Annotated in this window: 50 protein-coding genes (1 of these 50 running past the window's edge); 31 read left to right on the top strand and 19 right to left on the bottom strand. The window is 71.4% G+C overall.

The window, feature by feature from the left end:
- Positions 1-195: 195 nt before the first annotated feature.
- Entirely contained in the window at positions 196-1,344 is a 1,149-nt protein-coding gene (locus tag WMF26_RS47385) for a family 16 glycosylhydrolase (RefSeq protein WP_437998076.1), read from the bottom strand.
- A 672-nt stretch (positions 1,345-2,016) separates the two neighbouring features.
- On the opposite strand from WMF26_RS47385, the gene WMF26_RS47380 reads away from it, so the two are divergent.
- The 4 genes from WMF26_RS47380 (at position 2,017) to WMF26_RS47365 (ending at position 6,175) form a co-directional block, all read left to right on the top strand.
- A complete protein-coding gene (locus WMF26_RS47380) occupies positions 2,017-3,774 on the top strand; it encodes a DUF1592 domain-containing protein (RefSeq protein WP_437998075.1) in 1,758 nt (585 codons plus the stop codon).
- Positions 3,771-5,135 (top strand): DUF1552 domain-containing protein, encoded by a 1,365-nt coding sequence (locus WMF26_RS47375; protein WP_437998074.1) that lies wholly within the window; start codon positions 3,771-3,773, stop codon positions 5,133-5,135. The genes WMF26_RS47380 and WMF26_RS47375 overlap by 4 nt, the downstream gene beginning before the upstream one ends.
- Positions 5,136-5,352: 217 nt before the next feature.
- Entirely contained in the window at positions 5,353-5,619 is a 267-nt protein-coding gene (locus WMF26_RS47370; RefSeq protein ID WP_437952645.1) for a hypothetical protein, read from the top strand.
- Positions 5,609-6,175, top strand: coding sequence for a nucleotidyltransferase (locus WMF26_RS47365; protein WP_438002495.1), 567 nt, complete (start codon positions 5,609-5,611; stop codon positions 6,173-6,175). The genes WMF26_RS47370 and WMF26_RS47365 overlap by 11 nt, the downstream gene beginning before the upstream one ends.
- Positions 6,176-6,260: 85 nt before the next feature.
- Here WMF26_RS47365 and WMF26_RS47360 read toward each other — a convergent pair whose 3' ends face one another.
- On the bottom strand, positions 6,261-6,827 hold the full coding sequence (locus WMF26_RS47360) for a hypothetical protein (RefSeq protein WP_437998073.1): 567 nt from the start codon (positions 6,825-6,827) through the stop codon (positions 6,261-6,263).
- Positions 6,828-7,053: 226 nt separating this feature from the next.
- Here WMF26_RS47360 and WMF26_RS47355 point away from each other — a divergent pair, with 226 nt between their 5' ends.
- Complete coding sequence (locus tag WMF26_RS47355; RefSeq protein ID WP_437998072.1) at positions 7,054-8,145, top strand: aldo/keto reductase; 1,092 nt, start codon at positions 7,054-7,056, stop codon at positions 8,143-8,145.
- A 48-nt stretch (positions 8,146-8,193) separates the two neighbouring features.
- Here WMF26_RS47355 and WMF26_RS47350 read toward each other — a convergent pair whose 3' ends face one another.
- Entirely contained in the window at positions 8,194-9,441 is a 1,248-nt protein-coding gene (locus tag WMF26_RS47350) for an MFS transporter (protein WP_438002494.1), read from the bottom strand.
- A 74-nt stretch (positions 9,442-9,515) separates the two neighbouring features.
- On the opposite strand from WMF26_RS47350, the gene WMF26_RS47345 reads away from it, so the two are divergent.
- On the top strand, positions 9,516-10,466 hold the full coding sequence (locus WMF26_RS47345; protein ID WP_437998071.1) for a LysR family transcriptional regulator: 951 nt from the start codon (positions 9,516-9,518) through the stop codon (positions 10,464-10,466).
- Between the two features lie 149 nt (positions 10,467-10,615).
- Positions 10,616-11,212 carry a DUF4291 domain-containing protein gene (locus WMF26_RS47340; protein ID WP_437998070.1) on the top strand — a complete coding sequence of 199 codons (597 nt, stop codon included), beginning with the start codon at positions 10,616-10,618 and terminating at the stop codon, positions 11,210-11,212.
- A 66-nt stretch (positions 11,213-11,278) separates the two neighbouring features.
- On the opposite strand, the gene WMF26_RS47335 is transcribed toward WMF26_RS47340, so the two are convergent.
- Entirely contained in the window at positions 11,279-11,719 is a 441-nt protein-coding gene (locus tag WMF26_RS47335) for a LysR substrate-binding domain-containing protein (protein WP_437998069.1), read from the bottom strand.
- A 103-nt stretch (positions 11,720-11,822) separates the two neighbouring features.
- Here WMF26_RS47335 and WMF26_RS47330 point away from each other — a divergent pair, with 103 nt between their 5' ends.
- The 8 genes from WMF26_RS47330 to WMF26_RS47295 all read left to right on the top strand — a co-directional run bounded on the left by WMF26_RS47330 (position 11,823) and on the right by WMF26_RS47295 (position 19,068).
- Complete coding sequence (locus WMF26_RS47330) at positions 11,823-12,059, top strand: hypothetical protein (RefSeq protein WP_437998068.1); 237 nt, start codon at positions 11,823-11,825, stop codon at positions 12,057-12,059.
- Positions 12,060-12,067: 8 nt separating this feature from the next.
- Complete coding sequence (locus tag WMF26_RS47325; RefSeq protein WP_437998067.1) at positions 12,068-12,721, top strand: polysaccharide deacetylase family protein; 654 nt, start codon at positions 12,068-12,070, stop codon at positions 12,719-12,721.
- Positions 12,722-12,984: 263 nt separating this feature from the next.
- Positions 12,985-13,833, top strand: a complete 849-nt coding sequence (locus tag WMF26_RS47320; RefSeq protein ID WP_437998066.1) for an SDR family oxidoreductase — start codon at positions 12,985-12,987, stop codon at positions 13,831-13,833.
- Between the two features lie 31 nt (positions 13,834-13,864).
- Positions 13,865-14,443, top strand: coding sequence for a hypothetical protein (locus WMF26_RS47315; RefSeq protein ID WP_437998065.1), 579 nt, complete (start codon positions 13,865-13,867; stop codon positions 14,441-14,443).
- Positions 14,444-14,977: 534 nt separating this feature from the next.
- Complete coding sequence (locus WMF26_RS47310; RefSeq protein WP_437998064.1) at positions 14,978-16,507, top strand: non-reducing end alpha-L-arabinofuranosidase family hydrolase; 1,530 nt, start codon at positions 14,978-14,980, stop codon at positions 16,505-16,507.
- Between the two features lie 252 nt (positions 16,508-16,759).
- On the top strand, positions 16,760-17,050 hold the full coding sequence (locus WMF26_RS47305) for a hypothetical protein (RefSeq protein ID WP_437334555.1): 291 nt from the start codon (positions 16,760-16,762) through the stop codon (positions 17,048-17,050).
- Between the two features lie 12 nt (positions 17,051-17,062).
- Entirely contained in the window at positions 17,063-17,722 is a 660-nt protein-coding gene (locus WMF26_RS47300) for a GIY-YIG nuclease family protein (RefSeq protein WP_437998063.1), read from the top strand.
- A gap of 356 nt (positions 17,723-18,078) precedes the next feature.
- Entirely contained in the window at positions 18,079-19,068 is a 990-nt protein-coding gene (locus WMF26_RS47295; protein WP_437998062.1) for a hypothetical protein, read from the top strand.
- Between the two features lie 98 nt (positions 19,069-19,166).
- Here WMF26_RS47295 and WMF26_RS47290 read toward each other — a convergent pair whose 3' ends face one another.
- Entirely contained in the window at positions 19,167-19,814 is a 648-nt protein-coding gene (locus WMF26_RS47290) for a TetR/AcrR family transcriptional regulator (RefSeq protein ID WP_437998061.1), read from the bottom strand.
- A 129-nt stretch (positions 19,815-19,943) separates the two neighbouring features.
- Between WMF26_RS47290 and WMF26_RS47285 the strand changes: the two genes are divergently transcribed.
- Entirely contained in the window at positions 19,944-20,714 is a 771-nt protein-coding gene (locus WMF26_RS47285; RefSeq protein ID WP_437998060.1) for an SDR family NAD(P)-dependent oxidoreductase, read from the top strand.
- A gap of 316 nt (positions 20,715-21,030) precedes the next feature.
- Positions 21,031-21,456 carry a hypothetical protein gene (locus WMF26_RS47280; RefSeq protein WP_437998059.1) on the top strand — a complete coding sequence of 142 codons (426 nt, stop codon included), beginning with the start codon at positions 21,031-21,033 and terminating at the stop codon, positions 21,454-21,456.
- Positions 21,457-21,565: 109 nt separating this feature from the next.
- On the opposite strand, the gene WMF26_RS47275 is transcribed toward WMF26_RS47280, so the two are convergent.
- The 7 genes from WMF26_RS47275 to WMF26_RS47245 all read right to left on the bottom strand — a co-directional run bounded on the left by WMF26_RS47275 (position 21,566) and on the right by WMF26_RS47245 (position 30,553).
- Positions 21,566-23,761, bottom strand: a complete 2,196-nt coding sequence (locus tag WMF26_RS47275; RefSeq protein WP_437998058.1) for a hypothetical protein — start codon at positions 23,759-23,761, stop codon at positions 21,566-21,568.
- Between the two features lie 9 nt (positions 23,762-23,770).
- Positions 23,771-25,816, bottom strand: coding sequence for a DCC1-like thiol-disulfide oxidoreductase family protein (locus WMF26_RS47270; protein WP_437998057.1), 2,046 nt, complete (start codon positions 25,814-25,816; stop codon positions 23,771-23,773).
- Positions 25,813-26,913, bottom strand: a complete 1,101-nt coding sequence (locus tag WMF26_RS47265; RefSeq protein WP_437998056.1) for a tryptophan 2,3-dioxygenase family protein — start codon at positions 26,911-26,913, stop codon at positions 25,813-25,815. The genes WMF26_RS47270 and WMF26_RS47265 overlap by 4 nt, the downstream gene beginning before the upstream one ends.
- Positions 26,914-27,144: 231 nt before the next feature.
- Positions 27,145-27,840 carry a hypothetical protein gene (locus WMF26_RS47260; protein WP_437998055.1) on the bottom strand — a complete coding sequence of 232 codons (696 nt, stop codon included), beginning with the start codon at positions 27,838-27,840 and terminating at the stop codon, positions 27,145-27,147.
- Positions 27,841-27,904: 64 nt separating this feature from the next.
- Positions 27,905-28,495 (bottom strand): hypothetical protein, encoded by a 591-nt coding sequence (locus tag WMF26_RS47255; protein ID WP_437998054.1) that lies wholly within the window; start codon positions 28,493-28,495, stop codon positions 27,905-27,907.
- A 137-nt stretch (positions 28,496-28,632) separates the two neighbouring features.
- Positions 28,633-28,965 carry a hypothetical protein gene (locus tag WMF26_RS47250; protein WP_437998053.1) on the bottom strand — a complete coding sequence of 111 codons (333 nt, stop codon included), beginning with the start codon at positions 28,963-28,965 and terminating at the stop codon, positions 28,633-28,635.
- Between the two features lie 112 nt (positions 28,966-29,077).
- Complete coding sequence (locus WMF26_RS47245) at positions 29,078-30,553, bottom strand: MBOAT family O-acyltransferase (RefSeq protein WP_061626837.1); 1,476 nt, start codon at positions 30,551-30,553, stop codon at positions 29,078-29,080.
- A gap of 176 nt (positions 30,554-30,729) precedes the next feature.
- On the opposite strand from WMF26_RS47245, the gene WMF26_RS47240 reads away from it, so the two are divergent.
- The 5 genes from WMF26_RS47240 to WMF26_RS47220 all read left to right on the top strand — a co-directional run bounded on the left by WMF26_RS47240 (position 30,730) and on the right by WMF26_RS47220 (position 34,977).
- Complete coding sequence (locus WMF26_RS47240) at positions 30,730-31,287, top strand: hypothetical protein (protein ID WP_061626845.1); 558 nt, start codon at positions 30,730-30,732, stop codon at positions 31,285-31,287.
- Positions 31,288-31,290: 3 nt separating this feature from the next.
- Positions 31,291-32,100 (top strand): polysaccharide deacetylase family protein, encoded by an 810-nt coding sequence (locus WMF26_RS47235; RefSeq protein WP_437998052.1) that lies wholly within the window; start codon positions 31,291-31,293, stop codon positions 32,098-32,100.
- Positions 32,101-32,146: 46 nt separating this feature from the next.
- Entirely contained in the window at positions 32,147-32,890 is a 744-nt protein-coding gene (locus WMF26_RS47230) for a SirB1 family protein (protein ID WP_437334540.1), read from the top strand.
- A 52-nt stretch (positions 32,891-32,942) separates the two neighbouring features.
- Positions 32,943-33,527 carry a Uma2 family endonuclease gene (locus WMF26_RS47225; protein WP_061626834.1) on the top strand — a complete coding sequence of 195 codons (585 nt, stop codon included), beginning with the start codon at positions 32,943-32,945 and terminating at the stop codon, positions 33,525-33,527.
- 469 nt (positions 33,528-33,996) lie between these two features.
- Entirely contained in the window at positions 33,997-34,977 is a 981-nt protein-coding gene (locus WMF26_RS47220; RefSeq protein WP_437998051.1) for an alpha/beta hydrolase family protein, read from the top strand.
- 14 nt (positions 34,978-34,991) lie between these two features.
- Here the strand turns inward: WMF26_RS47220 and WMF26_RS47215 are convergent, their stop codons facing one another.
- Entirely contained in the window at positions 34,992-36,575 is a 1,584-nt protein-coding gene (locus tag WMF26_RS47215) for an ATP-binding protein (protein WP_437998050.1), read from the bottom strand.
- A 227-nt stretch (positions 36,576-36,802) separates the two neighbouring features.
- On the opposite strand from WMF26_RS47215, the gene WMF26_RS47210 reads away from it, so the two are divergent.
- The 3 genes from WMF26_RS47210 (at position 36,803) to WMF26_RS47200 (ending at position 42,514) form a co-directional block, all read left to right on the top strand.
- Positions 36,803-39,388 carry a PAS domain S-box protein gene (locus WMF26_RS47210; RefSeq protein WP_437998049.1) on the top strand — a complete coding sequence of 862 codons (2,586 nt, stop codon included), beginning with the start codon at positions 36,803-36,805 and terminating at the stop codon, positions 39,386-39,388.
- A 152-nt stretch (positions 39,389-39,540) separates the two neighbouring features.
- Positions 39,541-42,036 carry a diguanylate cyclase gene (locus WMF26_RS47205; RefSeq protein WP_437998048.1) on the top strand — a complete coding sequence of 832 codons (2,496 nt, stop codon included), beginning with the start codon at positions 39,541-39,543 and terminating at the stop codon, positions 42,034-42,036.
- A 121-nt stretch (positions 42,037-42,157) separates the two neighbouring features.
- Entirely contained in the window at positions 42,158-42,514 is a 357-nt protein-coding gene (locus tag WMF26_RS47200; RefSeq protein WP_437998047.1) for a hypothetical protein, read from the top strand.
- Positions 42,515-42,679: 165 nt separating this feature from the next.
- Here the strand turns inward: WMF26_RS47200 and WMF26_RS47195 are convergent, their stop codons facing one another.
- Together WMF26_RS47195 and WMF26_RS47190 are read right to left on the bottom strand one after the other, a co-directional pair.
- Positions 42,680-43,891, bottom strand: a complete 1,212-nt coding sequence (locus WMF26_RS47195) for an outer membrane protein assembly factor BamB family protein (protein WP_437998046.1) — start codon at positions 43,889-43,891, stop codon at positions 42,680-42,682.
- 723 nt (positions 43,892-44,614) lie between these two features.
- On the bottom strand, positions 44,615-45,091 hold the full coding sequence (locus WMF26_RS47190) for a hypothetical protein (protein WP_437998045.1): 477 nt from the start codon (positions 45,089-45,091) through the stop codon (positions 44,615-44,617).
- A 730-nt stretch (positions 45,092-45,821) separates the two neighbouring features.
- Between WMF26_RS47190 and WMF26_RS47185 the strand changes: the two genes are divergently transcribed.
- The 3 genes from WMF26_RS47185 to WMF26_RS47175 are packed head-to-tail and all read left to right on the top strand — an operon-like array spanning position 45,822 to position 49,883.
- Positions 45,822-46,319 carry a DUF2505 domain-containing protein gene (locus tag WMF26_RS47185; RefSeq protein ID WP_061622903.1) on the top strand — a complete coding sequence of 166 codons (498 nt, stop codon included), beginning with the start codon at positions 45,822-45,824 and terminating at the stop codon, positions 46,317-46,319.
- Positions 46,316-48,922, top strand: coding sequence for a signal peptide peptidase SppA (gene sppA, locus WMF26_RS47180; RefSeq protein WP_437998044.1), 2,607 nt, complete (start codon positions 46,316-46,318; stop codon positions 48,920-48,922). Before WMF26_RS47185 ends, sppA begins: the two co-directional genes overlap by 4 nt.
- Before the next feature lie 4 nt (positions 48,923-48,926).
- On the top strand, positions 48,927-49,883 hold the full coding sequence (locus tag WMF26_RS47175) for an ABC transporter ATP-binding protein (RefSeq protein WP_437998043.1): 957 nt from the start codon (positions 48,927-48,929) through the stop codon (positions 49,881-49,883).
- 562 nt (positions 49,884-50,445) lie between these two features.
- On the opposite strand, the gene WMF26_RS47170 is transcribed toward WMF26_RS47175, so the two are convergent.
- Entirely contained in the window at positions 50,446-50,679 is a 234-nt protein-coding gene (locus tag WMF26_RS47170; RefSeq protein ID WP_437998042.1) for a ribbon-helix-helix domain-containing protein, read from the bottom strand.
- An 88-nt stretch (positions 50,680-50,767) separates the two neighbouring features.
- A complete protein-coding gene (locus WMF26_RS47165) occupies positions 50,768-52,372 on the bottom strand; it encodes a DUF3800 domain-containing protein (RefSeq protein ID WP_437998041.1) in 1,605 nt (534 codons plus the stop codon).
- A gap of 791 nt (positions 52,373-53,163) precedes the next feature.
- On the opposite strand from WMF26_RS47165, the gene WMF26_RS47160 reads away from it, so the two are divergent.
- Genes WMF26_RS47160 through WMF26_RS47150 form a run of 3 tightly spaced genes read left to right on the top strand, consistent with a single transcriptional unit; the run spans position 53,164 to position 55,492 of the window.
- Complete coding sequence (locus WMF26_RS47160; protein ID WP_437998040.1) at positions 53,164-53,703, top strand: hypothetical protein; 540 nt, start codon at positions 53,164-53,166, stop codon at positions 53,701-53,703.
- On the top strand, positions 53,700-54,401 hold the full coding sequence (locus tag WMF26_RS47155; protein WP_437998039.1) for a hypothetical protein: 702 nt from the start codon (positions 53,700-53,702) through the stop codon (positions 54,399-54,401). The genes WMF26_RS47160 and WMF26_RS47155 overlap by 4 nt, the downstream gene beginning before the upstream one ends.
- Entirely contained in the window at positions 54,398-55,492 is a 1,095-nt protein-coding gene (locus WMF26_RS47150) for a hypothetical protein (protein ID WP_437998038.1), read from the top strand. Before WMF26_RS47155 ends, WMF26_RS47150 begins: the two co-directional genes overlap by 4 nt.
- Before the next feature lie 304 nt (positions 55,493-55,796).
- Here WMF26_RS47150 and WMF26_RS47145 read toward each other — a convergent pair whose 3' ends face one another.
- Both WMF26_RS47145 and WMF26_RS47140 read right to left on the bottom strand, forming a co-directional pair.
- On the bottom strand, positions 55,797-56,258 hold the full coding sequence (locus WMF26_RS47145) for a bacteriophage T4 gp5 trimerisation domain-containing protein (protein ID WP_438002493.1): 462 nt from the start codon (positions 56,256-56,258) through the stop codon (positions 55,797-55,799).
- 62 nt (positions 56,259-56,320) lie between these two features.
- A protein-coding gene (locus WMF26_RS47140; protein ID WP_437998037.1) for an NACHT domain-containing protein crosses the window boundary here: on the bottom strand, positions 56,321-56,825 show its final stretch. 1,508 nt of this gene lie beyond the right edge of the window; the window shows 505 of its 2,013 coding nt (coding positions 1,509-2,013); its start codon lies off the right edge, out of view; its stop codon occupies positions 56,321-56,323.

Genomic DNA, 56,825 nt, shown 5'->3' with positions numbered 1-56,825 from the left:
TGACGCCGGCGACGACGGCCAGCCGCACCGTGAAGTGGCGCCCGTCGATGGGGGCGCTGAGATCATCTCGTACGCGAGCAGGAATGGACTGAAGGTGTATTTGCGAGCTCCACGGGCGGAGGAACAGCCGCTGCTGCCGCCGAGAGCGCGGCCGGCGGCGGGCGACGCCGCCTCAGCCGCTCGGCTGGCCCGAGCTCAGCCGCGGTTCCGGCGCCGTCGCATCGCCAGGGCGGAGAGCCCCACGGCGAGCGCCGCGGCCCACGAGTTCGCCGGGGCGCTGGACCCGGCGGCGACGACCCCGCAACCTCCGTCGGAGGATCCGTCGTCCGGCGTTGTCCCGCCGCCTGCACCTCCCTCGCCCGGCGCGCCGCCGCCCGTGCTGCCAGAGGTGGCCGTCGTCCCCGCCCCGCCCGCGCCGCTCCCGGAGGAGGTGGCCGTCGTCCCCGCCCCGCCCGCGCCGCCGCCGGAGGAGGCGGTCGTCGTCGCCGCCCCGCCCTCGCCGCCGCCGGAGGAGGCGGTCGTCGTCCCCGCCCCGCCCTCGCCGCCGCCCGCGCCGGTGCCAGGCTCGGTGCCCTCGTCGCGGGGCACGGTTCCATTGAATCCGGTCTGCCCCTCCCGTGTCAGCGACAGCACCAGCGTGCCGTCCTTCACCGTCACGTTCTGCGGGACGAAGTCCACGCGGTTACCGTCGAACGTCCAGTCCGCTTTGCCCCATCGCCCGCTGTCCACGGAGTCGAAATCGTCCTGCCACGCGAGCTCGAAGGCTCCATTGTTGTAGCGATAGTACTTGATCCAGTTGACGAACTGGTGCTGCGGGAGGACGGAATCGTCGAACGCCCCGACCCACTCGACGGCCTCGGAGGACCACAAGTTGAAGCGCAGGGACTGGGGGCTCGTGAGCGCGGTCACCTGCGCGCCCGTCGACCTCTTGATCTCGGTCCCGTCGATGCTCCAGGAGACGTAGGTCGGCGTCCACTCCAGCGCGTAGGTGTGATAGCCGTCGGCGAGGGAGAAGCCCGCGTTGTGGACCGCCTCCGACGTCACCCTCGTGCCCATGCCGGTGATGATGTTGGACTGCCAGCTCCGGGCGTTGTCCTTCCCGAAGACCTCGATATCGATCTCCTCCCAGAAGGCGCCGGACATCTCGGACCCGTCCTTGTAGGTGAAGAAGGTCGACAGGATGCCGCTCCCGCGCGCCATGCGCATGCGCACCTCGATACGACCATGAAGGTAGCCCTGGGTCGTGTAGAGCTCTCCTCCCTTGTAAGGCTTCGCGACCGCGGTCGAGCTCACCGCGAGCGCCAGCGAGGCGGCGGCGATCATCGGACCTGCACGGAATTTCATAAGCATGGTGGAACCTCCGCGAGAACGTTAACATGAGCCGGATCCGCGGGGGAGCTGGCGCCGTGGCCGTGGCCCGTGCTAGGGTAGGCCCGCCGCAGGAGCTTTCCTGTCACCGCGTCGAGCGCGACCACACTGCCGCTTAACCGCGTAACCGCGTAACCGCGTAGCCGCGTAACGGACAGCACGGATACCCGTCGTCCATCGCGAAGAGCTCCTCGCGGCCAGCGACAGGCATAGGAGCTGAAACGACGATGGCCGCTCTGCTTCTTCATCCCGTAGGCGAGCCCGTCCGTCGTGCGCCGGCGTCCAGGCGCTGACACCGGGCCGCCCGGGTCCGGCGATCCAGGAGCCGCCGGCGAGGGGTGAACGGCGGTTCGTTACTACATATTACTATCGCGGCGATGTCCGGCGCCGCGCGAGGCATCGCGCGCAGTTGCCGTGGAGATTCAAAAGGCGCAGCGATAGTAGAGAAATTGGATGAGCGAGTGAGTTTTTGGCGCACAAAAGTGTTCGCGATCGGCCCATGGCGTGTGCCTGACCGAACGAGCTCTGGTACGTTTCTCCTCTCGTCGCTGTCGCGTCGCAGCGGCGTGGACCCGTGCCGGCGTCGACCCATGGGGTCGGCGCTCGCACCGACTCGTGCCTTTCTTCGGACGCGGCGTGGAGGAGACGGTGAACCCCGAGCAACACACGCATCGCTTTCCATTCGAGCTCACCGGCTCACGGTTCAGGCGCGCTGCGCCGCTCTTGCTCGCGCTCGTCGCGGCCTGCAACGGCCAGATCGGCGGGCCCGGTGGTGAGGACACGGGGCCCGGCCCGGGCCCTGGGAGCGGCGGCGTGGGCGAGCCCGCGAGCGGCCAGCCCCCGGAGGACGTGCTGGCCTCGCCCTTCTGCCAGACGCCGCAGCCCGGCGCGGCGCCGCTCCGCCGCCTCAGCAACGACGAATACACGAACACGCTGAAGGATCTCTTCGCCGGCGTCGCGGGCGTGGCCTCCACCATCGACGCGGCGGTCGCCACGTTCCCGAACGAGCCCGAGTCGCTCGGCTTCCGCAACAACGCGGCCTTCTTGACCGTCGGCTCGCTCGTCGCGCAGAAGTACCTCGACGCCGCGGAGCAGATCGCCGCCGTCGCGGCCAAGGCGCCGGGCCTGGTCTCCTGCGATCCGGCGGCGCTCGGTGAGCTCGAGTGCGCGCGCGACTTCATCCGCACCTTCGGCGCCAAGGCGTACCGGAGGCCGCTCACCGAGGCCGAGGTCCAGAGCTACGAGGAGCGCTTCACCGCGGGCGCGGACGGGTACACCTTCCAGGACGGCATCGAGTGGGTCGTCTTCAGCATGCTTCAGTCGCCGAACGTGCTCTACCGCGTCGAGCTCGGGAAGGAGAGCGCGGGGGACGTCACCGAGCCCACGCCGTACGAGATGGCCTCGCGGCTCTCGTACCTGCTCTGGCAGTCGCAGCCGGACGAGGAGCTCGCGCGCGCCGCGGCCGCCGACGAGCTCGCGACGCCCGACCAGATCGAGGCCCAGGTGCGGCGCATGCTCGCCGATCCCAAGGCCGAGCGCCTGTTCGAGTACTTCGACCAGTGGCTCGACATCGACCTGCTGAGCGGCATGACCCGCGATCCCGCGGTGTATCCGGGCCTCGTGTCCGGCCTGCCCGCCCTGCTGCAAGAGGAGACGCGCGCCTTCGTGATGAGCGTGTTCGCGGACCCGGGCGGCTCGTTCGGCGAGCTCCTCACCGCCGATCACAGCTTCGTGAACGGCGCGCTCGCGCGGCACTACGGCGTGGACGGGGTGAGCGGCGACGACTTCGTCAGGGTCGACATGCCCGGCCGCTCGGGCGTGCTCACCCAGGGCATGCTGCTCACGCGCGACAAGGCGACGCGCACCTCCATCGTCCGGCGCGGCCTCAAGGTGCGCACCGATCTCCTGTGCGGGCTCGTGCCCGCTCCGCCCAACAACGTGCAGCTCGACCTCGAGGGCCTCGGCGAGGGGCTCTCGCAGCGCGAGCGCCTCGAGCGCCACCGCACCGATCCGACCTGCGCGGGGTGCCACCAGATGATGGATCCGATCGGCGTGGTGTTCGAGTCGTTCGACGCCGTGGGCCGCTCCCGCACCACGGACGAGGACGGCAAGCCGGTCGACACCTCCAGCACCATCGCGTACACGCGCGACATCGACGGCCCGGTGGCGAACGCCGCCGAGCTGGGCCAGCGCCTCGCGGAGAGCGAGGAGGCGCGGGCCTGCTACGTGCTGCAGAACTTCCGCTTCTTCTACGGTCGCGACCGGACCGACGCCGACCGCTGCTCGATGGCGTCGCTCTCGGTCGCCTTCCAGGAGAGCGGCTACAGCCTGTCCGAGCTCGTTGTCGCGCTCACGCGCACCGACGCCTTCCGCTACCGCCCCGTGATCCACCCGGAGAGACCATGAAACCGCTGAGCCGCCGAACCTTCCTGCGTGGCGCGTCCGGAGTCGCGCTCGCGCTTCCGTTCCTCGACGCCATGCGGACGAGCCGCGCGCGAGCCCAGCCGGCGCAGTCCCCGCGGCGCATCATGTTCGTCTTCCAGGCGAACGGCGACGAGACGGCGAGGCGCTTCAGCGCCGCCGGCGAGACGAGCTTCGAGCTCGGCGAGTTCCTCTCCCCGCTCGAGCCGTACCGCGAGGACCTCGTGTTCCTCAACAACCTGCACAAGCGCTTCTACGACCTGCCGGAGGACGCGCGGGCCGACAACCACCAGCAGGGCGGCAGCTCGCTCGCGCCGTGGAAGTCCGGCACCGGGTCGTTCCCGATCGGCGGCACCGAGAGCACCATCGGTTACGTGGAGGGGCCGAGCGCCGACCACGCGATCGGCGGCCGCGTGCTGGAAGCCGACGAGCGCGTCGCGCACCGGCACCTCGTGTTCCGCGTCGGGGACAAGTGGAACGACATCTGGAACACGCATTCTCACGCGGGGCCCGCGGGCCAGCAGACCCCGATCCCGCCGGAGACCGACCCGTACGCGGCCTACGCCCGCATCTTCGCCTTCACGGCCGACGACCAGGCCGCGCAGCAAGAGGTGCTGAGGCGCCTGGCGAAGCGGCAATCGGCGCTCGATCTGGTGCGCGAGGAGGGCAATTCCCTGCTCACCCGGCTCGGCGCCGAGGACCGCGCCAAGATAGAGCAGCACCTCGAGTCGATCCGCGACGTCGAGCGCGCGCTCCAGACCGGCAACGGCGCGGCAGCGTGCGTGCAGACGCCGCTCGGCGAGAAGCTCAACCCCTACCACGACGACAACCACGCGATCATCGGCGAGCTGTTCTTCAAGATCAGCGCCCTGGCGTTCGCCTGCGATCTGACGCGCGTGGTGAACTTCAACTGGAGCGGCAACACCAGCAACCGGGTCTACTCGAGCCTGGGCCTCAGCGAGGGGCACCACGACATCTCGCACAACAGCGACCCTGCCGCGTTCGCCGACATCCGCAAGATCCACAAGCACCTCTGGCAACAGAACACGAAGCTCTACGAGATCTTGAAGGGGACGAGCGACGGCGACGGCACACTCTGGGATCACACGCTCGTCGTGCACTGGAACGAGCTCGGGCAGGGCGACACCCACAGCATCGAGGACAGCCTGGTCGTCCTCGCGGGCAAGGCGCACGACCACTTCCGGCGCGGGCGGCTGCTCGACTTCAAGGGCAAGCGCTCCTTCGCCGACATGCTCGTGAGCTGCTTCCACTACATGGGCTTCGACGACATGACGAGCTTCGGCGAGGGTGTGCTGAACACCGGGGGCGCGCTGCCGCTCACCTGAGCCGCCCGCAGCTCAGCCCGCCGTCGCTCGCATCCTGGGTCCCCGTGAGGTCGCCGCGGGATCGGCCTCTGCCAGGTCGGCGCTTTACGGGCTCACCTCGGTGCTCGCGCCGCAGATCCCTGGGCCTCGCCGCCTCCAGGATGACGCACAGGAGCGCCGCGGGCCGAGACACGGGTCCGCGTCCCGCGGCGCTGCCGGTCGTGGTAGTCTGAGCACGATGCGCAACGCTGACGAGCTCCGGCGGTTCGCTCGCCAGGGCTGGGTGGCCGCCCAGCGCGACAAGGAGCTCTACTGGCGCGACTGGAAGAGACAGCACGGCCCTGCCGCCGGGATCCGGATCGCCGATGAGCTCCGCAAGCAAGTCCTCGCGCAAAAGCCCGGCTGGCCGAGCGCGGAAGAACGCCGCGAAGACCTCGCCACGCACCTCCGCGTCCTCGAGGCCCTCGACCGCGTCCCGCCCCGCCCCCGTCGCCCTGCTCGCTGATCTTGCCGGGGCGCTGCGGAGGCGGCGCCTCCGCTGGTATGTCTTCGGCGCGCAGGCCGCCGTGGCCTACGGGAGGCCCCGCATGACCGCGGACGTCGACGTCACCGTCGACCTCGCGCACACCAGCACGCTCGCGCTCGTGGACGACCTCTCGCGCGCGGGCTTCGACCTCCGGATCCACCTGGGCGAGGACTTCCTCCGCGACGCCCGCCTGCTCCCGCTCGTGCACCGCCCGACCTGCATGCCCATCGACGTCGTGATCGCGGCGTCGAGCCTGCACGTCGAGTTCCTGGCGCGCCGCAGGGTGATCGACCTCGGCGGCGTGCGCGTCCCGATGATCAGCCCGGAAGACCTGGTCGTCACGAAGGTCCTGGCCGGCCGCCCGAAGGACCTCGAGGACGTACGCGGCGTGCTGATCGAGCAGCGCGACCTCGACCTCGACCGCATCCGCGATCTCCTCGGCGAGCTCGAGGCCGCCCTCGGCGAGGACAGGTTGCTCCGCCGCCTCGAGCGCCTGATCCGCAAGGCACGCACCACCGTCGCGCGCCGGCAATGAGATGAACGGACCCGACGGGGTTGACACCTGCCCCGCCTGACCGGGTCGGATGGGCCGGCCCGCAGCGACGAACCGTCGACGCTCACTATCCCCTCTTCGCTATCCCGCCTCTGGCCCTCTCCCCGGCCGCTTTCCCCGCCTTCTTCGCCGGCGCCTTCTTCGCCGGCGCCTTCTTCGCCGGCGCCTTCTTCGTTGCCGCCGCCTTCTTCTTCGCCGGCGCCTCGCTCCGCTTTCGCCGCTCTCCCGGTACCTTTCCGATGCGCGGATCGCCCGCCCGGATGAGCGCGCACGCGCGCAGGGCGGCCTCCTCGAAATCGGGCGCGTTCGCCGGGAGCACCTGCCAGCCCGTCACGTCGCGCCCGAGCACCGCGATGCTCCGCATGTTCGGGAACTCCGCGCGCAGGGCTGCGTGGTGCTCCTCCGACGTGGCGAGCCAGACGCCGTTGTCCTGCGGCGGCGCGGGCTTGTCGCGCAGGGCGAAGACGATCTTGTCCTCCACATAGACCGCCACGCAGCCGAACATCGGCCGCGTCTCGGGCCCGAGCGCGGCCAGCGCCTCGAGCACGAACTCGTGCGGTACCGGCTTGCGCCTCCTCGCGGCGAACACGTCGTCCGCCGGCGCAGCTCGACCGCTCCTCCTGGGCTTGCTCATGGCGACAAGGATAGACGAAGACGGCGGCCACCCTCGCGCGCAAGCGTCCTCGTGATCCCCCTGCGGGATCCTGGACGACATGGCCGCGCTGCTCCTTGACAAACGGAACAACGTTCCGTATTGATCCCGGTAGAAACGGAACAATGTTCCGCCTACTCAACCAAGACCCTCATGCGCAACCGCGACGCTGCGGATCTGCGAGCGGGGAAGCCCACGGAGAGATCCCATGCCCCTGAATCACTACGTCACCCTCGGCCGCTCAGGCCTCCGCGTCAGCCCCTTCTGCCTGGGCGCGATGACGTTCGGCGAAGACCTCGGCCCCGGCTTCGGCTCGAGCGTGAAGGAGTCGCAGCAGATCATCGACCGGTACCTCGAGCTCGGCGGCAACTTCATCGACACCGCGAACTTCTACACGCGCGGCCATTCCGAGAAGATCATCGGTGACCACCTGGCGCACGACCGGGAGAAGCGCGACCGGGTGGTCATCGCCACCAAGTTCAGCGGCAACCTCTACCCCGGCGACCCCAACGGCGGCGGTTCCAACCGAAAGGCGATCGTCGCGGCCTGCGAGCAGTCCCTGCGCCGCCTGCGCACCGATTACATCGACCTCTACTACCTGCACATCTGGGACAAGCACACGCCCATCGAGGAGACCGTCGCCGCGATGCACGACCTCGTGCAGTCGGGGAAGGTCCGCTATCTCGGCATCTCGGATACCCCGGCATGGAAGGTCGCGCAGGCGCAGCTGCTCGCGCAGTTCCGCGGGTGGGCGCCGTTCATCGCGCTGCAGATCGAGTACTCGCTCGCCGAGCGCACCGTCGAGGGTGAGCTCATCCCCATGGCGCGGGAGCTGGGGCTGGGCGTCGTGCCGTGGTCGCCGCTGGCGAGCGGTCGGCTGAGCGGGAAGTACACCCGGGAGAACGCGGGCAAGGTGACCGGAGGCCGCGCCGCCATGGTCGCCGGACGGGTGCAGGAGAAGGAGTACGCGATCGTCGATGCGCTCGCCCGCATCGCCAGGGAGCTCGACACCACGGTGCCCCGCGTGGCCCTGGCCTGGGTGCGCTCGCAGCCCGGCGTGGCGTCGACCATCATCGGAGGACGGACCCTCGCGCACATCGAGGACAACGTGCAGGCGCTCGAGGTGACGTTGACGGCCGAGCAGGTCGCGGCGCTCGACGCGGTCTCCGCGCCGCAGCTGCCGTTCCCCATCCCTTTTCTGCGGCTCGCGCCGGGGGTCTACGGCGGCGGGACCACGATCAACGGGGAGGCGTCGCAGCCTTCGCCCATCATGCCGCAGCGCCGCGGCGAGCACTACTGAGCTGCTCCACGCGCAGGCCGGGTATCGGGGGTCGACCTTCGCGAGCGGTCACGCGCGCGGCGCCCGGCGCGCCGCCGGCCAGAGCCGGACGAGGAGCGCGCCGGCCGCCGTCGACGAGGCGAGCGCCGTCACCGCGAGCCAGCCCCACTGGGCGAAGAGCGCGCCGCCCAGCGCGGCGCCGAGGGCCATGCCGACGAACATGCCGACGAAGAGCACGGCGTTGAGGCGGCTGCGCGCGCCGGGCTCGATGCCATAGACGATGGTCTGGTGCGCCACCAGCGCGGCCTGGATGCCGAAATCGAAGGCGACGGCGCTGGCGCCGAGCAGCCACAGCCGCCCGTGGGCCGACAGCCAGGGCGACAGCGCCATGGCGGCGAACGCCACGACCGCGAGGGCGGCGCCCATGCGCGTCACCAGCTCGGGCCCGCGGCGGTCGGCGATGCGGCCGGCCAGCGGCGCCGCCACCGCGCCCGCCGCGCCGGCCAGGCCGAAGGCCCCCGCCGCCGCGCTGCCGAGGTGGAACGGCGCGCCGTGCAGCATCACGGCGAGCGTGGACCAGAACGCGCTGAACCCCACCGCCAGCAGCCCCTGGGCCAGCGCCGCGCGGCGCAAGGCGCCGTGGCGCCTCCACAGCTCGGCCAGGGAGCCGAGCAGCGCGGCGTAGCTCAGCCGCGTGGTCGGCTGAAAGCGCGGCAGCCCGCGCCACATCGCCGCGCCGAGCAGGGCGATGCTCGCCGCGGCGGCGACGAACACCGCGCGCCAGCCGAAATGCTCCGCCACGAAGCCGCTGACCACGCGGGACAGCAGGATGCCCAGCAGCAGGCCGGTCATGACGGTGCCGACCACCTTGCCGCGGTCCGCCTCGGGGGCCAGCGTCGCGGCCGCGGGCACGATGTCCTGCGCCAGGGTCGCGGTCAGGCCGGTGATCAGGCTGGCGATCAGCAGCGCGCCGATCCCGTGAGCGGCGCCGCCGAGCAGCAGCGCGGCCGCCAGCACGGCCGCCTTGGCCAGGATGATGCGCCGCCGATCGTAGCGGTCGCCGAGCGGCGCGAGCAGCAGGATGCCCAGCGCATAGCCCAGCTGCGCCAGCGTGGGCACGAGGCCGAGCGCGCGACCTCCCGCGCCGAGGTCGGCCCCCAGCACGCCGAGCATGGGCTGGCTGTAGTAGAGCGAGGCCGCGGCCAGGCCCGCCCCGGTGGCGAGCAGCAGCACGAGGGCGGCGGGCAGGGGCGCCGCGGACGCGGCGGGCGCCGGCTGGAGGGCAGGGGTTGTATGCGTCAGCGGAATGGCTTCCATGGTGCACGCAATATGTGGAGCGCTGCTCCGGCGCTGTAGTGGCGTGGGGCGCACGACGGTTATACGCTCGACGTATGACCAGGCCGGCGCCGCCCTCCCCACCGTCGATGGACCGCGTCGCCTTGTTGCAGACGTTCGTGCGGATCGTCGAGGCAGGGAGCCTGTCGGCCGCGGCCGCCCAGCTGGGGACGACGCAGCCCACCGTGAGCCGCCGCCTGCAGGCGCTGGAGCGGTCGCTGGGCCTGCCGCTGCTGCAGCGCTCCACGCACACGATGAAGCTGACCGAGGACGGCGAGCGCTGCTTCGAGCGGGCCAAGGCGCTGCTGGCGAGCCTGGACGCGCTCGAGTCGGACCTGCGGGGCGACCGCGACCAGCCCGACGGGACGCTGCGCGTGGTCGTGCCGCACGCGTTCGGCCAGCACCAGCTGGTCAAGCCGCTGGCCGACTACCTGCGCCGCTACCCGCGCGTCTCGGTCGAGTGGCTGCTGCGCGACGGGCCGCCGAGCTTCATCGCCGACGGCATCGACTGCGCGATCCTGGTCGGCGCGGTGGCCGATCCGGCGGTGGTGGCGATCCGCCTGGCCGAGGTGCCGCGCATCGTGGCCGCAGCGCCCTCGGTGCTGGGCCGGGTCGCGCCGCCGGATCATCCATCGGCGCTGGCCGACCTGCCTTGGCTCTCGCTGCGCACGTATTACCGCGACACGATCGCGCTGACCCACGCGTCGGGCGGTGAGCGGATCGAGCTCGCGATCCGCCCGCGCATGAGCACCGACAGCCTGTACGCCCTGCGCAGCGCCGCGCTGATGGGCCTCGGCGTCTGCGTGAGCTCGTCCTGGCTGGTCGCCGACGACCTGGCAGCGCGGCGGCTTTTGCACCTCGCGCCGGCGTGGCAGGCGGAGCCGCTGCCCGTGTACCTGGTCTATCCTCAGGCGCACTTCTATCCGGCCCGGCTGCGGCGCTTCATCGAGGCGATGCGGGCGTCCGTGCCGGCGGTGGTCGACGGCGCGGCGGCCCGGCGCGGCTGAACGCGCGGCCTCGAGCGGGCGGCGCGCGGCCCGGCCCGGCCCGGCCTCGAGCGGGCGGCGCCTCGAGCAGCCGTCGAGGCCGCGTGGCGATTCATGACCCCGCAGGGTAGTCTCCGGTCCGGTCACGGCGATCGCGAAGCGTGGACTGCATGCCGAAACTTCACGAGATCCGAGCGGACTACGACGCGGAGACCATCGTCATGTACCAGGCGTACGCGCCGGCGATCGCCGAGCCCGCGCTCGCCGCCCAGCGGTTCGTCGCTCCGTTTTCGTTCGGCCGCATGACCTGGATCAAGCCGTCGTTCCTCTGGCTCATGCACCGCAGCAACTGGGGGCGAAAGCCCGGTCAGGAGCGGATCCTCGCCGTCCGCGTCCGGCGAGCCGGCTGGGAGCGGGCGCTCTCCCTCGCCGTCCTCACCTCGCCGGAAGCGACGGTGTTTCGCTCGCCGGACGCGTGGAGCAGGGCGTTCGCCGAAGCCAAGGTGCACGTCCAGTGGGACACCGAGCGCAACCTCCGAGGCGGCCCGCTGCCTTACTACAGCATCCAGGTCGGCATCGGCCGCGATCTCATCCGCGAGTACGCAGAGAGCTGGGTCGTCGCCATCGAGGACAGGACTCCCCTGGTCCGCAAGATGTACCAGCAGATGCAGGCCGGCCACGCGGACAGCGCGGCGAAGCTGCTGCCTCGCGAGCGGCCCTACGCCGTCGACGAGACGATCGCCGAGCGGCTGCTCATCGACCCATGACGAGGCAGGGCTGGACTCCGTCGGTCGGGTCGGCACAGGCGCGGGCGCTCGCCCATGTCGCTTCGCTCAGCGCTGGGTGAAGTCCGCAAAAGCCCTGAGCTTTGGCGACACGTAGCGGCTCGAGGGCCATAGCAGCCGGAACAGGCCCGCGTGATGGGTGTGGCTGTCGAGCACGGTGACGAGCGCGCCGTCGTCGAGCTGACGGCGGACGGCGAAATCCGGCAGGCAGGCGATGCCGAGCCCCTGCTCGGCCATGTGGATCAGAGGCTCGATCGTGTTCACCACCGCCGTCGTCGGCAGATCGATCTCGATGTGCTTGCGCCCGCGGCGCAGCGGCCACGGCTCGAGCTTGCCGCTGGTCGCGTAGCGATGATGCAGGCAGGCGTGAGACCTGAGGTCCTCCGGCCTCCGCGGGATACCCCTCCGCGCGAGGTAATCGGGCGCGCCGACGAGCTTGAGCCGGAAGGTGCCCAGCGCGCGGGCCATCAGCCGTGAGTCCGTCTCCATTTCGGACACCTGGATCCGAAGTGTTCGGAACTATAGCGTCGTTGTCCATGATGTCGAGCGGAGGTAGCGTGTCCACCAGGCTTCCCGACCAAGGAGAGAGTCCATGTCGCACGCTCCATCAGCGCCGCAGCAGCACGATCGTTTCCCGTATTCCGCCATCTCCGACCGTCCCCCGTTGCGCTGGCCGAACGGCGCGCGGGTGGCGGTCTGGGTCATTCCCAACATCGAGCACTTCCTGTTCGATCGCCCCTCCGCCTCGATCATCGCGGCGACCGCGGGCCTCGTGCCGGACGTGTTGAACTACTCCTGGCGCGACTACGGCGTCCGCGTCGGCGTCTGATGGATGTGATGGAGAAGCACGGGGTCAAGGGGACCGCGGCGCTCAACGCCGACGTCTGCCGGTATTATCCTCGCATCATCGAGGGGGGCAACGCGCTCGGCTGGGAGTGGATGGCCCACGGCACCAACAATTCCACGCTGATCAACGGCCAGTCGGAGGAGGAGGAGCGGCAGCTCATCGGCTCCGTGATCGAGACCGTCCGGCAGAGCACCGGCCAGCGGCCCCGCGGCTGGCTCAGCCCGGGGCTGACCGAATCGCACCGCACGCTCGACCTGCTCGCCGCGGCCGGCATCGAGTACGTCGCCAACTGGGTCAACGACGAGCAGCCCTACCCGATGCGGGTGAAGAGCGGCTCGGTGCTGTCGCTCCCGTACTCGGTCGAGATCAACGACTACACGGCTTTCCTCGAGCAAGGGCAGAGCGGCGAGACGTTCGGGCGGATGATCTGCGATCAGTTCGACGTCCTCTACGAGGACGGCGCGCGCTCGGGGCGCGTCATGGCGATCTGCCTGCACCCGTTCCTGAGCGGGCACACGCATCGCAGCAAGTACCTCGCCAGGGCGCTCGCCCACATCACCTCGCGCCGCGAGGTCTGGGTGACGACCGGCGGAGAGATCGCCGACTGGTACAACACGATGGCGCTACCTCGCGCGGTTCGGTGACCTCGTCTGCCCCGCCCGCTGAGCAGAGCCGGCCAGACCGGCTGCGCATGAGCGCGGCTGTCACCCTGCCGCCGTGACGCGACGCGGCCAGGTGGACAGGTCGCGGGCGGACCGCGCAGCGCGCGTGCAACAAACGAGCAGAATTCTTCCAATACATTGGCGTGAGGTCCAACGCTCGAGAGGCGCCGCTGCATGCTGCTCTCCGGACGCCCCCGCCGACGGGGCGAGGGCGATGAACCACGGATCAGGAGAAGGAGCGGCAGATGATCCTCGTGACCGGAGCGACAGGGAACGTCGGCGGCGCGGTGCTCGAGCAGCTCGTCGAGGCGGGCCACCCGGTCCGCGCGCTCGTGCGCGACCCGGCGAGGCTGGCAGGGCGCGGCGGCGAGGTCGCCGTCGTGAAGGGCGATCTCTCGAAGCATGAGACGCTCGACGCGGCGTTCGCGGGCGTGGACAGGGCATTTCTGGTCTGCGCCGGCGGCGACCTGCCAGAGCTCGCCGGCAACGCGGCCGGCGCGGCGAAGAAGGCGGGCGTGAAGCACATCGTGCTGCTCTCGTCGTCGAGCGTCGTCAGCGCGCCCGACATCCAGATCGGCCGCTGGCACCGCGAGGCCGAGGCGAGGGTCAAGGCGTCGGGCGTCGGCTGGACGATGATCCGGCCGGGAGGGTTCGCCTCGAACACGCTCCAGTGGGCCGGGTCCATCAAGGCGCAGGGCGCGGTGTTCCAGCCCCTGGGCGATGCCAAGACGAGGCCCATCGACGAGCGCGACATCGCGGCGGTCGCGGTGAAGGCGCTGACCTCGGCGGGGCACGAAGGCAAGGAGTACGTGCTCGCCGGGCCGGAGGCCCTGAGCGCGGCGGAGCAGGTGGCGAAGATCGGCGCCGCGATCGGGCGACCGCTCAAGTACGTCGACGTGAGCGAGGACGCCGCCCGCGAGCAGATGGCGAAGGCGGGGCTCCCCGACGTGTTCATTGGCGCCGTGCTCGAGGCGTTCGCGCTGATCAGGGGCGGCAAGGGCGAGGAGCCCTCGCCCACGGTCGAGCAGCTCCTCGGGCGCAGGGCGCGGACGTTCGACGAGTGGCTGGAGCGCCACGTGGAGGCGTTCCGATAACGCGGCTGCAGCTCGCGAGAGAGGAGAGAGCATGGCATCGAGAGCGAAGAGGATCCTGGTCATCGGCAAGAGGGCCGATATCCTCGAGCGGAGCGTGGCGGCGCTGAACCAGCAGGGGCACTCGGCGGTCGGCACGTCGAGCGAGTCGGCGGACGCGGAGTTCCACGCCGGCGACTTCGACCTCATCACCATCGGCGGCGGCGTGGACGCCGTCACCCGGGCGCGCTTCCACGCGCGCTTCAAGGAGCAGAACAAGGACGTGATGGTGCTGGACGTGTACGCCCCGATCGCCGGCCAGCAGATCGCATGGGCGCTCAGGCGATCTTCCGTCGAGGGGGAGTTCGGGCGCGCCTTCTCGGTGACCGAGGGCGCGGGCGCCTTCGTCGCGCGCGCGACGATCGAACGCGCCTGCGCGCTGCGCCTCGAGATCTACAGCTACCCCGGCGCCGCCCTGGAGCAGGAGATCGCGCGCATCGTCGACACCTCGGTCGCCCCGGGGACGCACGAGTTCAGGCTCGAGGAGGAGCTCGTGCGCAACGGGTTCATGGCGGTGCTGACCTTGAACGGCGAGGAGCACCACCTGCACCGCCTGCAGCAGCGCCTGGGCTGAGCCGCGCGGCGCCGTCGACGGCGGGGCCGACGGCCCGGTGCGCGGCCGAGGCCCGAGCTCGATCCGCCCGCGCGAACGGCCATAGCGGTTCACGACCCCGCAGGTCGTTCCCCGTCGGCCCGCAGCGATCGCGAAGAGCGGACATGGAGCTTCATGTGCGCGCTCACCTTCTGGGCTCCCACCTCGGGCCGGATGTCGACGCGCTCGTCGGGTCAGGGATGTAGCGCGCGGGCGGATGGAATCCATCCATGCTCGAGTCTTTCATCCGCATTCAGAAGGATGGCCGCGGGTCGGTGAATTCGCGTTGACATCGACAATGTGAACGCTCACATTGGGGCGCGGTAGCATTCTTTTCCTTTGTTCAGGCTGGCTGCGGTGTGACAGCGGTCACGGCCACGAGCCCCGACATTCGCTCGCACATCTTCAGCATCGCCTCGGATCCATGCCGCGTGTGGTCATCGACACAGGCATCGTGTGGCGGCTGCTCGACGGTGAAACCTTGCAGTTCGGCCGCTCCGGCCGTGGAGAACCCTTATGCGCATCCCCTATTTGCTTAGCTGCATCTCCGCCTCTGTCGCGTGCTGCTCGCTCGCGTGCGTCTCCGTACCTTCTGACCACGAAGACAGCGAGTCCCTGGACTCCGAGCTGAAGAGCCCGGACGGCACGATGGAGGCGGACCTCGCGCTGCAATCGCAGTGGGGAACCGGGTACTGCGCGAACGTCACGGTGAAGAACACGGGCGACAGCGCGGTCACCTCCTGGGGGGTCGTCGTCGGGCTCAACGGCTCGACGCTGGGCAACGCGTGGAACGCGCGCGTCACCGCGTCGGGCGGGCAGATCCAGGCGGCCAACGAGAACTACAACGGGACGCTGGGTCCCGGCGCCTCGGTGACGTGGGGGTTCTGTGCCAACGGCACCGGGAAGCCGGCGATCGCGTCGGTGAGCGGCGGCGGTGGCTCGGGCGCCAGCGCGAGCGCCTCCTCGAGCAGCAGCTCGAGCTCGTCCGCGAGCTCCTCGGCGAGCAGCGGCGCCGGATCGGGTGGGGCCGGCGGCGCGGGCGGCGGCGGTGGCGCGGGCGGGTCCACGAGCACCGGCGGCGGCGCGGGGGGCGGCGGCGGCGCGGGGGGCAGCACGGGCTCTGGCTGCGGCGTGCCCACGAGCTTCGAATGGACGGCGTCGCCCCCGCTGATCACGCCGCCGAGCGGCTCCGTGTCGATCAAGGACCCGACCGTTCTCTTCCATGACGGCAAGTGGCACGTGTACGCGACGCACTACTCCGGCGGCTACAACATGACGTATCTGAACTTCACCGACTGGGACCAGGCCGGGTCGGCGCCGAAGACGCTCTTGAGCACCAACCGCAACCTCACGGGCTACAAGTGCGCCCCGCAGCTCTTCTATTTCTCGCCGCAGAAGCTGTGGTACCTCGTCTACCAGACACAGCCGCCTGCCTACTCGACAAGCACGAACCCGAGCGACGTCAGGTCCTGGTCGGCGCCGAAGACGTTCATCGCGAGGGAGCCCGCCATCGTCACGGCGAACAAGGGCTCGGGCACGTGGATCGACTTCTGGGTGATCTGCGACGACGCGAATTGCTACTTGTTCTTCTCGGATGACAACGGGCATCTCTATCGGAGCCAGACCAGCAAGTCGAGCTTCCCGAACGGCTTCGGCACGCCGGTCATCGCCCTGAGCGACTCCAGGTTCGCCTTGTTCGAGGCCGCCAACGTCTACAAGATCAAGGGCAGCAACAAGTACCTCCTGATCCACGAGGCCATCGGCGATGGCCGGTATTTCCGCTCCTGGACGGCGGACAGGCTCGACGGGGCGTGGACGCCGCTCGCGGCCACGCAGGCCAACCCCTTCGCGGGGAAGAGCAACGTCTCCGGCGCCGGCTGGTCGAACGACGGGATCAGCCACGGCGAGATGCTCCGCGACAACCCCGACGAGACGATGACGATCGACACGTGCAACATGCGATACCTGTTCCAGGGCCGCACCCGGGCCGGGAGCAGCTACGACCTGAACGAGTACAGCCTCGGGTTGCTCACGGCCGTGCCGTGAGCGCGCGTGCGCGCAGGGCGAGGGGGGGCAGCTCGGCGGCGACGACGACTTCGGCGCCCTCGCCGAGCTCGACGGGAGCCTCGGCCGCCACCGCGCTGGGGAGCGCTATCCGGACGACGCGTCTCGACCGAACGCGGAGCGCGCTCCGCCCTGCCCACCCCTATGCCGGGTGACGAGCCAGGGTCGCCCGAGGTACACTGCGCCCGATGCGGCTCGCCATCGGCCTGTCACAAGCCGAAGCTGGGAGGACGAGTGGACGAGAACGTTAAGGAGTTCCTCGGCATCGGGAAGCATGACTTCTGGTACTATCCGGGCCTGGCCATGGCGATCGGATCGTTCTGGGTCTCCAGCCCAGCTGCAGTCGTCGCCCTGCTCGTGATTTCGACCGGGCTTCTGGTGGTCTTCCTCGTAAAATCCACGCCACGCTACCTCGGGTCGCGCGAGCTCCACCGCGGCACCCGCGTCTTCGGCCTCGTCGGGAACGTCTTCCTGGTTCTGATGCAGATCGCCATCGTGGTCTTCCGCGTCCTCCGGCTCTCGTAGCCTTCTGCAGTCATGAATCCTGGCTACGTCTACATTCTCGTCAATCCATCGATGCCGGGCCTGATCAAGATTGGACGAACCCTACGAGACACACGCGCGCGCGCACGAGAGCTCTGCACGACTGGTGTACCGATGCCCTTCCAGGTTGCATTTGAGCTGTTTTCAGAACAGCATGAGGAGCTCGAAGAGGCTGCCCATGCAAAACTCGCAGATTTTCGCGTAACTACCTCGCGTGAGTTCTTTCGATATCCGCTAGATAAGGCCATCGATCTTCTGCTCGAACTAAACAGCCCACCTAAGAATCCAGAGTCAAATTTCGTGGCAGAGGACATTACCGAAGCGTTACAAACAAAGTACCCACAGCACCTGCGCCCCGGCATCGTGGCGGTTCGCATTGTGCAGGCACCAGGCCGCGTGTGGCTCGAGATCACCGAAGAAAATGAGGTCTCGGGCTATCTCAAAGACCAGTCAATAATGCGATCCGATCTGGCTTTCATTATTGAGGACGAACAGCCATTCTTCCGGCCCGAGGACGACGTTCGCGCGAACGCGCGCAAGTTCGTTGAAGATTACGACCCCTATTCGATCATGATGACCACCGATCTCTTCCACGATGAAGCGTGTAGAAAAATCGCTTCTCTACACAAGCCACACAAGAGGTCCGAGACCTAGTTCGGTTCTGGCGACGGCCGCCAGAGTCAGACGTGCGAGAGGCACCAGCTGGAGGCGCCACCGTCGAGTAGGGCCCCTGGATCGCCCAGGGGGCCCTCTCAGAGACCGGACTTGTGGACCTCACATCCGGCTCTTCGGGACGCCGGCATCCGTGGTCGCCCCGTTGTCCGGGGCAACCCAAGCCGGGTTGGGCGACCGATGCGGGCCGGCGGCCCTCGGGCTCCACCTGCCCGCCGGCGGTTCGCGAGACCGCCGCCGCCATGGCGCCGCCACCCGCCCGCGGCGCGCGCCGCCGCCCGCATCGCGAGGTTTTCGCCCCCCGCGCCCCTGGCACGCGCCCTGCCATGGGCCCGCGCATGGGAGACGCCGACATCGCCTTGCGCCACCTCGCCCGGAGGCGCCCCGAGGACCTGGTGCGCGCCCTCGTCCCCGAGATCCGCTCCATCGAGGTCCTCGGCTGGGTCGACAGCCAGGTCACGACCCTCGAGCGCCGCCTCGACAAGGCCCTGCGCCTGCGCGTCGACGAGCAGCCACGCGTGCTGCACGTCGAGTTCTGCTTCGCGCTCCGCGACGACGTCCCGGATCGCGTCTTCGAGTACCTCGGCTTCCTCTTCGCCGCGCTCCGGCGCGAGAGCCCTGGCGAGCCGGTGCCGCCGATCGAGAGCGTCGCCGTGGTCCTGTCGGGCCGCAGGCGGCGCTTGCCGGCATCGGGCGAGCGCCGCATCGCCTGGCCGGGGCGGCCGTTCAGCGGCGCGCGCTTCCGCGTCGACGCCGTCTACCAGCGCACCGTCGCCGAGCTGCGGGCGCGCGGCAGCGTGCTCTGGCTGGTGTTCGCGCCGCTCGCGCGCGACGCGACCGCGGCGGCGCTGCGGGAGGTCGTCGCCGAGATCCACGCGAGGGCGGCGACGGCCGAGGAGCGGGCCGAGCTGTACACGGCGCTGCTCGTGATGGCGACCGTCGATCCCTGGGGGCATACTCTGCACAAGGAGCTGGTCAAGATGGTGGAGGACAAGGAAGAGGGGCTGCTCCGGCGCACGCCGATCATCGGGGAGATGATCATCGAGGCCGAGCAACGCGGAGAGCTGCGCGGCGAGCAACGCGGAGAGCTGCGCGGAGAGCAACGCGGCGAGCTGCGCGGAGAGCAACGCGGCAAACAGCAGGCGATCCTCGAGCTGCTCGGCCGCCTCTTCGCGCGGCGGATCGGCCGGCGGCCGACGGCCGACGAAGAGCGCATGATCCTCGAGCGAGCCCATGCGGTCGGCCCCGGCGAGGTCGAGGACGCCTTACTCGATCTCGAGGGCGAGGCGCTTGTCCGCTGGCTCGCGGAGCCGATTCGCCCCTCGTGAGCTCCGAGCGCGTTCTGCGGGCCCATGAGCCCGCAGAACGCGACCTGCCATCATCCCTCGAGCGACCGCCTCACACGGCCCGCCGCGCCGCTCACCGCTCACCGACGGCGGCGAGGTGCGCCGTTGGCCGGGGGACTTCCACGCTCCTTCGGCGCGAGCGTGGCCATCGCCGCGCACGCGAGGTCGGGCAGCGTCGCCTTCATCCACGCGGGGTCCACGGCGCCGGGCGCCGAGAAGTAAGCGCGGCAGGCCTGGTGCGCCGGGCCGAGCAGCACGACGTCGACCATCACCTCGGACGAGCGCGCCCCGGCGAGGACGCCGAGCTCCGCGAGGTGCGCCGTCATCTCCGCCTTGAGCCGCGCCTTCGTCTCCCGCAGCGCCGCGCGGTGATGCCCGTCGAGCTCCAGCGCGAGCGCCTGGTAGATGAAGCGCGCCTCGGCCTCGTGGTCGAGCACCCACGTCAGGTGCGCCGAGACCAGCGCCCGCACCGCCGAGCGCGCCGTCCTGGCAGCGCGCACGCGCGCGGTGACGTCCCCCAGCAGCCGCTCGAAGGTCCGCTCGAGCAGCGCCGCCACCAGCGCCGGGAAGTCCTCGAAGAGGTGGTACACGCTCGATGGGCTCGCCCCCGCCTCCTTGCGGACGTCCTCGATGCCGGTGCGCAAGAGGCCCCGCTGCTCGAAGCAGCGCAGCGCCGCGTCGAGCAGCGCTTCCCGGCGCGCCACGCCGCTCTGTCGCGCCACGGCCATGGCCCTCCCTACCGCAGCCCCGCGCCGCTGACCAGCGGCCCACCGGGGGCCAAAGTGGAAGATTCTTCCAATTTCATCATGGAAGTTTCTTCCAGTTCGGCTACCTTCTCGTCGAAAGCGAGGTGGCGCATGAAGCTGGGGCTGGAGAACAGAGCCGCGCTGGTGACCGGCGGCTCGCAGGGGATCGGCAAGGAGGTGGCGTTGCAGCTCGCGGCCGAGGGGGCCCGCGTGGCGCTCACCTACCGGAGCGAGCGTGAGAAGGCCGCGGAGGTCGTCCAGGCGATCGAGCGGCGAGGCGGCGAGGCGCTCGCGCTGGAGCTCGACCTCGGGTCGCTCGAGTCGGTCAAGGCGGCGGTCGCGGCCACCGTGGCGCGCTTCGGGCAGATCGACGTCCTCGTCAACGACGCGGTCCGCTGGAGCGAGCGCCTGCCCTGGGAGGCGCCGCGGTTCGAGGACATCCCGCTCGAGGAGTGGCTGGGCACCATCCACGACAACGTCGACGGCGCCTTCGCCGCCATCCAGGCCGCGGTGCCTTCCATGCGCGCCCGCGGCTGGGGCCGGATCGTCAACGTCTCCTCGGGCGTGGCGCTCGACGGCGTGGTGGGCGCCGGTCCTTACGCCGCCGCCAAGTCGGCGCTCCACGGGCTCACCGCGGTGCTGGCGCGCGAGCTCGGGCCGCACGGGATCTTGACCAACGTGGTGGTGCCAGGCCTGACCGTGACCGACCGGATGAGCGCGCGGGCGTCGCCGGACATGCTGGCGCAGCGCGGGAAGGCGTATCCCGTGGGGCGGCTCCTGCGGCCCGAGGAGGTAGCGTCCACCATCGTCTTCCTGTGCTCGGCCGCGAACACCGCGGTCACCGGGGAGATCATCCGCGCGAGCGGCGGCCGGCCGATGTGACGAGGGACTGGCGGGCTCCTCGCTGAGTCGTGATCAAATTTGAACATGAAGGCGGGAAGGCGGGAAGAATACCTTAATGATCTTCCCGCCTTCATGTGGACTCTCTCTGGGCAAAGTTGACCACCATCCCGCGGCGAGCACACGGAATACCAGAATGTCAGGACGCCCTCTCTTCGTCGGAAAGCCGCGCTGGACGCCGCGGGAAGGGGCTCGACGTGCTCCGGGGCGACGTTAAACAACCCGTGCGGGCCGGGTGCTCGGGGCGGGACGACGCGCCGCGATCCGAGCCCGTGACCTGCGAGAGTCGGAGGGCGAGGTGACGGCATCCATCGGTATCAGCAGGGCGCTCCTCGGCGGATTCCTGGCAATCTCCTCGACGAGCGGCAGCGCCGCGCAGGAGCCCGCGGACATCGGCGGCGAGGGGGAGACCGCGGGCGCGTCGGACAACCCGGAGAGCGAGGCCGCCGACGAGGCCAGGCGGGGCTCGATCAGGGTCATCGAGGCGACCTATGGGGCCAACTGCGGCACCCCGGCAGGGAACCAGACGTACAACCTGGCCCGCGCCTGCAACGGCCTCACCTACTGCCAGTACGCGGTCGACCACCGTGTCATCGGAGATCCCGCGTACGGCTGCGCCAAGGAGTACTACGCCCGCTGGCAGTGCGGGCGCGGCGACGTGCGCAGCACGGCGGTCCCCGCCGAAGCGTCGGGCCGGACCGTGACGCTCCAGTGCCAGCGGTGACCGCCCTGCGGCCGTCCGGGTGATCCGTCGCCCCGCCTCCCCGGAATCGCGCGCTTCCGGCGGCGCGGGGCGGCTCGCCGCCGCCCCCTCGCCTCCTCGCGACGCGGGCTCAATTCCCCGCGCTCTGCTCCTTCGGCGCCGGCGGCAGCGGCGGCAGCCCCGGACGCGGCCGATAGCCCGGCTTCCGGTACGACAGGATCGGGATCGCCTCGTTCTTGTACGGCGCGCTCTCCCCCGGCTTCGGGCACTGATCCCGCACCCAGTAGACGTCGAACGCGACGATCTGGTCGTCCGGCCGCCCGGTGCGCTCGTGGTACGCGAGCAGGTAGTCCTGGAGGCCGGGCTTGCGGAACGGCTTGTTCCGGTCGAGCCGGATCCGGTTGAAATAGTCCTGCCGGATCTGCCCGAGCCCGAGCCCCCGCGCGTCGGAGAGGTCGAGATCGGGCGGGAGCCCCGTGAACGGATCCACGTGCCGCCCATCGACGGTGATCGCGTCGACGCTGATCGACCCGTCCTCGGTGATCGGGTTCGGGGCGAACATCCCCCACCCCTGGAGCAGGCGCGGATACACGATCGTCGCCTGCACGATCTTCGGCTGAGCGTGCTTGAGGACGGCAGGCACGCTCTTGTTCTCGTTGATGGCCTGGCTCACGGCGCAGAGCCCGAGGTACGCGACCAGCGCCTCCCGCGCGATCACCCGGCCGCGGGCGACCTGCTCCGCGAGCGGCGACGGGCTCCCCACCGCCAGCGCCCTCGCGCGCGGCGGCCGCGTCAGCCCGAAGAACCTGGCGACGGCGTCGCGCCGCCGCGACACGGCCGCGAGCAGCGCGCCGGGCGCGCCGAGGCAGAGCGCCCAGACCAGCGGGCGGACAAAGCGACCGCCGGGGAGCGCCTGCAGGATCTCGCGCAGCGCCGCGGCGCCCCGGAACACGCGGCCATCCGACGGATCGCGCGCCTCGAAGAGCTCCGGCCGCGCCTCTACTCCCCCCACGGCCTCCCCTTCCCCCGCGGCCTCCGCCTCCGCCAAGGCCGGCGCGCGCGCCTCCTCGAACCGGAGGAGCTCGAGGTGATCGAGACGGACCAGGAGCCGCATCATCGCGAAGGCGAGCGGCGAGCCCGCGTCGTAGACGACGACCCGGGGCGCCGCGCGGCGGCGATACCAGCGCTCGAGCGCGTCCCAGTGCTGCGACGTCGGCAGCAGGAACGACCAGCCGATCATGAACCACGAGAAGGGGCCGAGGCGCATCATCACGCCGAACGAGCCGTGCAAGGCCCACATCCCGACCATCGCCAGCGCGCGCGTGAAGCGGCGGCCGTAGGGCGAGAGGATCCACATCACGAGCAGCGCCTCGACCATCAGGACGCCCCAGGTGAGCCCCCGCTTCGCCCAGTAAGGGATGTACTCCCGCGCGACGACCGCGAGCCCCGTCACCATGCGGTCGAGGTGCAGCACATAATGCACCGTCTCGCCGCGACGCCAGATGAGGCCTGACTTGTTGACGACGTTGAAATAGTAGATGGTCGCCAGGTTGACGATCGCGAGGAGCACGATCCCCGAGACGTACGGGCGCACGGCCCACGCGGGGCGGCTCCGGTCCGCGAGATCCGCGGCCGTCCGCTCCTGCCGCTCGCGGTAGGAGCGGATCAGCGCGTCGACCGAGAAGCGCCTGCCGGTCGGCATGAACATCGCCCAGCAGGTGATGAGGTTCACGACGACATAGCCGCCGTTCTCGATCATGACGACCCGGTTGTCCCTGCTCGTCACGAGCAGGAAGGAGAGGATCGAGAACAGCCGCGTGTGCCAGCCGACGAAGAAGCAGAGGAAGCAGAAGAGCGAGAGCGCGAACGCGACGTGGACCTCTTCGATCGACGAGAACGCGTGATAGAGGCTGAAGTTGAATCCGCTGCTCGGGTGAAAGAGGTGGTAGTGGTTGGTGAGCACCCCGTCGTTGCTGTAGATCCAGCGCGCCTCGGCCCAGTGGCGCACGCAGTCGCTCGCCAGGAGGAAGCCGAGCACCAGCCTGAACAGGCCGAGCGTGCGGACGTCGATGGTGCAGTAATGCTCCTTGATCCAGCGCCCCGCGCGCCGGAGGCGCTCCCTCGCAGGCGGCCTCGGGGCGCCGGCTGCGGCCCGGGGCGGCGCGCCGTCGCCGGGGGACGCGCCGTCGCCAGGCGACGCGCCCTCGCCGGGCGATGCGCCGTCGCCGGGTGACGCGCTCTCCTCCGGCGCCTCCTCGCCAGCACGCGCGCTCTCCTCCGGCGCGCCGCGATCGGCGGCGGTCGGATCCTCGTCAGGCTCACGCATGCGAGCGCCTCAGTTCGGCTTGATCGGTCGGGCGAGGCCCGGCGCGAGGGGCGGCATGCGCTCGCCGAGCTTCCCCATGCCACCCCGCGAGTGCGAGAACAGCTTCTCCCGCTCGAAGGCCGTGGGCGCGGGCTCGCCGGGCGCGGGGGTCGGCGCCGAGACCCAGTACGCGTCGTAGCCCGTCAGCGCCATCTCGCGCCCGCCCTCCTCCGAGAGCGGCCCGCCCTTCGCGAGGTAGTCGCGGAAGGCGCGCTGGAAATCGGACCACTCCGGCCGCCGGACGCGATCGAGGTAGTCGGACCAGAGCTGGCCGAGCCTCGCCCCGGGGTGCCCGGCCGGCTGCAGCCGCGGCTCCTCCCCGGTCAGCGGATCGATCGGCTGCTGCGCGCGCGTCTGGCCGTCGATCACCAGGAGCGCGTTGACCCGCGGCGGCTCGGGCGCCATCACGTCCCACCGCGCCAGCATGCGCGGCCACGACGCCACGCCGGCGAGCACCGGCCCCTGCGGGATGGCGGACGCGCCGGGCAACGGGTTCTCCTTCGCCGTCTGCGCCAGCATCGCGGCGAGCACCACCAGCACCGCCGCCTCGCGCAGCGACCCCAGCGCGAGGCGCGCCACCCGCACCGCCGGCGCGGGGCTCGGCGGCGCGGCGCCCTCGTCGTCGCCGTCCGCGTGGCTCTCGTCGAACAGCGGGATCCCGCACGCCTGCTTGCCGAGGAGCGTGCTGATGTGGTGCCGGCGCGTCGCGACCACCTCGTAGAGCGCGTCGAGGAGGTGCGAGACGCCCGGCAGCTTGAGCGGCCAGGCGAGCCAGCCGAACGGCAGCGCCAGGAGCGCCTCGGTCACCGCCCCGCCCTGCGTGTGCACGCGCCCGTTCCGGTCGATCGCGAGCACCGTCCGCTCGACGAGCTCCGGCGTGACCTCCTTCGGCATCGGCACGCGCTCCGTGGCGCCCGTCTGGTTGCGGACGTAGAGCTCGTCGAGCGCGCCGTTGCCCTGGAAGGCCACGTGCCCGCGCAGATCGAGCCGCTTGATCAGGCGGCACAGCGTGAGGCACAGGCCGCAGTCGGCGTCGTACACGAGCGTGCGCGCCCGCCGCTCGTTCCAGGAGCGCTCGTACGCGTCCCAGAGCTCGCCGGGGATCACGAGCGGCGCCGCGGCGGCGAGCCCCCAGCCGAACAGCCCGAGATCGAAGAAGACGCCGAGGATCAGCCCGTGCACCGCCATCAGCGCGGCGGCGGCCCCGCGCGTCCAGCGGAAGAGCGCGGGGACGACGATGAGCGCCGGGATCGCGAGCTGCATGGCCCACGTGCCGAAGGTGAGCCCGCGCAGCGTGCCGAGCGGCAGGGCGTCGCGGAGCCAGGTGCCCGCGTCGCTCGCCAGGCGCTCGGCGTGGAGCGCGTAGTAGAACGCCGTGCCGTCGCGCCACGCCTCGCCGCGCTGCTGGAGCGCCGTACACAGGTAGATGAGCGCGAGCTGCAGCAGCACCGCCAGCGCGGCGAGCGACGTCGGCGACCACCCGGGCAGGCGCTCGGCCTCGATCTCGGCGTCCGAGGTCCGCGACCGGTCGTTCAGCTCCGTGTCGCGCTTCTCGTCCCGGAGCGCCAGCGAGGCGCGGAGGCTGTCGAGCGAGAGGCGGCTCCCGCAGGGCAGGAAGGCGGTGAACGCGAGCAGCGCGATCGCCGCGTAGTTGCCGGCGTTCTCGAGCAGGATGTTCCTCGACGTCAGGCTCACCAGCACGACGAGCGCGAGGACGTGAAAGACGCGCGTCCGGTAGCCGAGGAGGAACAGGGCGTAGACGACGAGCGCGAGCGCGAAGGCGAAGTGCGCCTCCCCCACCGTCGAGACGGCGTGGAACAGGCTGAAGACCTGCTGCTTGCCGCGGAGGTTGAAGAGGTGGTTGTGGTTCGGGAGGACGCCCTCGTTCGAGTAGAAGTCCCGCACCCACCGCCACCGCGCGAACAGGTCGGCGATGAGGACCAGCCCGAAGGTGATGCGAAACAACCCGAGCGAGCGGGCGTCGATGCGCAAGAAATGATCGCGAAGTGATTTCACGGAGAGTCCTCGACCCGGAATCCGTAATCCGATGCATGCTCGAGCTCGGGGACGCTCGGCTGTCGCAAGAGCAGGGACCGCACGGTCCAGAGATCGCCGAAGACGCGGTAGCGCAGCGCGGTCTGGTCGAGGTAGTCGACCCCCGCGGAGCCGCCGGTGCCCGTGCGCCGGCCGATCACCCGCTCGACCATCCGCGCGTGGCGCTGCCGCCAGATGAGCATGGCCTGCTCCATCTCCAGGATGCGGTCGAGCACCTCGCGCGGCCACGCGAGCCGGGGCAGATCGCGGTAGCTCTCGATGAAGACGATCGCCGCGCGGACGGCCCGCCGCTTCTCGCGCGTGGCCGCGTCGGCGCCCGGGTCGTCCTCGGCGAGCAGGAACGCCTCGGCGTTCGCGTTCTCGGCCTCGTACCGCGCGCGGAGCCGCTCGACGTCCGCCGGGCTGAGCGCCTTGTCGATCGCGATCTGCACCCGGCGCTCGTTCTCGGCGCGCATCGAGCACATGTAGTTGCGCAGGAAGCGCAGGACCGCCTCCGGCTCGCTCGAGCCGTCGATCGGCGTCCGCGACAGCCACTCGTACAGGTAGTGCTTGAGGCTCGGCCCGCTCGCGAGCCGCGCCTCGAGCCGGCGCGTCGCGGACGACGGCGACCCGTCGGCGGCCTTGAGCGCCTCCTTGTAGCTGCCCTCCCGGCCGAGCGGGATCCGGAGCGCGTCGTCGAGCCCCAGCAGGACCTCGATCTCGCGCAGCTGCGCCGACTGGAAGCCGCTCGCGGGGATGAGGCGATCCCGAAAATCCAAGTAATCCCGCGTCGTTAGCGTCTCCATCACCCGGAAGTGCTGGATCGCCTGCTCGAAGATGGTGACGACCCGCCGGAACGAGCGGGCCGCGGAGGCGAGCTTCTGATCGGGCACCGGGTTCTGGCGGAAGAGCTCGCGCGCCGAGGTGAGCTCGCGGAGGATGAGCTTGAACCAGAGCTCGTAGATCTGGTGGACGACGATGAACAGGGCCTCGTCGTTGCTGACCTTCTGCTCGTCGTCGTCGAATCCACCCTGGAGGGCGAGCAGCTCCTCGACGTGGATATAATCCCAGTAGTTCATGTCGGTGGCGATCGCGAGACGGGCCGCCGGGGGAGCTCGCGCGGTGCGCCGGCGCCTCGAGCGGCGCCGGGAGTCTACTTCCCGCGACCCCGGAAACGGAAGTGCGCCGGCGCCGCGCGCACGGAAAGCGCGCCCGGTCCGGAGGGCGGTTTCACGGGCCCGCCGCGCCTTCCACCGGCGGGCGGCGCCGCGCGCTCACCGCGCTACGGCGCGTTTTCCACCCGCGGCGCGCTACGGCACGCCTGGCGCGCCAGGCGGCGGGCCGACATCGACGGCCGGCGCGCGCCGCAGGCCGTCGGGGCCCACGTCGACGGGCGGCGCGTAGCTCTTGAGCTCGGCCCGCTCGTAGCTCGCGCCGCTCGCCGCCTCGATCGCCACCACGCCGACGTCCGGGCAGAACGTCGACACGAAGCGCGCCGGCCTGTCGCCGAGGCGCTCCTCGACCGTCTGCACGCACCCCGTGAACCGGCCCGCGGGCACCTCGATCGCGGCGTCGACCGCGGAGATGCGGGCGCGGCCGCCGTGCTCGCCGGTCCACGTCGTGCCGGGCGCGATCGGCTCCTTGAGCACGAAGACGCCCGTATCGCTGCGGATCACGCCCTCGGGGGTGAACGCGAAGCGCTTCACCCCGGAGGGGAACCGGAGCTCGCCGCGGCGCTCGTCCGCGCGGTGCACGCGCGCGACGAGGAGGCCCTGCTCGCCGCGCTCGCTCGTGGTCGCGTAGTGGTAGATGTGCCCGTCGACGAGCGGGAAGTAGCGCTCGGCCCGCGTGCCCGAGGAGGCGCCCTGCTGCCCGTCGGGCGCCGCGTTCCACGCCGCAGGCCGGGCCGGGCCGGGCGCGCCCCCGCAGCCGAGCAGCGCGAGCGCGAGCGCGGCGAGCCGCGGCGCGCGAGCGCGGCCGGCGGTGCGCTCGCTCGCGGGGCTCACCGCGCTGCCTCGTCGGTCGTCACGGGCGGCGTCGTCACAGGCGGCGTCGTCACGGGCGGCGTCGTCACGGGGAACCGTGGCTGTGGGACCAGTACCAGAGCGACAGGAACGCGAGCAGCGCCGCGGCCGCGACGAGCAGGGCGACGGCGAGCGGGTCGGGCTCGACCCGGCGCAGCAGCGCCCGCGCGGCGCGGCGGATCTCGTCGCGCTCGCGCTCGTGCTGCTCGGCCAGGTCCTTCGCGGACTTCCCCTCGTCGCGGGCTCGATAGGGGTGGTCCTCCTCCGGAGGCTCGCGGCCGGGCTTACTGCGCTCGATCTCGTCCGCCAAGAGCCGCCTCGCGCCTGCCCGGATCAGCGCATAGTCGCCGCGCTCGAACGCCTGCTCGAGGCGCTCGATCTCGGGATGGCGAGGGCGCCCCGGCGCGGCGTCGCCGGGGGGCGGCGCCTCCTTCTCGTCGCGCCGCTTGGCGCGCTTCTTCGTCCGGCGCCGCGGCTCGGCGCCGGCCGGCTCGCGCGACGGGGAGGTCGCGTCCGGCCCGGCGGACGCAGGCCGGTCGGCGGCGGCCGGCTCGGGCCCGCTGTCTTCCGCCGGCTCGGGCCGTCCGGCGGCGGCCGGCTCCGGACCGTCGATGTCGGCCGGCGCCCTGTCCGTCACGTGCAGCTCTCGGTGGTGATGAAGGCCATGGCCGAACCCCTGGGCGGATGGTCGAGACGCGGCAGGCTACCTCGAACCCGGGCCCACGTGCCCCCCAAAAAGCCCGGAAAACCCAGGATCGGCCGCCGCGGCGCGGCCTACTGCAGGCCCCGGCCCCGGTCGACGTCCATGGGCTCGGGCCGGTCTCTCCAGGGGACGGCCGCCTCGCCCTCGCCGCTCACCACGCAGCGGAGCGCCTCGCACGCGGCCCGGTAGTACGCCTTGCGGCCGCAGCCGACGGCCTTGAACTGGCCGCCGAGCTGCTCCTCGACGCGGACGTCCTTGTCGGGACAGTCGAGGTCGGAGGTGGCGCGCGCCCGGACCATCGGCATCGCGTTCGACGGCACGTTGGCCACGCTGCACGCGGGCGAGAGCGCGCCGGCCAGGAGGGCGGCGAAGGGGACGAGGGTGGCGGCACGGGACGGGCGCACGGCACGAGCGTAATGCACCGATCCTCCTGAGATCCCCAGAAATGAACGGCGGCGCGGCCATCCCGGCGCCCGGGCTCCGTGGTCGAGCCCTCCCGCCTGCCCGGCGCCCGGCTCAGAACTGGAAGTACACGAACGGCACCGCGGCCGCGCTCGCCGCCTCGTGCAGCGAGACCGCGACCAGGAACAGCAGCGCGCCCTGGAGCGGCGCCGGCGCCGCGATGAAGGCGCCGCGGGCGCGCTCGTAGAGGCGCTCGGGCACGTAGTGGGACAGGAGCGCGACCGCGAGGAGCCCGACGAGCACCGGCGGCAGGTTCGGGTGGAACGTCGTCAGCGTGCCGATCTGCCGCAGGATGAGCACGGCCTGCGAGAAGGTCGGCACGCGGAAGAAGATCCACGCGAGGCAGACGTAGTGGAACGTCAGCAGCACGCACAGCGCGCGGATCGGGAAGCCGGCCAGGGATGAGCGCGCGGCCCTCCCCGCGCCCTCGCCCTCCGCCCCCGAGCGCCGGCGCTTCACGGCGCGCTGGAAGGCGCGCGTCACGGCGAGGCCGAGGCCGTGGAGGAAGCCCCAGAAGACGAAGTTCCACGACGCCCCGTGCCAGAGGCCGCCGAGCAGCATCGTGATCATCAGGTTGCGGTACGTCGCGAGCTCCGAGCCGCGGTTGCCGCCGAGCGGGATGTACAGGTAGTCGCGCAGCCACGTGGAGAGCGAGATGTGCCAGCGGCGCCAGAAGTCGGCGAGGTTCTGCGCCTTGTACGGCGCGTCGAAGTTCTTCGGGAACCGCACGCCGAGCAGCAGCGCCGAGCCGATCGCGATGTCGGTGTAGCCGGAGAAGTCGCAGTAGATCTGCGCGGCGTAGCCGTAGACGCCCGCGAGGACCTCCAGCGCCGAGTAGTTCTCCGGGCGCTCGAAGACGCGGTCGACGAGGTTGAGCGCGAGCTGATCCGAGAGGACGACCTTCTTCACGAGGCCGATCGCGACGAGGAACAGCCCCTCGCCGCCCTCCTCGCGGGTGAGGCTCGGGGCGCGCTCGAACTGCGGGAGCAGGTCGCGCGGGCGCACGATGGGGCCGGCGACGAGGTGCGGGAAGAAGGCGACGAAGAGCAGGTAGCGGAGGTAGCTCCGGTGGGGCGGGAGCTCGCCCCGGTAGACGTCGATGACGTAGCTCATCGACTCGAAGGTGAAGAACGAGATGCCCACCGGCGGCAGGAGCACGCGGAACGCGTGCCCGACGCTCGCCGGCTCGCCCGTGAGCAACGCGCGCAGCGCGGCCGCGTTCTCGAGGGCGAAGTTCCAGTACTTGAAGAAGCCGAGGAACCCGAGGTTCAGCGCCACGGTGGCGATGAGCATCGCGCGCCGCGCCCGGGGCCTCGTCTCGCGGGCGATCGCGCGGGCGAGCAGGAAGTCGACCGTGGACGAGGCGAAGATGAGCGGCAGGTAGCGCCAGTCCCAGGCCGCGTAGAACCCGTAGCTCACGAGGAGCAGGAACACGACGCGCGCGCGGATGCCGGCGAACCGCACGAGCGCCCACGATCCGACGAAGACGGCGGCGAAGAACTCGGCGTAGCGGAGGGTGTTGAAGAGCACGGCCGGTCGGAGCCCGGGTCAGGCTTGCGGCGAGGGGGGCGACGGCCGGCAGGGCCGAACGCGCGGGCTACCCGGGCGGTGGGCGCCGTCTACCACGGCGCGCGCCGCGCGGCGCGGCTGGTGGCAGCGCGGCGCCATGTTGAACGGCGCCCCTCGTCGTGCCAAGGATGGAGCAGATGCTGGGTCGCCTGATCCTCGGGATTGTGAAGGGGCTCATCGTGGGGGGCTTGCTCGGGTTCGGGCTGGCGAAGCTCGGCTACGCGGCGCCCATCGCGATCGTCGCCTACCTGGCCGCGGCGCTCGCCGGGGTCCTCGTGGGGCTCGTCGCCGGCAAGCCCATCTGGGCCAAGGACGCGAAGATCGAGGCGGGGATGAAGGCCTTCGTGGGCGCGCTGCTCGGCGCGGGCCTGATGTACGCCGCGCGGCGCTGGCTGACCATGGAGGTGCCGGCGCCGCTCGGCGAGCTCGGCGGCGCGAACCTGTCGCTCGGCGAGGCCGCGGGGAGCGGCGGGACGTTCGGCGGCCTCGCGATCACGTCGCTCGCGGCGATCGCCGCCCTGCTCGGCGGCTTCTACGAGGCCGACAACGACCCCTCGGACGAGGAGAAGCCGGGCGCGAAGCCGGCGGTGAAGGCCGCGGCCGGGGGCAACAAGCGCATCGCGGCGTCCGCGGCGGCGGACGAGCTCGACGACGATCTCGAGGTCGAGCCCGAGAAGAAGCGCGCGAAGAAGTAGGCCGTGCCGGTCGCGCGGGCGCTCCTCTACGCGGCATCGCTCGGCGCGCTCGCGCTGGTCGCGCGATCCTTGCTCGTCGCGCCGGTGCCCTTCGCGGTCGCCGGCGCGGCGATCGTCGGGTACCTCGCGCTCGTCCTGTGCGGGGTCTTCTTCCTCGGGCTCGGCATGTTCGTGGACGTGGTGAAGCGCGGCCCGCCCGGCGCGCGGGGCGTCGCGCTGACGTTCGACGACGGGCCCAGCCCGGAGCACACGCCGCGGGTCCTCGATCTCCTCGACAAGGCGGGCGCGAAGGCGACGTTCTTCGTCATCGGCCGCAAGGCCGAGGCCCACCCGGAGCTCGTCCGCGAGATCGCGGCGCGAGGCCACGCCGTCGCGCTGCACAGCCACGCGCACGACCGGCTGTTCTCGCTGCGCTCGGCCCGCGCCGTCGAGCGCGATCTCCGGCGGGGCCTCGACGTGCTCGAGCGGATCACCGGCGCCCGCCCGACGCTGTTCAGGCCGCCGATCGGCCACACGAGCCCGCGCATCGCCCGGGCGGTCGACGCGCTCGACCTCGACGTAATCGGCTGGTCGGCGCGGGGGTTCGACGGGCTCGCCGGGGCGAGCCCCGAGCGGGTGGCGGCCCGGGTCATCCCGGGGCTCCGCGACGGGGCCATCGTGCTGCTGCACGACGCGGCCGAGCGCGACGACCACGCGCCCGCGGGGGTCGCGGCGCTCCCGCGGATCCTCGCGGCGATGGGCCAGCGCAACCTGGTCGGGGTCCGCGTCGACGCGTGGCTCGACGAAGGCGGCCGGGACGACGCCCTGGTCTAGACCATTTCTCGCAGGTGGCGCTACGCTCCGTCCGATGGCTGCGCCGGTGAGTCTGACGCTCTTTGCGCATATCGCGGCGAGGCCGGAGGACGAGCTCGACCTCGCCGAGGCGGCGCTCCTCATCGACGACGCCGCGTACCCGGGCCTCGACATCCCGCACTACCTCCGCATGCTCGACCAGCTCGGCGGCGAGGCGCGCCGGGCGATCGAGCGCCCCCTGCGCGCCCCGGAGGCGACGCCCGGCAGCGGCCCGATCGAGCAGCTGCTCCGCTGGTTCTACGGCGACCTCGGGTTCCACGGGAACGCGGGCGACTACTACGACCCGAAGAACAGCTACCTGCACGAGGTCCTGGATCGCCGGACGGGCATCCCCATCACGCTGGCGGTCGTGCTCCTCGAGGTGTGCCAGCGCGCCGGCCTGGAGGCGCAGGGCGTGTCGTTCCCGGGGCACTTCCTGGTGAGGACGCCGGTCCGCGGCGGCGTGCTGCTCATCGATCCGTTCGAGGGCCGGCTGCTCGGCCGGGACGACCTGCGCGCGCTGCACACCCGCGCGACCGGCGCCACGCGCGATCCGGACCCGCGGCTCCTCGTGCCGGCGCAGAAGCGGCAGATCCTCGTGCGCATGCTGAACAACCTGCGCTCGATCTACACGAGCCGCTCGGACGCGGCGCGGCTGCGCAGCGTGCTCGAGCGGATGCAGGTGCTCGCGCCGACCGACGAGCTGCGCAAGGAGCTCGACCAGCTCGGCGGGGAGCGTCCGTGGCCGCCGCTGGGGCGCGGGCTGAACTGACATCGCCCGATCGCCGCTCGCGCGCTGCGCGCGATCGGATACCCTCGCTGGCATGGGTCAACCTGCCGCGGCCCCCCTGACCTTCGAGGAGCTCTACCAGCGCATCCGCGCCCTGCCCGAGCACCTGACGGGCGAGATCCTGGAGCCCGGCGTCCTCCGCACGATGTCGAGGCCCGGGAAGCGCCACCGCCGCGCGGCCAGGCTCTGCCTGCACGGCCTCGTCCCGTTCGACGCGAACGTCGGTGGGGCCGGCTGGTGGATCGAGCCCGAGACCGAGATCCGCTTCCCTGGCGGTCGGCTCGTCGTGCCGGACCTGTGTGGATTCCGCGTCGAGCGGGTCCCCGAGCTGCCGGACGAGAACCCGCTGACGATCCTTCCCGACTGGTGCTGCGAGGTCCTGTCGCCGGGGACCGCCCGCGACGACGTGGCGGTGAAGCTGCCGCTCTACGCGCGCGCCGGCGTTGGCTGGAGCTGGATCGTGGACCCGATGCGCCGGCTGGTCGAGGTGTTCGAGACGGTCGGCGGAAGGCCGGCGCTCACGGCGACGGCGCAGGACGACGAGCGCGTCGTGCTGCCTCCGTTCCACGGAGAGCTCGCGGTCGCCTCGTGGTGGCTTCCGGGTGCCGTCGAGGAGTAGCGGCCTCCCGCCGGCGAGGTCTCGAGCGACAGACGGGTTGAAGCCGCTCGAAAGAGCAGAAATTCAAGCCGCCAAGGCGCCAAGGTCTTGTTCTTTTCTTGGCGTCCTTGGCGGTGCATTCTCGGTCGATCGACGTGATCGGTGCTCTAGCAACGACAGCCCTCACGTCGAAGCTTCAATCAATGGCACGAGGGTGGCGCGCGGCTGGATCATCTGCTGCAACCCCCAGGCGCGCAGGGCGGAGAGGGCTTTCTCCTCATCATCGACGCTGCCAGCATGGTAGACGGCGATCCGGGAGGCCCGCTCCTCGTCGAGGCGCTCCCAGCTGACATCGCCGAGCGAGCCTTCGATGCTGCACTTGCGGTCATGGATACGATTGAAGAGGGATACGATTGAACCAGGACGGGAAAGAGGTGATGCGCTTCCAGGCCCGGGGCGTGGTGCTCGACGGAGGAGCGTGAGGGCGGCGGTGCGCGCGCGATCCGTTCACTGGCTCGACCACGCCCACGCCGTCCTGTCCCGCCGCCGCCGGCTGTTCGCGGCCGGCTGGGGCGACGAGGGCGTCCTCGAGCGGGTCCCGACCATCGCGCGGTTCTCGGAGCCCTCGCGCGCCGCGGCGGTCGTCTGGGGGCGGCCGCGGCCGGACGGACCCGTCGACGTGACCGACGGCTCCTTCGCCGCCGCGCTCCCGGGCCTGCCGCCCTGCGCGGGCACGGCCTTCGTGCGCCGCATCGCGCCCAGGGCGCCCGAGCGGGGGCGCCGCCGGCCGGTCTACGTCGCGCTGGCGGCCTCCGGCGACGAGGGCTTCGCCGCGCGGACGCGGCTCTTCCGGCCGCTCGCCGCCCGCGAGGGCATCGAGGTCATCCTCCTCGAGAACGCGATGTACGGCCTCCGCCGGCCCGCCGGGCAGCGCGCCACCGCGATCCGCACCGTGGCCGAGCACCTCCTGATGAACCTCTCCACCGTCGAGGAGACGCGCGCGCTCGTCGAGCACCTCGCCCGCGAGGGATACGAGCGCATCGGCGTCGTCGGCTTCAGCATGGGCGGGACGTCGGCGGCGCTCGCCGCGGCGGCGACGGCGCGCCCGCTCGCGGTCGCGGTCTTCGGCGCGGGCCGCAGCGCCGTGCCGGTGTTCACCGAGGGGATGCTGTCCGTCAGCGTCGAGTTCGAGGCGCTGGGCGGGCCCGCGGCGGCGCGGGCGCGGCTCGGCGCCCTCTTCGGCGCCGCCGACCTCGACCGCCACCCGGCGCCGCGGCGGCTCGACGCGACCGTCCTCGTCGGCGGGCGCCGCGACGGGTACGTGTTCGCCGAGCAGGTCGAGGCGCTCCACGCGCACTGGAGGTCGAGCGAGCTCCGGTGGCTCGACACCGGGCACGCCGGCGCGGTCGTCTACCAGGCCGAGGCGCTCCGGCGCGCCGCCGTCGACGCGATGGCGCGGCTCGGCGCGTAGCGCGCGCGAAGCCCTCACCCCGCGGCGCCCGGCAGCTGCACCACGAACCGCGCCCCGCCCTCGGCCCCGGCCTCGACCCCGATCGCGCCGCCCGCCGCCTCGACGAGCCCGCGGCACACCGCGAGCCCGAGCCCCGTCCCCTCGCCGACCTCCTTCGTCGTGATGAACGGCTCGAACAGCGTCTCGCGGACCGCCTCGGCGATCCCCGGCCCGTTGTCCTCGACCTCGATCCGCGCGCCCCCGCCCGCGGCCCGCGACGCGCGCACCCAGACGCGCCCGCCGGCGCGCGGCACCGCGTCGGCCGCGTTCAGGAGGAGGTTCAGCAGCACCTGCACCAGGCGGCCGTGCGACAGCTGGACGGGCGGCACGTCGGGCGCGACGTCCCGCACGAGCTCGACCGCGCGGAACGCCTTCTGCGGCGAGACCAGCGAGACGACGTCCTCGAGCGCCTCGGCGACCGAGCCGGAGGGCTCCTCCCCGGCGTCGCCCGCGCCGCGCGCCGCCGGCCGCGCGAAGTCGAGCAGGTCGCGCAAGATCTTGTGGATGCGCTCGGTCTCGCGCTTCATCCGCTCGAGGAACTCGCGCTCCTCGTCGGGCGTGAGCCCCCCGGCGAGCAGGAGCTCCTGGAAGCCGAGGATCGCCGCGATGGGGTTGCCGATCTCGTGCGCGAGCCCCGCCGCGAGCCGCCCCACGGACGCGAGCCGCTCGGAGCGGACCAGCCGCTCCTGCGCGCTCTTCAGGTCCGCCGCGTAGCGCTCGACCTCGGCGATCTTCGCCCGCAGCGACTCCTCGTCGGCCCGGAGGCGGGCCGTCATGTGCGCGAGGCTCGCCCCGAGCTCCGCGAGCTCCCGCGCGCCGGCGCGCGGCGCCTCGAGGTCGCGCGCCCCGCCGGCCACGCGGCGGGCGGCCTCCGACAGCGCGTCGACCGGGCGCACCACGAGGCGCGTCATCGCGATGTACGCGAATACGAGCAGCGCCAGCGCCACGATCCCCGTGTAGAGCGCCACGATCCGGACGAGCGGCGCGGCCGGCACCGTCGACGGGTCCGTCGGCACCAGCACGGCCACGGAGCCGACCTGCGGCGGCCGCGCGGGCGCCGCGTCGGGCTCCGCGTCCGCGTCGGGCTCCGCGTCGGACTCCGCGTCCGCGCGCGGCGCCGGCTCGCGCGCGTGCTCCGGGACGACGACCAGGACCGCGCCGCCCCGCGCGGTGCGCACGGTCCTCAGCACCTCCGCGCCCGCCTCCACCGAGGCCGGCAGCGCCGCCGCCGCGTCCGGCTCCCCGGCGCGGTCGACGAGCGCGCCCGCCGCGTCGTAGACGCCGATCGCCGACGCGCCGTCGGGCCCGAGCTGCGCCTCGAGCAGCGGCGAGAGCTGCGGCGCCGACCGGCTCGCCCGCGCCGCGGCGACGTGCCCGGCGATCGCGCGGCCGATCGCGCGGGCGCTCGACGCGCGCGCGCCGACCATCGTGGCCCGCGTGAGGTTCGCGACGGCAAAGAAGAGCGGCACGAACGCCAGCACGAGCAGCGCGCCGAGCGCGAACAAGAGCTGAAGCCGGATCCCGAGCCGCACGGCGTGTCCCTGCCCCTTCGGCGCCATCCTCGCCCAGGTCGCCCCCGATCGCACGGGGCAGGCGGCGGATCCGCCGCCCGCGCGCCGCCAGGCGAGCCGGCGCGGCGCGGATCGAGGGAGCTGGGCCGCCGATCGCCGCCCGCCGCGCCGAAGCCCCGGCGGAGGATCGGCCGTGCGCCGAGGGGAGCCGAGCCGCGCAGGCTCGAGAGCCGGAGACCCACCGGCGCGCTGCGGCAGCCATGCTAGCCTGACATGTGGGCTGTCCGGCGAGCGACGCGCAGGGCCAGACGAGGAGCGCACCGGGCTCAGGCCGACAGGGCCCGACGCGCGCCGAGGACGAGCGGGACGCGCCGGCCGAGGGCGAGCGGGACACGCCGGCCGAGGGCGCGTGGGCGCCGGCGCTCCTCGGCGCGCTGGACGCGCTGATCTGGGAGGTCTCCGGCGAGGCGCTCGAGCTGTCGACGGTGCGCGCGCCGGCGAGGGAGCTGTTCGGGCACGCCGCCGAGCGCTGGGCGGCCGATGACGGCCTCTTCTGGCGGCACCAGCACCCGGAGGACCGGTCGCGGCTGCTCGCCGTGGCGCGCAAGGTCCTCGCCGAGGGGTCGACCGAGCGCGTCGAGCACCGCTTCTTCGCCGCCGACGGCCGCACGGTGTGGCTGAGCAGCGAGCTCGCCCGCCGCGTGGCCCCCGCCGGCGGGGGGCCCGTCGCCCGCGGCCTCTCCGTCGACGTCACGCGGGCCAGGGTCGCGGAGGAGGCGCTCCGCGAGAGCGAGGAGCGGGCGCAGGCGCTGCTCGAGTCGACCGAGCAAGGGATCTACGGGCTCGATCGCGCGTGCCGGTGCACGTTCGCCAACCGGGCCTGCGTGCGGCTGCTCGGGTACCGCGACGAGGCGGAGCTCGTCGGCCGCGCCATGCACCAGCTCGTCCACCACACGCGCGAGGGCGGCGCGCCGCTGCCCGAGTCGGACTGCCGGATCTGCCGCACGGTCCGGGCCGGGGAGGCCGCGCACCTCGCCGGCGAGCTGCTCTACCGCGCCGACGGGACCAGCTTCCCCGTCGAGTACTGGTCCCGCCCCGTCCGCAGGCAGGGCGAGGTCGTCGGCGCCATCGTCACGTTCGTGGACATCACCGAGCGCAAGCGGAGCGAGCAGCTGCTCTCCGCGCAGGCGCTCATGGGCGCGCTCCGGGCCGAGGTGAGCGCGGCGCTGTCCCTCCCCGGGACGATGCGCGAGCTCCTGCAGCGCTGCGCCGAGGCGATCCGGGGGCACCTCGACGCGGCGTTCGCCCGCATCTGGCTGCTCGACGAGCGCGCCCAGGTCCTGGACCTCCGCGCGAGCGCGGGGATGTACACGCACCTCGACGGCCCCCACAGCCGCATCCCCGTGGGCAGCTACAAGATCGGCCGCATCGCGAAGGAGCTCCGGCCGCACCTCACGAACGACGTCCTCCGCGATCCCCAGGTGAGCGAGAAGGGCTGGGCGCGGCGCGAGGGCATGGTGTCGTTCGCCGGCTACCCCTTGCTCGTCGAGGATCGGCTCATCGGCGTGATGGCGATGTTCGCGCGGCGGCCCCTGCACGAGCAGGTGCTCGACGCGCTCGGGACGATCGCCGTCACGGTGGCCCACGGGATCGAGCGCAAGCGCGCCGAGGACGCGCTCCGGGAGAGCGAGGCGAGGCGCGCCGCCGAGCACGCGGTCCTGCGGCGCATCATCGGGCAGAGCGGCGACGGGATCGTCATGGTGGACGAGCACGGCGTCGTCCGCCTGATGAACCCGGAGGCCGAGCGGCAGCTCGGGCCGGCCACGGAGCTCACGATCGACGCGTGGGCGCGCGCGACGGGCGCCGCCCCGCCGGACGGCGCCCCGGCGCCCGCGGCGGAGACGCCGCTCCACCGCGCCCTGCGCGGCGAGAAGGTGGAGAGCGTCTGCTGGCAGGTCCAGCGGCCGGACGGCTCGGCGCGCGTGCTCTCCGCGAGCGCGTCCCCGCTGCGCCGCGCGGACGGCGCGCCCGCGGGCGCGGTGATGAACACGCGCGACGAGACCGAGCGGCTCCGGCTGGAGCAGGATCGCGAGCGGCTCCTCCGGAGCCTCGAGGAGGCGGTCGAGGTGCGCGACGAGTTCCTCTCCATCGCGTCGCACGAGCTCAAGACGCCGCTCACGGCGCTCCTCCTCCAGGTGGAGAGCCTGCGCCGGGCGCTCCGCCTCGGTCACGCCTCCCAGGACGCGGCGCGGCTCGACGCCAAGCTCTCGACCATGCACCGGAGCGTCTTCCGGCTGAGCGACCTCGTGAACGAGCTGCTCGACGTCTCCCGGATCTCGGCCCGGGGCCTGCCGCTCCACGTCGAGGAGTTCGACCTCGGCGCGCTGCTCCGCGAGAGCGTCGAGCGGTTCGAGGAGGGGCCGCGCCGGGGCTCGTCGATCCGGCTGCTCGGGGGCGAGGAGGTCCTCGTGCGCTGGGATCGCGCCCGCATGGAGCAGGTGATCACGAACCTCCTGTCGAACGCCGTGAAATACGGCGCCGGCGCGCCCATCGACGTGCGCGTCGAGGCCGACGCCGAGCATGTCCGGTTCGCCGTGCAGGACCGCGGCATCGGCATCGCGCCCGGCGACCAGGCGCGCATCTTCGAGCGGTTCCAGCGCGCGGCGTCGGTGATGCACTACGGCGGGTTCGGCCTCGGCCTGTGGATCGTGCGGCTCATCGTGGAGCAGCACGGGGGCGCCGTGCGGGTGGAGAGCGCGCCGGGGCGCGGCGCGACCTTCTCGGTCGAGCTGCCGCGCGCCGTCGGCGGGGCGGGCGCCCCGCCGGAGGGCGGCCCGCCGCCGGCGCCCGCCGCGAGGTAGGACGCGCGATCGTCCTCGCCGCGCGCGGCCGCGAGCCGCGGCGCATCGAGGCGGCGCCCGGCTTGTCGCATCCTCACCCACCTCACCGGCCGGTCGCGCGCAGCCGAGAACTGGGCCCGGAGGATCGACCTCTGGTAGCGGCATGCGAGCCCATGGCCAACCTGGTGCTCGCCGTGCTCACCGCCCGCCGTATCGCGCGCAACGCGGCGCCGCTCGCCTGCGCGCTGGCCCTCGGGGGGCTCGTCGTCCTCGACGCGGCCGAGCCCCTGCCGAAGCTCGCGGCCGCCGTGGCGCTGATCGTGCTGGTCGCGGCGCTCGTCCAGCGGGCGCGGCGGCGCGCGGCCGCCATCGAGGCGAGCGCGCTGCTCGACCTCGAGGTCGGCGCCCTCCTCGTCGTCGCGACGTTCGCCGCGGTCCTCCGCCTCGACGGCTCGCTCGACGGCGACGCCCACGCCGCCCTCTACGTCGTCATCGCCCTCGTGAGCGCGTTCGCCCGCCCCGGCGCGTCGCTCCTCGTCGCGCTCGCCGCCGCGGCCCTCGAGCTCGCCGTCCGCTCGGCCATGGCCAAGCGCGGCGCGCCGATCGCGTGGGGCGCCGCCGCGCCGCACATCGGCTTCATGGCCGTCTTCTCGGTGCTGAACGCGGCCATCCTCCGCGCCGAGATCAGCCGCGTCCGGAAGGCCTCCAACACCCGGCTGAAGGCCGAGATCGAGCGGCTCCGCGACGACGCGCGCAGCTACCGCCTGCTCTCCGCCCCGGCCCAGGCGCGCGGCGCCGCCCAGAAGGGCGACGACGAGCGGCTCGCCCGCTCCGGCGTCGAGGAGATCCACCAGTCGGTGCTCTTCGCGCTGCGCCTCCTGCGCGAGTCGCTCGATCTCTACACCGCGATGCTCCTCTGGCAGAACGACGCCGGCACGCACCTGCGCATCAGCGAGCTCGCGAGCGACGCCCCGAACCTCTCCGAGGGGCCGTTCCTCTCGGGCGACGGCGTCTTCGGCGCGGCGATCACGCAGCGCGCGCCGGTCGTCATCGGCGGCCTCAAGCCCGGCTACAAGCTCCCCTACTACGTCGGGCCCTCGCCGGTGCGCGCCGTGTGCGCGCTGCCGGTGTTCGAGCACGGCCAGCTCCGCGGCGTGCTCGTCGTCGATCGCGTCGAGGACCAGCCGTTCTCGCCGCGGGAGCTCGAGCTCATCGACGAGGCGTGCCGCTACGCCGTGCGCGCGATCCAGAACGAGCGCGTCTTCGTCCAGCTCGAGCGCGCCAAGGTCGAGCAGGGCAAGCTCTACCGCGCCGCCGAGGCGCTCGGCGCCGCCACGACCGAGCCGGGCGTCATCGAGGCGGGGGTCACGAGCGCCCGCGAGATCACGTCGGTCGATTTCGCGGCGGTCACGCTCTACGACGAGGCCCAGAAGGTCCACGAGATCCGCGCCGTGAGCGGCGATGGGGTCGCCGAGCTGACCGGGCAGCGGTTCCGCCACAACGCCGGGCTCGTCTCGATGGTGCTCCAGAACCGCCACCCGCTGCCGTACCGCGGCGAGTACGACGAGAAGCGGCAGGTCGTCTTCACCCGCCGCGTCACGCCGCCGTCGATGCCGTCGATCATCGTGCTCCCGCTCGTCGTCCACGACCGGCCGCTCGGCACGCTGGTCCTCGGCTCGCGGCGGCGCGCGGCCTTCACCGACTCGGTGCGCAGCACGCTCGAGGTCCTCGCGAGCCACATGGCCGTGTCGCTCTCGAACGCGCGGATGATGCGGCGCCTCGAGGAGCTCGCGACCATGGACGGGCTCACCGGGCTGCTCAACAAGCGGGCGATGCTCGAGGTGGCCGACCAGAAGATCACGGCGGCGCGCCGGTTCTCGCGGCGGCTCTCGGTGCTCGTGACCGACATCGACCACTTCAAGAAGGTGAACGACACGTACGGCCACGACGTGGGCGACGTGATCATCAAGGGGCTCGGCGACGTGCTCCGGCGCGCCAAGCGCACGACCGACGCGGTCGCGCGCTTCGGCGGCGAGGAGTTCGTGGTGATCTGCGAGGAGACGGACGCGCGCGGCGCGATGCTGCTGGCCGAGCGCGTGCGCGAGGAGCTCGGCCGGACGACGTTCCACGCGGCCGGGAGCAACGGCCCGGTGCAGTGCCAGGTCACCTGCTCGATCGGGATCGCCACGTACCCCGAGGCGGGCAGCACGTGGGAGGAGCTCTTCAAGGCCGCGGACGAGTCGCTGTACGTCTCGAAGCGGTCGGGCCGGAACCGCTCGACGGCGTGGTCGCCGTCGATGCGGTCCGGCAGCGGCCACCCGCCCGCGCTGGAGGCGAGCGCGCCGACCAAGCCCGCGTCGGAGCCGCCCGCGCCGGCGAGGCCCGCGTCGGAGCCGCCCGCGCCGTCGAGGTCCGCGCCGCCCGCGGCGGCCCGGCCCGCGTCGGCGAGGCCCGCGGCGGCGGCGCCCGCGCCGCAGCGCAGGCCGCCCGCGGCGAGCGGCGGCCCGGCGCCCGCGGGGCACGACGGCGCGCCGCCCGGCGGCAAGCGCGCCGCGGCGCCCTCGCTGTCGCCGGCGCAGGCCAGGGCGGCCGTCGAGGCCGAGCCCCGGAGCAAGCCGAGGCGCCCGCCGGACGTCGATCCGACGAGCAAGCCGAAGACCGCGGCCTGAGGCGGCGCGCCGCGCGCGGCGCGGGACGAGCGGCGCGGGTGGCGGCGGGCGCCGCTTGCGGCGCCCGCGCGGCGGGAACATAAGCCACCGTGACGCGGCGAGGCGAAGCCAAGGAGGCGCGATGAGCTCGGATCCGGATCGCGATGACCCGAAGGACGATCTCAAGCAGGGGCTGAGCCTGCTCTGGCGCGCGGCGCGCAAGACGGCGGTGGACCTGCGCAAGGACCTCGATCGCACGAGCGTCGGCAAGGCGATCGACGACGCCGGGCGCGAGCTCGTGCGGGCGGCGACCAACGTGGTCGGCCGGATCGGCGCCGAGCTGAGCAAGGGGTCGCCGTCGGCGCCGCCGCGCGAGGAGCGTCCGGAGGGCGGCGCGGAGGCCGGCGCGCCCGAGGCGCGGCCCACGGGGCCCACGCCGGAGGACCCGGGGTTCCGCATCGCGGTCGACCCGGAGGACAAGGGCGAGAAGCCCCGCTGAGGGCGGGCTTCGCGGGAGGGTCGGCCGGGCCACGAGAGGGTCGTGGTCGACTGTGCCCGGAGAGAGTCCACATGAAGGCGGGAAGGCGGGAAGATCATGAAGGTTTTCTTCCCGCCTTCATGTTCCAATTTGACCACTGCTCACGAGAGGCCCCCCGGAGACGGCTTACGGGGGGCCGGCCGGGGTCGCGGGGCGCCCTGGGCGCCGCGCGGCGAGCGCCGCGGCGGTGAGCCCGTCGGCGTGCACCACGCACGCCTGGACCGGCCGGTCGAGCGACGCGCGCCCTGTCACGGCGCCGCCCTGCGCGTCGAAGAACGTGATCCCGCCGCGCGCGTCGCACAGCGCGAAGCCGCCGGTGTACGCCGCGCCGCCGAGGAAGTCGGCCTCTCCTGCGTGGGCCCACGCGAGCGCGCCCGTGCGCGCGTTGATGCCGACAGCGGCCCGGTAGTACGTCGCCACGAAGCGCTCCGCCTCGATGCCGGGCGGCCCGGAGGCGCGGGGGCGGGCGTAGAGGCGCGCCCTGTCCTCGGCCGAGGCGACGGGCGCGAGCACCTCGGTCCCGTCGCTCATCCAGATCGGCGCCCCGGGCAGCTCGCGCGTTGGCAGCCGCGCGGTCGACGCGCGCCCGGCCGCGCCGAGGCCGATGGCCGCGTCGAAGCGCGTCGCCGCCGAGCCGCCGCCGAAGAAGACGGCGCCGCCGAGCAGGAACGCGCGGCTCACCTCGGTGCGGAGCAGCGCCCGCGCCGCCTCGCGGCCCGTCTGCAGGTCGAAGACCGTGACGTACCGCCCCTGCCACGGCAGGAACGCGTAGCGCCCCACGACGGCGGGCACGCCGATGTCGGCGTCGTCCTCGATCTGGCGCTGCACCATCCCGTCGTGGCCGATGGCCAGCACGACGCTCATGGTGCCGGTGGTCGACACGAGCGACACCACGGTGGTCTCGCCGTCGTCGCCCGCGCCGCGGAGCCTGCCGCCGGCCCTCCGCGTCCAGAGCAGCTCGCCGGTGCGCGCGTCGAGCGCGAACAGCTCGCCCTGGCCGAGCCCGACGACGACGCTCCCCGCGACGGCCGGCCGCGCGTCGAGCGGGTGCTCGAAGGTCCACGCGGGGCCGCCGCCGAGCGGCACCCCGACGAGCTGGCGCGCTCCTGTGCCGGCCACGACGCCGACGGCCACGTCGGCGCCGAGGGGGATGGGTCTTCCGGCGAACCGCCGCTGGAAGGCGGCGATCCCGGCGCCGCCGTCGTCCTTCCAGCGCGGGTCGAAGGCCTCGCCCTGCGTCTGTCCGCCGCCGCAGGCGACGGAGAGCGCCGCGAGCGCGGCGCCCGCCGCGAGGAGGAGCGCGCGGGCGGCGGCGCGGGGCGGGCGCGGGGGTCGCATGCGAGGAGTCCTGCGGCGGTCGTAGCGCGGCTCCGGCTGGCCGAGCAAGGAAGCGTCGGGGCGGCGGGGACGCCGACCGGCTGCCCAGCGCTCGGCGCTCACGGGCATCGCGGAGCGCCGGTTCACGGCGAGCGCGATGCGACCGGCCCGCAGGCTTGCGCCTCGGCGTGATCCCCACGGTCCTTGCTTACCAGCCGGTTGTCCTCGTCCCAGCTCAGGACCTACCGCGGGCTCCCGTGGTACTTCCACTCCTTATGGTTGCCGTTCGATGTTCCTCTTGCGGGCTCTCCTCTCTCACGGAGGCCGACAAGAAGTACCGATCACAAACCTCTCGATGGCATCTCTGCACGAAGCGCGAGCCGGCGCAGAGCCGAACTCTTCATGCCACACCTTTCGTTTCTTCGGAATGCACTGCTTGAGGGCCTTCCTGAGGTCCGCCATCCGTGCGAGGAGGAACGTTCAACCAAGCCCAGGCTCATCGGGATCGACCTCCTCTGCGGTGACGACATCGGCGCTGAGCGCGGCTGCCACATCGGAGGGAGAAAGCAGCAACATTGGTTCGATTCAGTTTTTTTTCGATAAAAGCGAGGGTCTCATCCCGAGACGGGACACGCGAAGATAGCGGCTGGCTCGGAGGGCCAATGACCTTTGACAGCGGGTACGACGATCGAACCGGAACGCCTTCAACCCTTCCGGAGCTGGAGCCGGGCGGCGCGTGCTCAGTCATGTTTCCCGCAAGACGAAGCGGCGCAATGCCTCCCGGGAGGTGATGGCCGCCTCGTCTACGCCGAAGTCAGCTCTCCAAAGCTCACGCTTGAATGCGAGCCCACGAGCCATAGCATCCGCAAAATCTTCTAGTGGTGCGGGTGGGAAGTCCCCGGCCACTCCTTCCGGTAGATCTTCCATGATCAAGACAGACTTGGCGCACAGGACTGCGATCATCTGCGAGACCAATGCCGTAAACTTCTTGAGCCCAGAGATCGGATGACAGATCGCTATGCTGAATTCTATGCGGCTCTCGCCACCCGTGGCACGGATCTCGATTTCGAAAACATAATCTTCGCCTCGCACGTGTACGCACCGAGCCTTTGGGCTGAAGCTGTCGACCGGTGAAGCTCCGGGAATCCGCAACAGCAGTCCAGCAGCATCATCTTGGGATACAGACGACCCAATCGCAACCTTGAAGTCCTCAACGCCCATACAAACCTCGCACTAGGGATCGATTATATCCTTCCAATCGTAGACACGCCTAGGCGTCACCGAATCAAGTCGGTGGATCGCACTCTCAGGAATCCCGAGCAAGAGCACCACAGCACAAAATGCCACGAGACGATACGACCAGCCCGCGTGTCGCATTCGAGATCCCCCGACGCAAGGTCCGTTGGTTGGCGCACAGGCATCCACGGCAGAACGCGCCGCGTCAATCCGCTTTTCGCGAAAGCAATGAATGGGCGCCGACGTCGTCTCCGAGCCCCAGCCGCCTCTTCATGAAAGCTACACACGAGCATCATCGCAGCAGCATTCGGGCGCCCGGCCGCGCTGAACGCCGTTGACAGCTCCTCCCCATGAGCGACCATCCCCCGTTACGCTCAACCAGGAGGGAGTCCATGCCCCTGAAACGCACCGTCAAGAACACGTCCAAGCCACCTCACCCAAGGCGCGCCTCGGCGCCCTCGAGAAGGCCTGGCAGAAGGCGCGCGGCGCCGTGCAGCTCACGTCGGCGCAGCGCAGGCTCCGCGACGAGGCCGAGGCGCTCGACGCGAAGCTCGTGGCCGGCGGCCTGACCGCGGAAGCATAACGCCGCCCGCGGGACCCAATCCTCTCACGCCCGCGCCCGATCCTCTCGCTCCGGCACCCGATCCTCTCACGCCCGCGACCGCACCTCTCCCTCCCCCACCCGATCCTCGAAGAGGGCGTGTTAGAAGGCCGCGTGCACTTCACCATCTGTCACGAGCTCGACGCCCCCCTCGACGCCGTCGAGCTCGCCGTGCTGTCGCCGGAGCTCGGGCCGCGGCTGGCCACCAAGGTCGCCTCCCTCGAGAGCGTCGTCACCGTCGAGCACGCGCTCCGCGACGGCGAGCTCCTCCGCATCCTCCGCTTCCAGGCCAGCGCGCCGCTGCCGATCTTCAAGGACTACCCCGTCGCCAAGGACGCCATGTCCTGGGAGGAGCGCTCGACCTACCGGCTCTCCGATCACGCCTCCACGTGGCAGGTCAGCCCGAAGGAGCAGTGGCGCAGCTACTTCCGCTCCGCAGGCACCTACCGGCTCGAGCGCCTGCCCCAGGGGCGCACCCGCCGCCGCGTCGACGGCGACATCCAGATCCGGCTGCGCCTGCTCGGCCCCCTCGTCGAACGCCTCGCCCTCGCCGAGGTCCAGCGGACGTACGACGCCGAAGCGGATACGCTCCGGGAGCTCGTCACCGCATGAACGACCTACCCCGCCCCGAGACCCCCGCCCGCCGCGCCCGCTTCGCCCGCCCCGCCGCCGCGCTCCTCGGCCTGTGCGCGCTCGCCAGCGCGACCACCGCGCTCGCCGCGCCGACCGACGGCCCCGCGCAGCCGATCCCCGACCCGGGCAAGCCCGTCGCCAGCAGCGACGACACCTCGGCCATCGCGGTGAACCCCGCGAACCTCTCCTTCCTCCCAGGCACGGAGCTCCGGTGGACCTGGGTCTCCACGGGCTCGGCCTCGCCGCTGCCCGCGCGCGGCCACGCGTTCGCGCTCGGCGTGCCGCTCTGGTTCGTGTCGACCGGCCTGCGCTTCGACTTCCTCGACCCGCCCGGGGCCGCGCCGGCGCCGTTCGACAGCCCCTCGCGGTGGTTCCGCTGGGGGCTCGCGCTCGACACCGGCCCGGGCTTCGCGTTCGGCACCACGCTCGGCTGGGGCAGCTCCGACGCGCCGGCGCTCGACGGGTACTTCTCCCTCACGAGCGGCATCACCCTCCGGCCCTTCACCTGGCTCTCCCTCTCGGCCGTCGCGCGCGACTGGAACCGCCCCGAGAACCGCCTCGGCGAGGCCCTCGAGCGCAGCTACGATTTCGGCGTCGCGGTGCGGCCCGTGGGCGGCAGGCGCGCGCTCGAGATCGGGCTCGAGACCGCCTACGTCGAGAACAGCGACCCCGACCGGAGCGGCACCTTCACGCCGCGCGCGACGCTCGGCCTGCGCGTGCCCTACGTGGGCACCCTCCGCGGCGACGTGACGCTGCGCGACCTCGCCAGCGAGGACGGCCCCGAGGTCGCCGCCATGGCCGGCCTCGACGTCAACGTCGGCGGGCTCCAGGTCTCCGGCGGCGGCGTCTTCGGGGACGCCGTCACGAAGAGCGGCACCGGCTTCTACACCAGCGTCGCGCTCCGCAGCTTCTCGGAGCCGGGCGTCCGGCGGCTGGCCCGCGTCGTCCGCGTCCGCCTCGACTCGACCCCGGGCGTCCGCAGGCACACGCGGCTCCTCCAGCAGCTCTGGCGCCTCGCCGAGGCCCCGGAGGTCTCCGGGGTCGCGCTCGTGCTCCGCGCCGAGCCGGCCAGCTCGCTCGCCCACGCCGAGGAGGTCGCCGACGCGATCCGCAACCTCAGGAGCCACGGCAAGAAGGTCCTCTGCCACCTCGAGGACGCCGGCGGCCGCGCGCTCCACGTGTGCTCGCACGCCGACGCGATCGCCATGAACCCCGCGGGCGGGCTGCGCTTCTCCGGCATCTCGTCGAGCTACTTCTACTTCGGCGGGCTGCTCAAGAAGCTCGGCGTGCAGGCCGACCTCGTCCGCATCGGCCCGCACAAGCTCGCCGCCGAGCAGTTCGCCCGCGAGGGCAGCACCCAGGTCGGCAAGGAGGACCACCAGGCGCTGGTCGATCAGCTGAGCGGCGCGTTCCTCGACGCGGTGAGCGCCGGGCGCCGCATCCCCGTCGAGGAGCTCAAGCGGCGGCTCGCGCGCGGCCCGTTCCTCGCGCAGGAGGCGCGGCAGAGCGGCCTCGTCGACCTGCTCGCCTACGACGACGAGCTCGGCCGCGTCATCGACGAGGTGATGGGGCGCGCCTCCCGCGTCGTCGACGACGACGCGGGCGACGAGGCGCCGGAGCGCTGGGGCTACTCGCCCAAGATCGCCCTCGTCTACCTCGACGGCGACATGATCGACGGCGAGAGCCGGTCGATCCCGCTCCTCGGAGTCAAGCTCGCGGGCTCGTACACGATCGCCGGGGCGCTGCGCCGCGCGCGCGAGGACCACAACGTCCGCGCCGTCGTGCTCCGCGTGGAGACCGGCGGCGGCTCGACGCTCGCGTCGGACGTCATCCTCCGCGAGGCGATCCTCACGGCGCGCGTGAAGCCGCTCATCGTCTCGATGGGCTCGCAGGCCGCGAGCGGCGGTTACTACGCGTCCGTCGCCGGCGGCCAGATCTTCGCGAACCGCTCCACCATCACCGGCTCCATCGGCATCTTCTACGGGAAGGTCGACGTCACCGGGCTGCTCCAGAAGCTCGGCGTCAGCATCGAGACGCACCGCTCGTCGCCGCGCGCCGACGCCGAGTCGATCTACCGGCCGTTCACCGACGACGAGCGCGAGCAGCTCGGGGTCAAGGTCAAGCAGCTCTACGACCGGTTCGTCGCCCGCGTCGCCGAGGGCCGGCGCATGCGGCCCGACGAGGTCGACGCCATCGCGCGCGGGCGCGTGTGGACCGGCGCGCAGGCCCTGGAGCGCCGGCTCGTCGATCGCGTCGGCGGGCTGCGGGAGGCGCTCGCCGAGGCGCGCCGGCTCGGCCAGCTGCCCGACGACGCGCCCGTCCTGTCGCTCCCCGAGGAGGACACGTCGCTCCTCGGCTACGCGCTCAGCCTCGTCGGCCTCTCGGCGCAGGCCCAGGGCGAGCTCGCGACGGCGACCATCCCGCCCGTCATGCTCGACGCCGCGCGCGCCCTCACGCCGTTCCTCGTGTTCGGCGCCGACAGGCCGCTCGCGCGCAGCGAGTTCGCCGGCGAGATCTCGTTCGGCGCCCCCGCGACGGCGCGCGAGGACGAGCCCGCGCCGCCGTCGTTCGAGGAGCGCTGAGCCCATGGGGGACGCCGAGGCCGCGGGCCCGCCGCTCTTCGACGCCCGCGCCGCGCGCATCGCCGTCGACGACGTGGTCGCGATCGACGCGCTCACCGCGGCGTCGCGCGGCGACCGCGTGCTCTGCGCCGGCGACACCGGCGCGCTCTTCGCGGCGCTCACGGGCATCCCCCTGTCGGCCGTCCGCTTCGCGTCGCCAGGCGCCGCGGCCGACGACGCGCTCGACGCGGCGCCCGGCGAGGCGCGCGTCGTCGCCGGCCGGCTCGCGATCGCGGGCCGCGACGTCGCGCGCTCGGCGCACCGGGCCGCGAGCGGGGCGGCGCCGCTCGATCCGCCGCTGCCGCTCGCGTGGACCGTGGACGCCTACGTCGCCTGGGGCGCGCGGCTCGCCGGGGCCTCGCCGCGCGCGGCCGCCGAGCTGGTGCCCTCCGCCCTCGCCCGGGTCGGCCTCGCGGCCGCCCAGAAGCGCGCGCTCCGGACGCTCGCGCTGCCCGAGCGCCGCGCGCTCGTCCTCGCCCAGGCGATCGCGACGGCGCCGCCCGTGCTGATCGCCGAGGATCCGCTCGTCGGCCTCGACGACAGCGCGGCCGGCTTCGTCCTCGCCGCGCTCGCGGGCGCCACCGAGGGCCGCGCCGCGCTGCTCACGGCGGCGCGCCTCGACGTCGAGGGCCCGCGGGGCGTCCTGGTCCGCGGCGCCACCGACGTGCTCGTGCTCGCCGGCGGCGAGCTCGCCTTCTCGGGCACGTTCGCGGAGGTCGCCGCCGGCGGGCGCCTCTACACGCTCACCGTCCGCAGCAACGCGGAGCTCCTCCGCGAGGAGCTCGCCGCCCGGGGCATCGCGCTGCGGGGAGGGCCGGCGCGCTTCTCGGCCGCGCTGCCCGAGGGCGCGACCACCCGCGACGTCGTCCTGGCCGCCGCGCGCTGCCGCGCCGCGATCGTCGAGCTCACCCCCCTCTTCTGAGCGTCCCGGTCGAGCGTCCGCCGGAGCGCAGGGCGAGCAGCGGGTGTCGCGCTCGGCGCTGGAGCCGCTCCGCGGGCGACGGTCCCGGGGCGAGACGGCCCAGCAGCCGCTCCGCGGGCGACGGTCCCGGGGCGAGACGGCCCAGCAGCCGCTCCGCGGGCGACGAGCCCGGGGCGAGCCGGCGCAGCAGCCGCTCCGCGGGCGACGGTCCCGGGGCGAGACGGCGCTGGAGCCGTCAGAAAGGCGGGATCCGGCGGCGCCGGCGCCGCCGAGCGCTCCGGGACGGCCGCGCTCGCGGCGATGGCCGAGGGGAACGGCTCGGAACGCGGCTCGCCGCGGGACCATCGCGTTTCCCGGCCGTGGCAGCGCGATCCGCGGGAGCGTGGAGGGGCGGCTTCGGGCTCGCCCTCGCCGTTTCACCGCCTCCCCCTCCGCCGCCCTCGCCTCCTCCGCTCTCCGCCCCGCGCCGCCGTCGCGACCGTTCGCCACCCGGCGGGCGCCGTAGACCGCGCGCCCGATGTCATCCGAAGCGCTCGGCCGTCAAATCTTCGACAGAGCTTTCCTAGCCGAGGCCGGCGTTTAACTCGGCAATGCCGGCATCGAGTGCCTCGCGCAGCGCCGAGAGCTTCTTCTCCTGGACGGCATCGTACACGACCTCGGCAACGCTAGCGTTCTGACCAGCGCGCACGCGTTCTTCTGCGAACACCTGAAGGTCTTCTGGAAGTGTGATTGTTTCTGCATTTCTTCGCATAGGCATGCGTAGATTAATGTGCCTCAATTTTACCAGATTGACCATGCGACGTCAAACGATGGCATGAAACTCCCATCAGCGGACGAACCGGGGAGTGCTTTTGTTCTGGCGTGCGCAGGCGCATGGCGTGGAATCACGCTGGCAGCGATTGTTGCACGGCCCAAAAATTCTCAGCGTCCTTTGTGGTCGCAAGGATATTCACACCGGTGCCCCTGTCAGAACGTCCATGATCGTGGAGTGCGTCGACTGCCACATCGAAAGCTGTTGCTGGGCTACCATGCGCCAGCACGGCGTTCATCCGCTGTGTGCAGAGGCGCGCGATCACGTCCGCAGCCTGGATTCCGGGCTCTGTCTTCGAGTTGGCGAACGTGAGCTGGAATTTTCCGGGAGCGAGGTTCCAATCAGCATGAGCTTCGATTATAGTGCCGGTCGCCATATCCGATATCGACAGTGCATGCCTGTCGAGAAATGACAGGCACTCACGAAGGGCCACGCTAAACTGCTCCTGGTGATCATGGACGATACGGACGCTAGGCCGGGACCGAGCGTGACGATTGATGCGACCCAGGAGGTCAGCGAAGCTCGGCACATGCGGAAGCATCGGTATCTTTCGCCCCGTCCGTCCTCTGTCCGGTGGCGGCAGGAAGTTGGGGTAGTTGGACGCTCCACCCCGTTCGCCGAGGGCGGCGTCGAACGCTTCCTCAATGCGCTTAAGGAGACGAAATTCGCGCTCTTGATGAGGGCCCATCATCAACTGCGCGCGTAAAGTCGAGCGCCGAAATTCGTTTTCGAAGCGCTCGAACGATTCTCGATCCGCCGTCTTTGCAAACTCACCGTAGGCTAGGAGCACAGCATCATCAATGATGTCAGTCATGGTCTCGGCCAGTTCGTTCGCCAGCTCAGGGGCAACAAGAGGATCGAGTTTGGGTCCACGCAGGACGAACGTAACGATATTCGTGGCCAGGTAGAACTTCTTGTCCGTGATCTCGACGAAGATCGCGTTGCTCATGCATAGGCGGCGCACGAGGTCGCTTACGAACGCTGGATATCGCTCCATTGTCCTGTTTTTGATCTCCGTTGCTTGCACGCCATGCTTGCGGCGGAGGTTCGCGAGTATCGTTCCGATTGAGCCCGTGCAGAGATCGTCGGCAACGCCGACCAGCGTGAAGACCCGTTGCTGACCGAAGCTGTTCGCGCTACCTGCGGCAGCATCGCCCGTATTTCCGCTCTCGTCGACATACACCGTGAGAACGTCAGGCACCTTCACCTGATTCGCCTCGGGTTCGTCACGGCCGGTGCTTGCCGGTGGCTGGTCGTTCTCCTGTGCGGGGGCCACGGGCGGTTCCGTCTTGTTCGGTCGAAGTGGTGCGTCGTTGATCGGCGTGACCTCGATGCCTTCCTGAGTGGTTCGGAACCGAACCCGTCGTGGAAATACTTTCATGCCCTTACGCCTGAGCTGGATCGTGTCGAAGGCCCACTCCGCCAGCACGTCCGGAAGTCGGAGTAGTTGTGCCCCGTCAGGAGTCTCGATCGTGATGGTGCCCCAGATGTCGATCTGGGTTGTCGGACGATCTCCCACCAGGTCGCACCGCGGCTCCGCATCCTCAGGCCGTGCGTCTGGTGCGACCCCCCACAGCATCCCGACCTTGAGAACTTCGTACTCGGCGACGTCATAGGACAACTCCAACTCCGGCAGCTGGAGCCACTCCTCAATCGTACGAAGCGGACCTTCTGTCATGGTCGTCGTCGTGCCTAGCTCGTTCGTCTGGTCGGTGCCAGCCGGCTGCCGCAGCTCCCCCTCGGGACCACACAAACCCGCTCGGGCTCGGCGAGCGCCCTGTGGAGCGCTTGCCTCCATACGGACGGCCGGAAGGGCGACCGCACTGCGCCCCGTCGGGTCGTAGACCCGACTTGCCTCGAACGCCGCGATACCCCGCGAACAAGGAGCGATACGACGCAAGGAGCGGATGGTCGACCTGGCAGGTCGAGGCAAGTCGGGGCTCTGGTTCGATGCTGCATCGCACCCAGAGACCCGACGGGGCGCAGCAATTTCGGGGGGTTCTGGGGGTACGCCCCCGCCAGGAGGTGTGCCTCCTGCTGTCCCAGTGTCGGAGCAGCCGTTGATGCACCCGTTGTTATGCATGCCGGTACACGCAGCTCCGGGCGCGGGCCCCCCTTAGGAAGGCATGGGCCCAACCGGCGCTCCCCGAGGCCGGTTAGCTCGCGAGCACCCTGAGCCGCGTGGTGGCGCTCGTGGAAGAGGTGGCGGCCCACGTCGTTCACGAGACGCCGCCGCGTCCCTCCACGTTCTCGCGCACGGGCGGCGGCGTGCAGTTCGACGCGCATCGGCGGCGATCCGCCCGTGGCGTCTCGGACGGCCAATGCGCGCCGACGCACGTTCTGAACGGTATGACTCACGTCCGTCGGTGTGTCCCCGCACAAATTCCGGTTGACGTCCAATTCCACGATCAGAAGGATGGCCCGCGTTGCCACGTTGCTCGTCGGTTGCGGTGAGGGGAGAAGGGGACGATGGGCACAAGAAGCCGGCGGAGCCCTTGGGCGGTCCTGGTCGTCCTCCCGCTCGTCGTCGTACCGACGCAAGGAGAGGCGTCCGAGCTCAGCGCCGGTGTGAGCCTCGGGTGGCTCCAGGCCGGTACCATTCCGCGCCTCGCGGTGGGGCCGCATGCCGGCATATCGTGGCCCATCCAGCGAGACATCCTGTTCACGGTGCACGACCTGTGCACGATCCTGCCCCCGACCCAGGCGGACGGGCCCGGGATCTATAACCAGACCTCGGTCGACCTTGGGTACGCGTGGAAGGACGGCAACGTCAGCGCGGGGCCCTCGGTCGCGTTTTACCTCATGCCGGCGTGCGGCGTCACCTTGTGCGGCCGCGTCGGTGGCTTCGCCGCAGGTGGCCACGCGCAGGTCAACGCGTACGTCGCCGGACCGCTGGGCGTGTCGGCAAGCGTCAACGTGGATTGGGTCGGTCGGGGCAGTCTGGTGCTCCCGGGCTACGTGTCCGTCGTCGTTGTTGCTGGTCCTGTGCTTCGATGGAGTGAAAAATGAACGTCAGAGCAGCTCTATTGTCGATCTCGGCCATCTCGGTTTGGTCGCTAGCGGCGTGCAACTGGACGATAGGAGACTGCTATCCTGTCGGGGAAAGGACTTCGGGTGCAGGTGCCGGTCCAGGCTCGGAGCCCCGCCCCATCTACACCTCCGCCGCATCCGGTGACTTCGGGGCCGACCCCCAAGGTGGCGGCGAGCGCAAGATCGCGTGCAACGAGTCGGACCTCGAAGACGACGACGAAGAGGAGGAGGAGCGGACGACACAGAGCCCGGAGAAGCCCACAGACCCTTGCCAGCGGAGCGGCGCTCCAAGCATGGGGTGCACAGGCAAAATACCGATTGACCCGCGGGCTTTCAACTTTGTTACGATCGTTGCCTACGATGGGACTGGCGTTGCAGGTGGTTGGCAGGAGACAAAGACCTATCTGGCTTTCGGCCATGATAATGAGGGCGACTCAACGTGCATGGTTCACATTGGGATGCCACTGCGAAGCGAAGAGTGGGGAACGATCTCGTCGGACAGGGCAGCACAAATTAGCGCCGATGTGGCAAACTGGTCGGCGGATATGGTATACGAAAAGGATAGAGGCGCGCAGCTCCCCCCTGGCATATTCTGCAAAACGTTCAAGTCCAGAATAGCAGAGCGCTTTATTAGTGATTTCTACAAAGGCCTTGGCGCCAGGCTCAAGAATCCATGAAACACAGCATTGACAGACTACTGGACATTGTCTACCGATACTACCCCCGTGGCGTTGGGATTACCGATGATGTCGACGAACAGCTCCGCAGCCAGACCGAAGAGCACGCCCGGCTCGTGGCTGCGCAGATCCAAGCATCAAAAGACGAGCGATGGCAATCCATGCTGCGTCGCATCGACGACCGCTTCCCTCGTATGCTCATGAACCGTTCGCTGCATCTCACCACGGGCGGCTGCGACGGCTGCTACTCCTTCACGATTGACCTTCGAAAATCCACCGGTGAGCTCCTGTGGTTTCAAATAAGTTTCTTGGCTCCTTATTACATTGTCCACAGATCGTGCACGACCGAGATCGTGAAACAGGTGAGCGACTTGTTCGTGGTCGTATTCCGAGGCTTGCGCTTTATTGTTGATCGAAGCCCATTCGATCCAGGCTTCGTGTCTCGGCCGGATGATAGTATCAGGTTCGTCAACATCAGAAAACGCTACGTCGTCTTCGATTTGTCGCCCGAAGAACAGCTATATGCAGATTCGATTTCCCGTGATATCGAGGCAACCTTCGGTTGCGAGCGCATGCCGCCGGAGATCGGGACCGTGCTCGTGCCAGATGTGACAACAGGCGTGCGACTCCCTGGCGAGGTCAGGCTCTACGACTGCTTGTTTTCGGACGAGCATACATGGGTAAAACCATCGCCGTCTGAAGTGTCGGCTGGCGGTGTGGACATCGAAGCGAGCAACCTGACAGACTCGCTCATCGCGGTGCTCAACGTGCTTGCGGCGCTCTATCACATCTTGTGGGCCCTGATGCCCGAGGTGCAAAGCGGTTCTTCTTACTGGGTGGTGACGACGGATGGTGTCTTGCGCAGAGAGAAGGTTCTTGAGGCACTTGCGAAGATTCGCATGCTCATTAAGCAGCCGAAGACTGCCCGCGGCATCGCTGCCAGGCGCGAGCTCGAAGCTGCTACGCGCGAGCTCGAAGCGCTGGTCGCTTCGTGGGATGGTGAAGGCGAGCCACCGGCCACCATGGTCGCTTGGGCCTGCCGCTTCCTGGATAGCTGGCTCGTGGACTCGGATTCCGAAGCTCCCTCGTAGCCGTCGTGGAGCTCTGCGCCGTCCTCGCCGGACGTGACTTCGGCTATTCGGGAAAGCGAAGCGTCGGGTGGGCCTCGCCGCTCTCTCCCACCGTCATGCTGCCATCGTGGTTCCAGCTGATGCCGCCCTTGCCCGGCTGCCCGGTCTCGATGGTGACGCCCTCCAGCGTGAGCTGGTCCTCGTCGAGGCAGGCGATGCCGATCGAGTCGCCGCCGCGCCCGAGGCCGCCGTAGCGCCGGGTCGCTCCCCGCGCCCGCCCCCGGCCCGCCGCCCTTCTGGATCAGCACCGCGCCGCCATCGATCATCACGCCGCCGGCGGTGACCCGGACGAACCCGCCGGCGCCTCGAGCGTGATGTCCGGCGCCTCCAGCACGATGGGCCCGCCGGCCGCCACGTGGACGGCGCCGCCCACCTCGACCGCGTAGCGCCCGCCGATCGCCTCCTGGCGATCGCCGCCCACCGTGGCCGAGAGCGAGCCCCGGATCTCCGCCCGCTCCTCCTCGTGGACCGTCCGGTGCAGGCTGCCGCCGATCTCCTCGCGGCGGCTTCCGCCGAGCGCGATGTCCCCCTCGCCCCGCACGAGCCGCGACCGGCGGCGGCCCACCGTGAGCCGCTCGTCGTTGCGGACCAGGCTCTCCTTGTCGCGCTCCGCGCGCTCGTAGAACCGCTCCTGCCCGCGTTGATCCTCGAAGCTGATCTCGTTGAAGCCGTCCGCGTCGAGCGTGCTCTGGCTCCGCCAGACGGCGCGCGTCGCGTGCTGCGGCAGCGCGTCCGGCGGCCTGCTCGGCGCGCAGCCGGCGCTCGGCGGGTCTCAGCGGCGCGGCGCGGCTACGGAAACTTCCACCCCGACGGCCCGCCCGTGCGGTCGAGCACCTTGCGCATCTTTGCGAGGAGCACATCGACGGCCTCCGGATCGCGGATCGGCTCGTCCTCGGAGGCCCTCCCGATCCGCTGCGCATGCTGGTCATCGATGAGCGTGTAGACGCAGTCGAGCGCGCCGCGCGGAGCGCCCTCGATGGCCTGCAGGAAGAGCGCGCTCGCAGACGGCACGGCGAGCGCGACGTCGAAGAGCGCGAGGAGCGCGAAGCAGCCGATGACTTGATCCTTCACGAGCTGCTCCTCGTCCCAGAGCCAGCACACGATCGGCTCGTTCACAGCGGAATCGTCGGCGGCCATCCGCACCAGCACGCCGTAGGCGGGCCGATGGCGCAGGCCTCCGAGCGCCATCGCCGTGTAGGCCCGCTCGCTCGGACTGGCGGAGCCGAGCGCCTGGATCAGCGCTGGACCCGCGATCTCGCCCACGTCGTCGATGAGATACGCGACGTCGAACGGA

Origin of the sequence: Sorangium sp. So ce185, assembly GCF_051526825.1 — a bacterium.
In the GTDB taxonomy this organism is placed as follows: Bacteria; Myxococcota_A; Polyangia; order Polyangiales; family Polyangiaceae; genus Sorangium; species Sorangium cellulosum_D.
Note: the sequence above shows the minus strand (reverse complement) of the source record. Positions and strands in the feature narration are given on the sequence as shown.

Coding starts and splice junctions, on each gene's coding strand:
- WMF26_RS47325 (WP_437998067.1), top strand. CDS start 12,068: ATGGAGAAGCACGGGGTCAAGGGGACCGCGGCGCTCAACGCCGACGTC.
- WMF26_RS47215 (WP_437998050.1), bottom strand. CDS start 36,575: ATGGCGCCGAAGGGGCAGGGACACGCCGTGCGGCTCGGGATCCGGCTT.
- WMF26_RS47360 (WP_437998073.1), bottom strand. CDS start 6,827: ATGAGCAAGCCCAGGAGGAGCGGTCGAGCTGCGCCGGCGGACGACGTG.
- WMF26_RS47335 (WP_437998069.1), bottom strand. CDS start 11,719: ATGGAGACGGACTCACGGCTGATGGCCCGCGCGCTGGGCACCTTCCGG.
- WMF26_RS47370 (WP_437952645.1), top strand. CDS start 5,353: ATGCGCAACGCTGACGAGCTCCGGCGGTTCGCTCGCCAGGGCTGGGTG.
- WMF26_RS47295 (WP_437998062.1), top strand. CDS start 18,079: ATGGGAGACGCCGACATCGCCTTGCGCCACCTCGCCCGGAGGCGCCCC.
- WMF26_RS47265 (WP_437998056.1), bottom strand. CDS start 26,913: ATGAACTACTGGGATTATATCCACGTCGAGGAGCTGCTCGCCCTCCAG.
- WMF26_RS47340 (WP_437998070.1), top strand. CDS start 10,616: ATGCCGAAACTTCACGAGATCCGAGCGGACTACGACGCGGAGACCATC.
- WMF26_RS47345 (WP_437998071.1), top strand. CDS start 9,516: ATGACCAGGCCGGCGCCGCCCTCCCCACCGTCGATGGACCGCGTCGCC.
- WMF26_RS47285 (WP_437998060.1), top strand. CDS start 19,944: ATGAAGCTGGGGCTGGAGAACAGAGCCGCGCTGGTGACCGGCGGCTCG.
- WMF26_RS47300 (WP_437998063.1), top strand. CDS start 17,063: ATGAATCCTGGCTACGTCTACATTCTCGTCAATCCATCGATGCCGGGC.
- WMF26_RS47350 (WP_438002494.1), bottom strand. CDS start 9,441: ATGGAAGCCATTCCGCTGACGCATACAACCCCTGCCCTCCAGCCGGCG.
- WMF26_RS47320 (WP_437998066.1), top strand. CDS start 12,985: ATGATCCTCGTGACCGGAGCGACAGGGAACGTCGGCGGCGCGGTGCTC.
- WMF26_RS47225 (WP_061626834.1), top strand. CDS start 32,943: ATGGGTCAACCTGCCGCGGCCCCCCTGACCTTCGAGGAGCTCTACCAG.
- WMF26_RS47310 (WP_437998064.1), top strand. CDS start 14,978: ATGCGCATCCCCTATTTGCTTAGCTGCATCTCCGCCTCTGTCGCGTGC.
- WMF26_RS47170 (WP_437998042.1), bottom strand. CDS start 50,679: ATGGTCAATCTGGTAAAATTGAGGCACATTAATCTACGCATGCCTATG.
- WMF26_RS47355 (WP_437998072.1), top strand. CDS start 7,054: ATGCCCCTGAATCACTACGTCACCCTCGGCCGCTCAGGCCTCCGCGTC.
- WMF26_RS47200 (WP_437998047.1), top strand. CDS start 42,158: ATGAGCTCGGATCCGGATCGCGATGACCCGAAGGACGATCTCAAGCAG.
- WMF26_RS47205 (WP_437998048.1), top strand. CDS start 39,541: ATGGCCAACCTGGTGCTCGCCGTGCTCACCGCCCGCCGTATCGCGCGC.
- WMF26_RS47240 (WP_061626845.1), top strand. CDS start 30,730: ATGCTGGGTCGCCTGATCCTCGGGATTGTGAAGGGGCTCATCGTGGGG.
- WMF26_RS47150 (WP_437998038.1), top strand. CDS start 54,398: ATGAAACACAGCATTGACAGACTACTGGACATTGTCTACCGATACTAC.
- WMF26_RS47165 (WP_437998041.1), bottom strand. CDS start 52,372: ATGACAGAAGGTCCGCTTCGTACGATTGAGGAGTGGCTCCAGCTGCCG.
- WMF26_RS47290 (WP_437998061.1), bottom strand. CDS start 19,814: ATGGCCGTGGCGCGACAGAGCGGCGTGGCGCGCCGGGAAGCGCTGCTC.
- WMF26_RS47385 (WP_437998076.1), bottom strand. CDS start 1,344: ATGAAATTCCGTGCAGGTCCGATGATCGCCGCCGCCTCGCTGGCGCTC.
- WMF26_RS47330 (WP_437998068.1), top strand. CDS start 11,823: ATGTCGCACGCTCCATCAGCGCCGCAGCAGCACGATCGTTTCCCGTAT.
- WMF26_RS47275 (WP_437998058.1), bottom strand. CDS start 23,761: ATGCGTGAGCCTGACGAGGATCCGACCGCCGCCGATCGCGGCGCGCCG.
- WMF26_RS47190 (WP_437998045.1), bottom strand. CDS start 45,091: ATGGGCGTTGAGGACTTCAAGGTTGCGATTGGGTCGTCTGTATCCCAA.
- sppA (WP_437998044.1), top strand. CDS start 46,316: ATGAACGACCTACCCCGCCCCGAGACCCCCGCCCGCCGCGCCCGCTTC.
- WMF26_RS47315 (WP_437998065.1), top strand. CDS start 13,865: ATGGCATCGAGAGCGAAGAGGATCCTGGTCATCGGCAAGAGGGCCGAT.
- WMF26_RS47160 (WP_437998040.1), top strand. CDS start 53,164: ATGGGCACAAGAAGCCGGCGGAGCCCTTGGGCGGTCCTGGTCGTCCTC.
- WMF26_RS47375 (WP_437998074.1), top strand. CDS start 3,771: ATGAAACCGCTGAGCCGCCGAACCTTCCTGCGTGGCGCGTCCGGAGTC.
- WMF26_RS47155 (WP_437998039.1), top strand. CDS start 53,700: ATGAACGTCAGAGCAGCTCTATTGTCGATCTCGGCCATCTCGGTTTGG.
- WMF26_RS47175 (WP_437998043.1), top strand. CDS start 48,927: ATGGGGGACGCCGAGGCCGCGGGCCCGCCGCTCTTCGACGCCCGCGCC.
- WMF26_RS47195 (WP_437998046.1), bottom strand. CDS start 43,891: ATGCGACCCCCGCGCCCGCCCCGCGCCGCCGCCCGCGCGCTCCTCCTC.